Below are 57,671 nucleotides of genomic sequence, written 5' to 3'. Positions count from 1 at the left end.
AGAACGGCCAGGTCCTCGAACTCACCGACGATCACGCCGGAACCGCCTTCACCTGGAACCTGCTGCTCGTGTGCGGCGACCCGCAGGCCGCCGATACGTACTACGGCGGCTTCGACAAGGACAGCGTCAGCCCCATCTCCTGCCCCGACAACCTGGCCTTCGACACGCACGGCAACCTGTGGGTCTCGACGGATGGCAACGCGCTGAAGTCGAATGACGGGCTGTTCAGTGTCGTTCTCGACGGACCCAACCGCGGCGAGACCAAGCAATTCCTCACCGTACCGAAGGGTGCAGAGACCTGCGGGCCGATCATCGGAGAAGAGCGCGTGACCGTCTGCGTGCAGCACCCGGGTGAACTGGATGGGGCCGACGCCGACAACCCGGCGTCGCACTGGCCCGAGGGCGGCGACGCCCAGCCTCGACCCTCCGTTGTCGCGGTGTGGAAGCCGGGTGCCCGCATCGGCGCGTGAAGTCCGCGCGGTGTGAAGGATTTTTTCTTCCCACCACCTAGCGATGAAGTTTATTGACGCCTCTTGTGGCCCGGCCTACATTGGCGTTCATGGACAGAACACGCCCGCCACGTCGGCTGCCTCGGCGTTCACCGGACGGAGTGAGCCGCGTGCTGGTTTTCGACGTCGGCAAGTCGGGGTGCCGGGCGGCCCTGTTCATCGGCGGTCGACGCGTGAACGAAGTCGAGACTGCCGGCGCTCGGGGTCTCGCGGACCCCGGTGGATTCGAATCCGCACTGGCCGCGATGCGGTCCGCCGCCGACGCCGTCGATGGCGGACCGGTGGACGCAGTCGCGGCTGGGGTGGCCGGATACGCACGGGTCGTCGAAGCGGGCAGAAAATTGGCGGACGCACTGGCCGAACGCCACCACACGTGCCGTGTCGCCGTGGCCAGCGACATGACAACTTCGCATGCCGGTTCCCTCGCCGGGCACCCCGGGGTTGTGCTGGCCGCGGGTACTGGTTCGGTCGCGCTGGCCGTCGCCGAGAACGGGGCCACCGCGTTCGTCGATGGTTGGGGATACCTGCTGGGTGACGACGGAAGTGGCTTCTCCATCGGCCGTCGAGGTTTGCAATCGGCGCTGCGAGCTCACGACGGCCGCGCGGGCTCCGAGGTCCTGCGGGTACTGGCGGAGCGACGATACGGCGACCTCGATCGTCTACCCGAGCTCGTGCACGGCTCTAGCAACCCGCCCTTCATGATTGCCGCATTTGCCCGCGACGTCGTCGCCGCCGCCAAGGACGGGGACGAGTGGTCATCGAAGGTGTGTGCGGAGTCGGGCGCCGAACTGGCCCGCACCGCGGCTGCCGCGGCAATGCGCGCGATGCCCGACGCACAAGAGGTCGAAATCAGCACCACCGGAGGACTATTCGATGCCGGGGAACTCCTGACCGGACCGTTCGCCGCCGAAATGGCCCGGCTGCTGCCGAGTGGTCGAGTGGTCCCACGCGCTGGTGATGCCTGTGACGGTGGCTTCCTGATGGCCACGCGCGACGACTTGCCCCAGGAACCCCTGATCCGCCGATACGAAGGAGCCAGCGCATGACCGACCTCGATCATGAGCTCGCGCAGCTCGCCACCGAGCGCACCCGCCCCGAGCTGTCCGGCCTCGATACCCGCTCTACGCGTGACCTGGTGGCCGCCATTGCCGAGGACGACGCAGGTGTTCCTGCGGCGGTGGCTGCGGCGTCCGACGCCATCACCGCGGCGGTCGACGTTGTCGTCGAACGGCTCGAACGCGGTGGCAGGCTGGTGTACGCGGGTGCCGGAACCCCCGGCAGGCTCGGAGTCTTGGACGCGGCAGAATGTGTGCCCACCTTCGGGACCGAACCCGGCCAAGTGACCGCACTCCTCGCGGGAGGCGTTGACGCAATGACCGCGTCCCGTGAGGGCGCCGAGGATGACCCCGGCGCCGCAGCGGAGGCTCTAGCGGACATCGAGATCGGCGCAGATGACGTGCTCGTCGCGATAACCGCCTCGGGACGGACCCCCTACGCGCTCGGCGCCGCCGAGACCGCACGAGAGTCAGGTGCCGCCACCATCGGCATCAGCAACAATGCCGGCAGCCGGCTCAGTTCCCTCGTCGACGTGGCGATCGAAGTGTGCACCGGCCCGGAGATCATCGCCGGATCGACCCGGATGAAGGCCGGAACGGCGCAGAAGCTGGTGCTCAACACCCTCACGACCGCCAGCATGATCCGGCTGGGCAAGACCTACGACAACTTGATGGTCGACGTCCAGGCGACCAACGACAAACTCCGGTCCCGCGCACAGCGCATTGTCGTGGAGGCTACCGGTGTTTCGCCGGATGTGGCGGCCGATACGCTGGCGGCTGCGGGTGGCCACGTCAAGACAGCGATCGTCGCTCTGCTGGCTGAGATCGACGTAGCCGAGGCTCGAAACCGATTGGCCGCCTGTGCCGGTCGCGTCCGTAACGCAGTAGACGGTGGTTCCGGCGCGGAAACACCGACGTGATCGTTCTCTCCCTCTCCTCCGGAACCTCGGTCGACGCCATCGATGTCGCGGCCGCGGACCTGACGATGACCGGCGGCGAGATTCGGATGACCCCGCTCGGACACCGGGAGGTTCAATACTCGGTTGAGCTTCGCGGCCTGATCCTCGATGCGCTCCCACCCGCAGCCACTACCTTGGAAACGGTGTGCCGCATCGACACCGGGGTGGGACAGGAGTTCGCGGCAGCCGCCTCCTCAGCCGCAGACGACTTGACCGGCGGGCGGGCGGAGTTGGTCGTCTCACACGGACAGACGCTGTTCCACTGGATCGACGACGGGGCGGTTCGGGGCACTCTGCAATTGGGTCAGCCGGCCTGGATCGCCCAGGCCACGGGGCTTCCCGTCGTCTCGGATCTACGGGTCAACGACGTCGCCGCAGGTGGCCACGGGGCTCCCCTGGCCAGTCTGTTCGACGTTCTCCTCCTCGGCGACAGCAGAAAACGATCGGCGGCCCTGAACTTGGGCGGTATCGCGAACGTGACCGTAGTCGGCGCCGACCACGATCCGGTGGCCTTCGATACCGGTCCGGCGAACGCGCTGATCGACGCCGCCGTCAGGAGACTTACCGCAGGGCGCGACCATGTCGATCACGATGGGGCAATCGCGGCCCGTGGGCAGGTGAATTCACGCCTGTTCGCGGCCCTTCTCGATCATCCCTACTACCGGCGGCTCCCGCCGAAGTCGACCGGGAAGGAAGATTTTCACGCCGGATACCTCGCCGAGATGATCGATCGCGCTGGGTGTCAAGACCTCTCGCCGTCAGACCTGCTGGCAACTCTGGTCGAGGTCACCGCCCGAACTGTCGCCGCCGCCCTCACTCCGTATGCGGTAGATCGAGTCTTCGCCTCCGGTGGCGGAACTCGCAATCCGACGCTCATGCGCCGCCTCGAAGACCACCTCGCTCCGGCCCGGCTCACCACCATCGCAGAACTCGGTCTCGATTCCGACGCCAAGGAGGCCTATGTCTTCGCGCTCGTGGGCTTCCTCAGCTGGCACGGAGTGGCAGGCTCGATACCGGCTTGCACGGGCGCAGGTCGGGCCACGGTGGCCGGCCGGATCACGCCGGGTGCCACCAGCCTGCGCCTACCGCCCCCTGTTGCCGATCCTGTCCACACACTGCGAATCGTCCACCCCATTCTGACGAAACTTCCAGCCACATAATAAGTTTGGAGCCCCCGTGCAGCCCTTCGACCTGGTCGTCATCGTGGCCTATATGGCAGGCTCTGCCTGGATCGGTCTCAAACTGTCCGGGAAACAGAAGAACCTCCGGGGATACTTCCTGGGCAATCGCGACCTTCCGTGGTGGGCGGTGTGCCTGTCGATCGTGGCCACCGAAACCAGCGCATTGACAGTCATCAGTGTTCCCACCGTCGCCTACCTGGGCAACGTCACCTTCATCCAGGTGACCCTCGGATACCTCATCGGCCGAATCGTGGTGGCCTTCGTCCTGCTGCCGCGCTACTACCGGGGCGAGATGACGACCGCGTACGCCTACCTCGGGCTCCGCTTCGGGCGGGGGATGCAAAGCACCGCCTCGGTCGCGTTCCTTTTTACCCGGTTGCTCGCGGACGGTGTCCGATTGTTCGCCGCGGCCATCCCGATGAAGGTCATCCTCGACGCCTACGGGGTGCAATTGTCGTTCTTCGCGATCATCGCGATCCTCGGACTCGTCACTATCGGCTACACCTTGATCGGAGGAATCCGGGCAGTGGTCTGGGTCGATGTGCTGCAGATGGCGCTGTATGTGGTGGGCGGCGCCATCGCCCTGGTGTTCATCAGCCGTAGCGTCGACGTCAACTTCCTGACCGCCGCAGCCGATGCAGGCAAGACACAGATACTCGACTTCACGTCCAACCCGATCTCGGCGCCCTACGCGTTCGTCACCGCGGTCATCGGCGGCGCCCTGCTCTCGACCGCCTCCCACGGTGTCGATCAGATCATCGTGCAACGATTGCTGACCTGCCGGACGCTACGCGACGCGCAGCGGGCGGTTATCGGCAGCGCGGTCGTGGTCTTCCTTCAGTTCGCGCTGTTCCTGACCGTGGGTCTAGGGCTGTGGAGTTACTACCAGGGCCGCACACCCGAACAGATGGGGCTCAGTACCGGTGACGAGATCTTCCCGACCTTCATCGTCGAGGGACTGCCCGCCGGAATCTCGGGACTGCTGCTCGCCGGAATCATGGCCTCCGCGATGAGCACACTGTCCTCGTCGCTGTCGGCGCTGTCGTCCTCGACGATGGCCGACCTGTACGAAAAGTTCACTCACCGAACACTTTCCGATACCGAGGGGCTGCGCCTGGGTCGCCTCTTCACCCTGGGCTGGGGATTGGTCTTTATCGGCGCCGCCGCCCTGTTCACCGGAACCGACAATCCGGTGGTCGAACTCGGGCTGTCTGTCGCCGGCCTGACCTACGGCGGCCTGCTCGGCGCGTTCTTCCTGGGATTGTGGGTGCGCAAGGCGCGCCAAGTCGACGCCATCATCGCCTTCGCGGTCGCGGTTGTCACGATGACTTATCTGTTCGTCTTCCATCAGACCCTCGTCGGATTCACCTGGTACACGGCAATCGGAGTCGTGATCACCATGGGGCTCGGATACCTGCTGTCCTGGCGGCATCCCACCGAGTCACCACAGGCCATCCTGAACGTCGCCGAAACGGAGTCCGTCGTCGGGGACGACGTCGCACCCTGAAGCGCGCACGGGCAGGGTTCGGTCGGCTGTTCGACGAGTCCGTGTAATCACTTCAGCGGTAGCCACTCACGCCCCGCGTCGATGTTGTACTTTCTGATGTGGGGCGGGGGCACGGCACAGGGTGTGCCCGCGGCATTTCCGCGACGCGCGGCAAGTCTCGAGGTTCAGGGGAGGATTTCAGGTGACGAGTTCGAAGGTTGGGCGCGCTCGCGCTCTTGCGGCGGCGGTTCTGGCTGCCGCATCGCTGGTTGTTGTGCCTGCTACGGCACTAGCCGAGAACGGTACAGCGACCGTACAAAAAGGGTCTGTAGGCTACCTGGCGAAATTCACCCAGAATTCCGATCGCAAAGTCACCATCTCGGTGTATTCGCCGTCGATGGACCGCAACATTCCCCTCGAGGTCATCCTGCCTGCGGACATGAGTCAGCCGAGGCCGACGCTGTATCTCCTCAACGGTGCCGGCGGAGGCGAGGACTCCGCCACGTGGCAGCGCAGGTCCGACGTGGCGGACTTCTTCATGGACAAGAACGTCAATGTCGTGACTCCACTCGAGGGCGCCTTCAGCTACTACACCGACTGGGAGAAGGACGACCCGAAGCTCGGCCGCCAGAAGTGGCAGACCTTCCTGCTCGAGGAACTCCCGCCCGTCATCGACACAACGTTCGGCACCAACGGAATTCAGTCCATTGCCGCGATCTCGATGACCGCGACCTCGGTACTCAACCTCGCAATCGCCAAGCCTGGCTTCTACGAGAGCGTCGGCTCCTACAGTGGCTGCGCCGAGACCAGCACCTGGCCGGGCCAGAACGCGATCCGTACGGTCCTAGCCCTGCGGGGTGGTGCCGATGTCACCAACATGTGGGGTCCACTCGATGGCCCGGGGTGGGTGGCGAACGACCCGGTCGTCAATGCTGAAAAGCTGCGCGGCACAGAGCTTTACATCAGTACGGGCTCGGGGCTACCCGGCCCCCATGACAGGCTGGACGGTCCCGGGATCAATGGACAGGTCGACACACTTGCCGAGCAGATCATCGTCGGTGGCGTCATCGAAGCGGCGACGAACTACTGCACCCACAATCTCGCCAACCGTCTCGCTCAGTTGAACATCCCCGCTACATTCGACTTCCGGCCCGGTGGTACTCATTCGTGGGGCTACTGGCAGGACGACCTGCACAACTCCTGGCCGATGATCGCGCGGTCGATGGGAATCTGAACCACCGAAAGTCCGCGTTTCGTTGGCTACTCCACTCCGGACCAACGGTCTCACGAGTGCCGCGTCAGAGTGGCCACGCTGGTACCGCCGATTCGGGCCGCGTCTGCTCATACCAATGCGCCGCCTTCAACACTTGCGCGTCGTCGAATCGTCGCCCGGCGATTTGCAGTCCGACCGGCCTTCCGTCTGCGGTGAAACCACAATTGATCGACGCGGCAGGCTGCTCGGAGAGGTTGTACGGCACCGCATATGCGACGTGATGGAGAGCGGTCTCCGGGGAGTTTGTCGGCATCGGCCACTCGGCAGGGAATGCGGCGACCGCCGAAACCGGGGACAATACAAGATCATACGGCGACGTGCGAATAATCGTGTCACGGCGTAGGGACCAGATCGTCTGCAAGTTCCGCATCGTTTCCACGCCACTCGTGCGTTCCGCACCGCGGGCCCATTCCCTGACGAAGGGGAGCAACTTCGCCTGACGGTCCTCATCCAGCGCAACTATGTCCGCTAGCGAGCGCGTACGCAGGAACATATCCAAGCCGTCGAGGTAGTCGGGCGTCATCGGCGGAGCAATTTCGGTGACGTCGGCACCAGCTGCCTCGAAATGCGCCACAGCGCGTCCCACCAGGGCTGCGACCTCGGGGTCGGTTGGGATTCCAGCCCCGGCGTCGAGGTGGAAGGCGACTTTCGACCCGCGAACCATGTCTTCGGGCACCGGTTTCACCAGGGAATGCCAGTCAACTGGGTCGACCGTCAAGCTGCTGCAGTCACGCACATCCGGGCGCGATACCTCCGAAAGAAGAAGAGCCGCATCGGCAACGGTACGCGTGAGGGGCCCTACGACCCGGCCCATGTAGGGAGGGTCGACCGGCACACGTCCGAAGGTCGGCTTGAGCGAGAAGAGTCCGAGCCACGTAGCCGGCAGTCGAACCGACCCAGCGATGTCGGAACCCAAGTGGAATGGTCCGACCCCCGCAGTCGCGGCGGCACCCGCACCGCCGCTCGAGCCGCCCACGGTCCACTCAGGGTTCCAGGGACTGCGAGTGACACCGTGGAGGGATGACACCCCGGAGGACAGCATGCCCAGGTCCGGCATGACCGTCAGTCCGATGATCGGAGCGCCAGCCTCCCTCAGCCTCGCTGCGGCGGGACCGTCTGATGACTCGCGTGGGGCGTCGGCGCAGGCCGCACTGCCGGAAGGCCTACGGAATCCGGCGACGGCGATGTTCTCTTTTACAGTGGCCGGTACACCGTCGAGGAGACCGATTTCTTCATCTGCGAGCCAACGCTTTTCGCTTTCTTTGGCAGAGCGAGAGGCCCCCTTGTGGTCGATTTCGTAGAAACAGTTGAGGTCTTGTTGCACCTCTTCGGCTCGATCGAGAACCGCTTGCGTGACGTCCACGGGCGAGAGTTGTCGCCCTCTATACAGGGCGGGAAGTTCGAGTGCGGGGATAGCGGCAATCTCCGCTGCGGTAGACACGTCCATTCCAGATGCTCCTGTGATGTGTTTGGGAACTTCGTAGCTCGCTCACCGCCCACGATCCCGTTCTCGGATCATTGCTTTCGCGCTCGGCTGGCCGCGAGGGCGTCATGGGTAGCCGCGACGGCACGGACGGTGCTGTCATAGGTTCGTTGCGCGACTACGACGAAGAGGCAGTCGACCGCCATGAGGTGACTGATCCGGCTCGACAGCGCGGCCGGGCGGAAGATGTCGTCGCGGCCGGCCGCATACACGACGTGGTCTGCGTGGGTGGTGAGTGTGGAGCTGTCGACACTGGTCAAGGCGACGGTGACGGCGCCGCTCTGGTGCGCCTGACGCAGAAAGGCGAGGGTTTCGCCGGTTTCCCCGGAATGCGAGATGCCGATGGCCACGTCGTGTTTTGTCAGCAGGACGGCCTCGGTGACAGCGAGATGATTGTCAGCGGGGGCATGACTGATCAACCCGATGCGCATGAGCTTCTGTTGGAGATCAGCGGCGATCAGCGAGGACGCTCCCGCCCCGTAGATTGCGATCTTGCGTGCCGCCACGATCGCCTCAGCAATGCGGTCGAGTACTTCTGCATCGAGATGCGCGGCGGTTTCGCGCAGGGCTCGTTGCTCGGCTCCCGAGATCTTGTCGATCACCTCACGCGCCGAGTCGGTTGCCGTGATGTCTCCGGTGATCTGGTGTTCCTGGCGCCGCTGCCCCGCCGCAGTGGCCAACGCGAACCTCATATCCGGATAGCCGCGGAAGCCCAATGTTCGCGCGGTACGAACAATCGTCGCCTCACTCGTTCCCACCACCCGCACGAGTTCCTGGAGCGTGGAGCGCGATACCAGCACGGGGTCGTCGAGGATCAACTGCGCGACTCTCGCCGAGGCCGGAGGGAGGGAAGGGAGAAGCACCCGCACTCGTGCAACGAGTGCGTCGGGATCTCTGTCCTGGGAGTAGTCGCCGCTATGAACCTGCGAGTCACTCACAACTTCTCCTGAAGAAGGCATTTTTCTTCTCGAGTATCTTCGAGGAAGATTCTTGACACCATCGCGTGATGTAGCTTACATCGGCTGTCGATGGGCGATCGGAGAAGTGGGCGACTCTAGGAATTGATGCCGCGCATCGCCATGATCTTGAGCGCGAGGGAGAGATCGAGTCGCAACCCCGGGTTCTCGGTGAACGACCCGAGCATCTTCTCGAGTTTCGTCACCCGGTATCGCAGCGTGTTGTAGTGAAAGTGCAGTTGGCGCGCGGTCTCTGCGATATTGATGTTGGTGGCGAGGAGCACTTCGAGGGTGCGTCGCATGTCCCGCGCCTCGGCGGTGTCCTCGGTGAGCTCGCGTAGGGTTTCCTGGGCGAAGGACTCGAGTTCGCGCTCGTCCTCGACAAGGCTGAGCAGCCGGCAGACGCCCAAGTCATCGAAGTGCGTCACCGCACGGACGCCGGAGAGTTGCCGCCCGACCTTCAGTGCCGTTCTGGCCTGGCTGTACATCGCGGGAATGCCGTCCACCGTCGTTGTCGCACGGGATACGCCGACCCCGAACGAGCATCGCCCACCGCCGTCGCCTCGCACGTAGTCGACGATCTCGCGCACGACGTTCATCGTGTCGGCGCCGTCTCCCATGAGGATCACGGTCTCCGTGGCCAAGGCGGTGACGGCGGCACCGGGATCGCGCTCGGCAACGGCTCCGGCGAACGCTCGCGCCTGTCTCTCGACCAATGGCATCCGGGCAGGCATCGGCGACGCCTCCTCGACCACCGGATCCGGTTCGATCACGAGGACGACCAGCGGCCGGTCCAGATCCCAGCCGAACGTCCGGGCGTGCGCCACCACATGCTCATGCTCGCCACCGCGGCCGCGCAGCAGGTCACGGACGAAGTTGGCCTGGTGCTTCTCCTCCACCGACGACACGACCAGTTCCCTGGCAACGACCAGTGCACACACTGTGGCCGCCTGTTCGACGATGTAGAGATCCTCGCTGCTCAACGTCCGTTCGGTGCTGTAGAGGACCAACCGGCCGTGATCGATCCCGTTGGCCGAAATTGTCGAGACCACGACAAACTCGTCACCTCGGCTGCGCAGACCGAGACCGCCGTCGATGGAGTCGGTGCGCAGACGCCCGGTGGAGTCGAGTGCCGGACTCGCCGCCAGACGTCGCAGCTCGGACTCGTCTCCAGCACGGCTGAGTTGGCGTCCGTCAGGGGTCGTGATCAGCACCGCGCCGGACATCTCACGGGCCATCCAGGAGGCGAGTTCATCGTGGCCGCCCCCGGCCATGACCAGATCGACGAGCACCTTCCGCAGGCGGTCGGCCGTGAACATCGCATCGACCTGAAGGTCCCACATCTCCGCCAGACCGCCGGACAACGCGTGCCCGGCAGGAAACAGGTCGTCGACCACGACGACCGGGAACCCCAGATCGGCGGCCGCTTCGATCATTCCGTCCGGCAGCGGTGCGACGGCGTCGTCGAGCCGCACCGCGAGCCCGGCCACCGAGCGCAGATCAAGGCGAGAAAGGAAGACCTCAATCGGCTCGACGAGCCTGCTCAGGACAGATGTCGAGGTGACAAGCAGCTGGCCTGCGCGCAACCACGGTGCGATATCGGGCACAGCCATCACGCCAACAGACGACACGTCACGTGCTGCTTCGACATCGCCCGCCACCGCTTCTGGCGAGAGCAGCAAGCCGGAGGCCATGATCTCGGCGAACCGTACCGGCGAGAAGTCGAGGTTCGGTTCCGCCTCGGTGCGGGTCGACGCCTGCCACAAGGCAGTTGATCGATCGATGCTTTCCGCCGTCACCGCGCTACCCCTCATGTCGCCGAAATATTCCCGCGTCGTCGCGTGCGGTTACCCTAGGTGCCCATACCAATGCGGTCAAACGCTACTGACGCCGCGGGCAACCCACATCCACTTTCGGCTCCGAGATGTTCGAGGCGATCTAGCTTCCGAACGGCGGTGCGCTATTTGAATATCGAGCGAAATCACCCTGCGCGCCGCTGTAGACGTTGAGGTCGACGTTGCCATTCACTCCGGGGATGCGGCCGGTGCTCGTGTACTGCCAGAATGTCCAGTCTCTCCAACCGCCAGGCAGCGGTCCCGGCGCATTCTGACCGTTGTAATCTGCGATCCACAAAGGGTAATCGGTGAACTCATTGGTGTTCGCCATCGCCGTGCGCCAGAAGTACGGATACGTGTAGATGATCGGCTGACGTCCCGTGAGAGTCCGGACCGTGTTCAAGTAGCGGTGCGTCCAATTGATCAGCGCGGCAGGCGAAAGCCCGTTCGACACCTCGAGATCGAGGACGGGCGGCAGGTCGCGGGGGCCGTTGAGCCCCAGCACGACCGTGGAGAAGAAGGCGGCCTGCAACTCGGGCGAGAGACTCGGATCGGCATAGTGATAGGCGCTGCGCGACATTCCGGCCAACCGCATCGAGATGGAGTCCTGGACGAAGTACGGATTGACGTAGTCGAGACCCTCTGTGGCCTTGACCATCGCGAACTCGTGGCCGGAACTGCGCACTGCGAACCAGTTGATCGACGAGCCTCCTGGATGCTGCCAAGAGGCCACGTCAGGGCCCCTGACCGGTTCAGCAGAGGCGATTCCTGGCGCCGCCACCACGACAGTCGCGACCAGCAGTAGAGGCACGATCTTGAAGAATCTTCGGACCCTCATCACGATTGCCATTAGCCGAGGGTATAGGCTAACGGGTTCTGCGCACTTGCAAATTGCGGACCGAATGCCCGGGAGTCCTCGAGAGCACGGAGGCTTCGGCCGATGCCGGCTTCGGAATGAAAAACGAGACCGCGAGCGCCAGCGCTGTAAACGCCGCCCCGAGCAAGATGCCCCCGCTGTAGCCGGCTGTACTGGTCGAGCCGTCGGAATTGGGTGCAAGCGCGACTTGGAGTGCAGGCAGCGCCGCGAAGCTCAGGCCTGCACCAAGGTTGAAGGCCCCGGCATTCAACCCGGGCAGGATGCCGGGATGCTCTGCGGGCGAGAGGACGATGCCGAGTCCATTGAGCATGATGTTGGCGATGCCGGCGTAGGTGATACCGACAAGAACCGTCATTACAACGAGCACCGGCAGAGAATGCACGCCCACCAGGGCCATGAGCACGATCGCGATGATGCTGCCGACCAGCCCGATGCGAAGGACGAGTCGGTAGCCGAACACCGGCGCGAGCCGTCCGGCGAAGGGACCGACCAGCCACCCGATGAGGGCATAAGGCGCCAGGAAGAGAACAGATGCGAGGTCCGCGTTCATTCCGAAGCCCGCGTCGTGATTCTGCGCGATCGAAACGACCAGACCGTTCACTACCGAAAAGACCCCCGTCAATGTCAACAAGGTAGTGAGCAGGAGCGCCCACGCCTCGCGACGGCGAAGAAACTGGGTCGGCACAAGCGGCTCCGTGACCTTCTGCTCCAGAACCAAGAACACACCGAACGAGATGACCGACACCACGAGCCCCATGCCGACGAGCTCCCAGTTCGCTCCGGCCAGCTTGCCTGCTTCGTTGATTGCCACAAGGAGCGTGCCGACAGACAAGACGAGCGCCAACACCCCCCACCAGTCCATCCGGACACTCGAAGACGGGCGCGACTCGACACCCCATACTGCGATGAAGACGATGGCGGCGGCGGTCACGACGGCCATAACCCAGAAAACCGACCGAAATCCGAAGGACGTGGCGAGGGCGCCGCCTGCGATCGCATCGACGCCCGCAATGCCGCCGTTGACCGCGGTGAGCAACCCGAGGGCGGCGCCGTACCGTCGCGGGTCGGCAATCTCGGAGCGAAGCATGAGGAGACAGATCGGAATGACCGGTCCGCTGACACCCGCAATGATGCGCCCAGCGAACAGCATGCCGACATTCACCGCAAGTGCGGCCACGACGCTGCCGACGAGCATCACGACCAGCATCCCAGTGAGAACTCGGCGCCGACCGATGATGTCGGAGAGCCTCGGGAGGAACAGGGAGAAGAGCGCAGCAAACGTGAAGAACAGCGTCTGCGAGAGGCCGATGGTCGCCTCGTCTGTGCCGAGTTCCCTCGACATGGTGACGAGCACCGGACCGAGCATGCTGGCGTTGAGTTGAAACGCGACGCAAGCGGCAAGCAGCGCTGCAGTAAGAGCGCCGATGCGCGCGGCGCGGGTTGGTGCGCGATCGGCACCACCCGCTGCGCCGAACTTCGTCATTCGGTCGCCGTCATTCAGGAACTCGTAAGCGAGAGATCGGCCATTGTTGCCACGTCCTCGAGGTGCTGATCGGACCAGCCGCGACTGTAGCGCTCTCTCGAATGAGGCAACAGGGTCCATCGTGCCTCAATCGCCAATACAGCTCGAGCTCTCGTTCGTCCACCATCGGACCACGGCGATCTCGCCGTGGTCATGGACTAGTCGGTCACCGCTCTGCGACCCACCCGATTCGCGAGGTGTCCAAGAAATCAAAAAGCCCTTCACCGAGCACGACGTACTCGCCGAACTGTCCGGGGTCCTCGAAGCACACCAGACCGGAGGTGGGGGAACCGCCGGCGGCTATCTCGCCGAACTCGAGCTCTTCCGCTCCGGAAACAAATGAGGAAGTACGACTGAACCCTTCGGGGTCCTGCAAGTGGAAGTTATGGCTACTCGGCACCCGTGCGGACTTGTCGCTTCCATTGACCAACGTCACCCTGGTGCAGAGAAATAGCTCGCTGTCCGCATAGTCAGCAGTGCGATTCTCGAGCGGACCGGCGGTGATAGCAACGCCGCCACGGGTGACGGTGGCACCGATCGGAACACCGGTATCGTCCGCTTGTTTTCCGATGAATTCGACATCGGAGGGTGCAGGCGCACCATCTTGGGTGACCTGAGTGCGGTTACCGAAGAAACTGAAATCCTCAATGACGAACAGATACAACAGGATTGCGAATACTGCGGTGAGTCCTAGGGTCGCATACAGGCCTTTACGGCTGTCCCGTTCCGGTTCCGGGCTCTCGCCGTACTCGTAGCCGTACGACGAATGGCGCTGTGGGGAGTCGGGGTTCGGAGACGTCATGGTAGGTCCTCATATTGCTGGTGACGCGGGCGAAGATTCAGAGGTGCTCGGGGAAGTACGGGGCGAGGGTATTGACAACTTTCATTGCCTGATCGCATGCAGCTGCGGGGGTGGTGAAGGTTTCGTTGGACCCGTAGCCGACCTGAAAGTCGAGCACGCCCGGCGTGATCTCGACCGAAACAAGGCAGGAGCGGGTATCGGGAAAGTCCTGAACCAGTGTTCGGCGCCCCGCAACGCGGACCTCATCGAGAGTGACGAAACGGTCGCTGGTCTCGAGGGTTCCTATCGTTCTGTCGGTTGCCGAGATCGTGACGCCACCTCCCGGTTCGTGGGAGAGGTAGATACAGCCCAGCGATTTCGGATCTTCAAGATCAAGGGGGATCGGTGGACGCACATCGAGTTTTGCCTTGCGAATCGCCTCGGCAGGCAGCCCATCGCAGGGGTGATAGGTGACCTCGGTAGCCGCCGGAACTTCTACCTCGGTCGGTTCGCCACCGACAGAACCGCTACACGCGGTCCCTGCGCCGACAGTCAAAAGCGCGAAAGCCGCACCGAATCGCCCCGAAGTGATGGTCACTGGTCGATTCCTATTCCCTCGAGATTGCCAATCATGGTCGCCTCTTGTTTGTTGTAGGCGTCGAGCACGCGTTGCAGCATCGCCTTCATCTCGAGTGCGTAGTTCCGATGTGCGGCAAAAAGACCTACCGCAGTATTGGCGTCATCAATCCCGTTGCCGCCGATTGCCTTCGAACGAAACTTCTGAGCAAGCTGCTGAGCCGAGTGCAGATTGGGGTACTTCTCACCGAGCCCGAACTCATCGGCCCCAAGTTCCCTGCGAGCACTCTTTTCGAGAATCTCCATGTCCTCCGCCAACTTGTCGCACGCCTTCATGAGTCGCTCGATGGCGTCCGGCTGAAGTTCCAGGCGCTCGCCGGTGGAAAGGATGTGCTCGGTGAATGCCGCTGCACCCGCCGATGCTCCTGGCGGTTCAGACATGTGTTGCCACCTCCTGTCGAACGATCTACTTCCTGCCCGGCCCTGCGCCTCGGTGAAGCTACTCGAACGCAGTTCGCAACAGCCGGTCGAGGCCGCCTACGAGCTGTTCCGGTGTGCACGGATGAACAGTTCTCGGGTCGTGCGAGCGGACCACATACCTTCCGTCGCCCGCGACATCGAACCATCGGACATATCCGACGTCGCGGCCGGGGCCGAATCGCGGCCCACGGTGCACCCGGATGGTGCCGTCGCCTGCCCGGGCCGTGGGCGGCACTCTCTCGAAACGGGGCAACGACGAACCGCCGCTCGCGGGTTGAAGGACAGACCCGCGGTACCCCACTTCTTCCGCGCTCCCGAGGAGTTGAAAGGTTCTGCGGCCACCCGAGTTCTGTGGCATCTGGCCGACGATCTGCGCGGCAAGTCGCCCCGAGCGACCACAGCCGATCAACACATCCCCACCGATATTGACTCGAGGACCGGGCTGCTGCACAGCGACCACCGCCGACTGTTGCCGTTGGCATCCGATGATTCGGACCGGTGCCTCGTCGGCATCCACGCCGGAGATCTCGACGTACGCCTCAGGCTCGGCCAAGACCTGCAAAACTATTTTCAACTCAGCATTCTCGGGTCCAGTGAACTCGGCGCGAATGCGGTCTTGTTCGGCGCGATACGCGCCGTAGGTGGGAATAGAACTTACAACGTCGAACGGGTGGGGAACTCGATCCTGGCCCGTTCCCTCCCAGAGTGCACCGAACTGCTCGGAGCGCAATGTCCAGTTCTTCAAGGGTCATCCACCGATCACAGGAGGCGCGACAGGCGGCAACTTGCCGATCAGTTCATTGCCGTTGTCGACGTTGATGAGGTAGTCGGGCGTCTGATGCTCTTTGTCGTCGCCGCCCTGTGCGCGGGCCGCGCCGATACCGCCCATTCCCACGGCCCCCATCCCTCGGGCGCCGCCTGATGCGGCTGCGCCGCCACGGACAGAAGGTGCGCTGCCCGCAGCAGTTGCGGCTCCAGGATTCGCCGGGGTACCGAATCCGCTCGTCCGTTGCGCGGCACCCTGCCCATAGCCACTACTGCCGTATCCGCCACCACCGGACCCCGGACTGTAGCCGCCGGCAGCACCGGAACCGGCCCGCGAACCTGCCGCCGCCTCGCCGGGATTCTGCATCCATGACCGCGGCTGACCTGATTCGCCACCCGGCCCTGTGCCTGCCGAAGCCGGCAAAGTCGATGCAGGTGTTGTGGAGGTCGGTGCGGCGTTGGTGGGACTCGAGTTCTCTGGAACGCTCTCCGTGCCACCGTCGGATTGCTCCGAAGAATCCGTCTCCGAAGTGGCGTCGATCGGGGAAGCCTCGGGAGACCCGTCGCTCTGCGCCTGTGGTCGCCCGGGGTCCGGCTCGGGCGCGCTGCCCAACGGCGGCGGTGGATCGAACGAGGGCACTCGCGAGTCGGTGTGCTGGTACGCGGGCGGATACAGCGTTTGCATGTCAACCCGTGCCTGAGCCTCAAGCGCGGCATCGGCGGCACTCCTCGAGTTCCCCGACCACGCCATCGCCTCGTACTGCTCCACACTGGCACGTTGCGCGGGCGCGCCAATCTTGCCCTTCAGGGTGGCCACCGCGTCGATCGCGCTGAACAGAGAAGTGGCGACGCCGCCGAGTTGTAGCGCGACATTCAAGCGCGTGTTCGAGTATTCCTCGACTCGGCTGCGCACCGCCTCCGCGGCTCTGCCGGACCAATTCTCCGGAATCTCCTGGCGGAATGCCGCATCGAAGGCATTCATCGCCCCGACGGCGTCCGAGCTGTACTTCGACCACGTGTTGGCGATCTGCGCCGTCGTACGGGTATCCATCGCGTCGAGGGCAGCCTTGATCGCTGCATGGTCCCATGCTTCCGACATGAAATTCTCGACATCAGTAATGGATGCCGGATCGAACGCAGCCATTTGTCCCCCCAAGAAAATAGTTGCCGGTCTGATCAGTTCGACGCATCACAGCCCAGATCGGTTCCCACGAATATCGACCTCCAAGTCGCGGGCCTTCGACACCGCTTCCGCAACCGGCGCATGGGCCAGCAGCGCGATCCGCTCGCTTGCCTCGTTCGCCATCCCCATTCTGCTTGCCTTGCAGGGAATCCGGGGTGGGGTCAGAATGTCAGCGGTGGTGTGAAACGAAGACTGGGCCTCACCCCGTTGGCGAGGTCCAATCTTGGATACATCGGAGCCGTCAGCCCTCGGAAAAGTTGCCGTCCTTGTGAATGTCCGACCGGGCCGATCGTGCTATCTCGGCGTCGCGCAGTTCTCCATCGCCGGGGGCCTCGGAAACGGTGACATCACCCGCAAACTGGTGGTCACCGATACAGCGGTCAGCAAGCACATCGGAAACATTTTTGCGAAACTGGGCCTGTCCTAGTCGGATAGCGGACATAGGTGGGTACTCGCAGTCCTCGCGTACCTACGGTCCTGAGTCGAGAAGCTCTAGCGAAGAAACTTGGCACCTCTGGTTCAGTCCCTGAAACTACTGGCCACCAATAGATCCGACGAAGAAGTTGCACCAGAATTCGTAGGTGAGAGGATTCGTAGGTGAGAGGGTTCGCAGGTCAGGAACCCTGGTTCGCGTCTTACAGGGAGCCTGACGCTCTAGTCGATACAACTATGCATGAATCACCGCGTGTGTGAAATGACCAAGTATTTACTCTTTCTGTACTAAACAATTGCGGTGTTGTCTAGATCACGTGAAATCACGGAAAAATCCCTATTTACTTCCCGGAGGTAAAGTTCTACGCTGCATTCGTCTGGGTGGATGCCGGAACCAGGGAACCTCCATGTCTTGCTGAATCAATTCTGGCAGAACGTGATTGGTTGGTGTATACATCCCGGCTACCACGGCAATGGGCTCGTCCACGGCCGAAACAACATATGCCTTTGCATGACTCGAGGAAGTCCTGGAGAACACGTGAAATCTATACATCGTTGGGCCGGTATCGCAGCAACAGCCACCACCCTCGCCGCCGGAACACTCCTGTTTCCCGGCGGCGTCGCCTCGGCCCTTCCTCCCCTTCCAGGCAACAACATCAAGACGACCGACATCAACTTCGCAACCAGCTGCCAGTTGATCGGCCCAAATCGTAAACCGAACACGGGGACCGCTTTCACCGGTGGCGCGAACGGGACCGACGCCAATGGTTGGGGTGTCCAAGTCACGGCACCGGCAACAGTCACGCCAGGACAGGAGTTCACGTACCGGATTCAACCGGACCCCATTACCGCCCACAAGATTCTCGACAACGGCAGCCTCGTCCTGTGGCGAGACATCCGATATGACGTCGACATTCCCCCGGGCACCGAATTCGTGGGCGCGAAGGTCGCCTCCGACCCGACCACGCCCTTCCAGAACACGCCGACGATCACCCGGATCGACCCGAACGGAAAAAAGAATGACAACGGGTCCATCCTGCGGATGGACATCAACGAGGATGGTCGCCTTACCGACCTCGAGTCCGATGAGAATTTGTCCACCGGCACCCACATCAATGGTTGGGTCTCGAAGCAGAATCCCGGATTCCTCAGTTTCCCGGCCATGGACATCACCATCAAGGCCGGCGACGCAGGTGCAATGATCGAACCCACGCTCCGCGTCTCAACCGATTCGGACCCGGATGCCAGCACGTTCGGTTCGGCGGACAACTTCTTCCGCGTGATTGCCGTATCGCACAACAATGCCGGAGACAGCGACACCATCGTCTACTGCTCGCCACATGCAACGCCGAAATCCACAACGGTTACCGCCGGTGGAAAGCCCTTGACCACTATCCCTGTGGTTGTCCCGGCAGCTCCGGGTAGCTATCGGACAGCGGGCCCAACTGGAAACGGGACTTGCGACTGGAAACGAATCGACACCGAGGGGAGCGTTGTCGAGCGAGGAACAACCGTCAATCCGACTACGCTGACGATCGGCTCGACCGACGTCGGATTCACATCAACCAACTGTGCGCCTTGGAATCCCGTCAGCTTGGGCAATCCCGATTCTGCCGCACCAAAGGTCCCCGGGTACAACTTCACGGGCGCGGTAGGAGTCGATCTCCAACCGGGGTCGTATCGCAGCGACGGCTCGAGCGATGGTCAGAAGTCCTGCCTCTGGTCCCGCCAGGACAGTTCCGGGAATACCTTCGATGCGGGAACGACAATCACAAATCCGGTCACGGTCACAATCGAACCGACAGACGGAAGGTTTCAATCTTTGGGCTGCGACGACTGGACGCCCCTCAGCCAGTAATAAGAGGTACTGATGACGGTGTTGCAGGCAAAGTTCTACGCTGCATTCATCCGGGTGGATGCCGGGACCGGAAGCCTCCAAGTCTCGCTGAATCATCTCTGGCAGAACGTAATTGGCTTATGCATTAATCCCAGCTACCACGGCAATGGGCTCGTCCCCGCCCGAAACAACATATGCCATTGCATGGCCTGAGGAAGTCCTGGAGCACGCGTGAAATCTGTACATCGTTGGGCCGGAATCGCAGCAACAGCCACCACCCTCGCCGCCGGAACACTCCTGGTTCCTGGCGGCGTCGCGTCAGCTCTTCCTTCCCTTACGGGCGACAATGTGAAGACGACCGATATCAATTTTGGAACCATGTGCCAGTTGATCGGCCCAAATCGCAAACCCAATACGGGAACCGCTTTTACCGGTGGTGCGAGCGGGACCGGCGCCAATGAGTGGGGTGTCCAAATCACCGCACCGGAATCGGTTGAGCGCGGGCAGGAGTTCACCTACCGGATCCAACCGGATCCCATTACCACCCATAAGATTCTCGACAACGGCAGCCTCGTCCTGTGGCGGGACATCAGATATGACGTCGACATTCCTCCTGGCACCGAATTCGTGAGCGCGAAGGTCGCCTCCGACCCGACCACCCCCTTTGAGAACACACCGAAGATCACCCGGATCGACCCGAATGGAAAGCAGAATGACAACGGGTCCATCCTGCGAATGGACATCAACGAAGACGGCCGCCTGACCGACCTCGAGTCCGACGAAAGTTTGTCCACCGGAACCCATATCAATGGTTGGGTCTCGAAGAAGAATCCCGGATTCCTCACGTTCCCGGCCATGGACATCACCCTCAGGCCCGGCGACGCCGGTACGGTGATCGAACCCACGCTCCGTATCTCAACCGATTCGGACCCGGATGCCAACACGTTCGGTTCGGCCGACAACTTCTTCCGCACGATTGCCGTATCGCACAACAATGCCGGAGACAGCGACACCATCGTCTACTGTGCACCGCTCGACCCACCACCAAGCGAGGTGGTTGCTGGTCTACTTCATCCTGAGCTGTTGAGACCGCAGGTCAATGCTGGTGGAATGCCGTTGGCGTCGATCAAAGTGGTTGATTAGTCTTCCAAGGCTTGAATGGCGTGCCATGGGTGCTGACGTCGGTCCGGGACTTCGGCCTCGAGCAGGGCTTCGACCGTTGATCCCGACCTGAGCGCTGAGTACGCTCGGCATGGATGACCAGCAGGAGCTCGATTGGTTTGGGCCACGATTGACCCCGGATCCGTGGAAGACGTACACCGATCGGCTCGCCCTCACCGGGACCGAGGACACTCGAGGAGTTCATTGTGGAATTTCTGGTCCGAATCAATACTGATCTACCCACAGACATGGCGGCCGACGAACTCGAGCAACTGAGCACGCGTGAGCACATCCGAACCAATGAACTTCGTGCTGATGGCACCTTGAAGAGGCTGTGGCGGGTGCCTGGGCGTCGGGAGTTGGTGAGTCTGTGGGAGGCGCGCGACGCGACGGCCCTCCACGACGCGCTGGCGTCACTTCCTTTGTTCCCCTGGTTGGATATCGACGCCGAGCCTCTCGCCACTCACCCGATAGAACAATGAAAGTAGGAACGGCGGAAGGCGCTGCCTGCGTCTATCGAGAATCTATTGAAACCTTCAGCCGGCGAATCCACACAGGTTGAGGGTGAATCGGGCATTGCGCAACGGCGGCACGTCGAAGACTGTCCGCAGGGTTCTCGACCCCCACAGCCCACGCCCGAGAGGCAGGGAAACCTCACGGACGAAAGCGATCTCGGGTATCCGATCCGGTAGCGCCGCTGCCTCGGCCCGCGACAGGTGGAAAGGCATCGGCGGAATCTTGTAGTTCCTCGTGACCCGAAATCCCCTCATTGTCAGGCGGCTCAGCCACTTTGGGATCGAATCGAACATCAGCCGACCGCCCGGGAAACGTCGCGCACAGTCGATGATCAGTCCCATCGACTCCTCCGCCGGGAGGTACATCAGTAGCCCTTCTGCTGTGACGAACACCCCGCGGTCGGGATTCACATGGTCCATCCAAGAACGATCGAGCGCCGACATCGCCAGCGTCGTGACGTTCGGCTCCGGCGGCAAGAGTTGCTCGCGCAGTGCGACCACCTCGGGAAGATCGACCGACAGCCACTGCACGTCTGGGTCACCGATGCGCCAGTAGGTGGTTTGGAGTCCTTCACCGAGAGCTACGACCGTGGCACCTGGGTGCGCCGCAAGAAACAAGCGCAGCTCGACGTCGAAGGCGCGAGCACGCAGTGCGTGCGACTGATCCGCTCTACCGAAGTTCTCGTACGGGTGGTCGATCGTCTCATAGAGCTGAACGCTCAGAGGGTCGTCCAGCATGCCATCCAGACGGGATGCCTCGACGGCACGGTTGCGCAACGTCCACATCATCGTTGCCGACACACCCCCGAGGGCTGTCGCATCTACCCGATTCCCCACGCTCCCCACCATGAATCATGGGTAGCCACATTTGGCGGCCGTTAAACACGGCTGTTTGGCGATCATGGGCAATGGCGGTAGGGGCACACCGCTGACACCGCTTTTCTTCTTTAAAACAGATCCTAAACCCTTGTGCGGATTCATGTTTCGCTCCCAGATACTCGTCACGAGTAGTGTGGGGTCGACCGCTATGCCCTTTCGCCGGACCAGCGACTCGGCAACCAGAGAAGCGGAGGAGCCCAGATATGCCCAAGAAGATCATCCTGGACTGCGACCCCGGCCACGACGACGCCGTCGCGCTCCTGCTTGCCCACGGCAACCCCGAGATCGAGCTTCTCGCGGTCACCACCGTCGCGGGCAATCAAACCCTGCCGAAGGTCACGCGGAACGCGCTCGCTGTTGCTCGCGTCGCCGGAATCACGGGCATCCCCTTCGCCGCCGGCGCCGAACGTCCGCTCATACGCGAGCTGTCGACCGCGCCGAACATCCACGGCGAATCCGGCCTCGACGGCCCGGAACTGCCCGAGCCGACGATCGAGCTGGACACCCGCCATGCCGTCGACCTCATCATCGACACGATCATGGCCCACGAACACGGAACGGTGACGCTGGTAGCGACCGCCTGCCTGACGAACCTCGCGCTTGCCGTGCGCAAGCAGCCGGCGATCGTCGAGCGGGTCCAGAGGGTTGTGCTGATGGGCGGCGGTGTTCACCGCGGCAACCGGACCGCAGTCGCCGAGTTCAACATCATCGTCGACCCCGAGGCCGCGCACATCGTGTTCAGCGCCGGATGGCCGGTAGTCATGGTGGGCCTGGACCTCACCCATCAGGCCCGCGCAACCGCGGAGGTCGCGAGTGCCATCGCCGCCGTCGGCACCGGACCGGCACGGTTCGTCGGAGAGCTACTCGAAGCCTACGGACAGAACTACAGGGCAGCGCAGGGTTTCGATGCCCCACCTGTGCACGACCCCTGCGCGGTGGCGCACGTCATCGATCCCACGATCGTCCGTGCCGTGCCGGTCCCAATCGCGATCGAAACCACCGGCACCCTCACCCTCGGCATGACGGTCGCGGACTTCCGCAAGCCGGCGCCGGCCGGCTGCCTGACATCCGCCGCGCTCGAGCTCGACTTCGAACGGTTCTGGGGACTGGTAGTCGACGCACTGGAGCGAATCGGCGATCCGGAGCCCTGAGCAGGCCTTTCGCTCACTGAAGGTATCGGCGCAGAAGCAGCCCCACCGGTAGTCACGAACACTTGTTGAAATACCGTAGGGGGGTATGGTAGTTCTTATAGTCGAAGCAACCATCCAGAAGAGAGGCACAGTCCCATGAGCACTTCCACCGTTTCCGCCACCGTCACCGTCACCGGCATGACCTGCGGCCACTGCGTGTCTTCTGTTCGCGAGGAGATCGGCTCCCTGAGCGGAGTCGTCTCCGTGGACGTCGACCTCGCCACTGGCAAGGTAGTCATCGACAGCACCGAACCCCTCGACCCGAGCGCCATTGCCGGAGCCGTCGAAGAAGCGGGTTACACAGTCACCGACCTCGGCGACGCATAGACACATAGACGCATAGGAGCCGTCATGAAATCCACGACCACCACCCCTGAGGCCGACCAGCAGGTCGAACTCGCTATCAGCGGCATGACCTGCGCGTCGTGCGCGAACCGCATCGAGAGGAAGCTGAACAAGCTCGACGGTGTGACGGCCACCGTCAACTTCGCGACCGAGAAGGCCCGCGTCTCCTTCACCGACGACGTCTCAACCACTGATCTCGTCGCCGCCGTGGAAGAGGCCGGCTACGGCGCGAAGCTGCCGAAGGTCGAGGTCGACAAAGAATCCCCGCAACCGGACGAGGACGACGGCACCACATCGGCGCTGCGGCAGCGGCTGATCATCTCGGCGGTCCTGAGTATTCCGGTCATCGCGATGGCGATGATCCCCGTCCTACAGTTCCCCAACTGGCAGTGGCTCTCGCTGACCCTCGCGGCCCCGGTCGTGGTGTGGGGGGCTTGGCCCTTCCACCAGGCGGCCTGGACGAATCTGCGGCACGGCGCCGCGACCATGGACACGCTGGTGTCGATGGGCACCCTCGCCGCGCTCGGCTGGTCCGTCTACGCACTGTTCTGGGGCACCGCCGGGATGACCGGGATGACCCACGCATTCGAATTCACCATCGCCCGCAACGACGGCTCGAGCAACATCTACTTCGAGGCGGCGGCCGGTATCACCACCTTCATTCTCGCGGGCAAGTACTTCGAAGCCCGTGCGAAGAGGCGCTCCGGAGCGGCGCTGCGCGCACTTCTCGAGCTCGGCGCCAAGGAAGTGTCGGTGTTGCGGGGCGACGTCGAGCAGAAGATCAGCATCGACGAGCTCGCCGTTGGTGATCGGTTCGTCGTGCGGCCGGGCGAGAAGATCGCCACCGACGGGGTCGTCGTCGAGGGTACGTCCGCGGTCGACGCGTCGATGCTCACGGGCGAGTCCGTTCCCGTGGAGGTGTCGCCCGACTCGGAGGTCGCTGGAGCGACCGTCAACGTCGGTGGCCGGATCATCGTGCGCGCCAAGAGGATCGGATCCGACACGCAGCTCGCGCAGATGGCACGGATGGTCGAGGATGCCCAGACCGGTAAAGCCGAGGTACAGCGCCTGGCCGACCGGATCTCCGGCATCTTCGTTCCGATCGTGATTCTCTTGTCCCTCGCCACGCTCGGCGTCTGGATCGCCATCGGCGGTTCGGTTGCCGCCGCCTTCACCGCCGCTGTCGCCGTCCTGATCATCGCCTGCCCCTGCGCCCTGGGCCTCGCCACGCCCACCGCTCTGATGGTCGGCACGGGCCGAGGCGCGCAACTGGGCATCCTCATCAAGGGCCCCGAGGTTCTCGAGTCCACCCGGCGCGTCGACACCGTCGTCCTCGACAAGACCGGCACCGTGACCACTGGCACGATGTCTCTGGTAGACGTCGTCGCTGCCGAGGGGCAGGACGCGAACGAGGTGCTACGGTTCGCCGGCGCTCTCGAGAATGCGTCGGAGCACCCGATCGCCCGCGCCATCGCGAAGGGTGCCCGCGACCGTCTCGGCGACTCGGCGACCCTGCCGGAGGTGGATCAGTTCGCCAATCTCGAGGGCCTCGGCGTTCAGGGCATGATCGACGGACACGCCGTGGTCGTCGGGCGACCGGTACTGCTCCGCGACTGGGCAATGCACCTCTCGCCGGAACTCGAGGAGGAGGTGCGCAGCGCCGAGTCTGCCGGGAAGACGGTAGTCGGGATCGGCTGGGACGGTGCGGCCCGCGGCATCCTCGTGGTCGCCGACACCGTGAAGCCGACGTCGCGCGAAGCTGTAACACAGTTCCGCCGGCTCGGACTCACACCGATCATGCTGACCGGCGACAACTCCTCCGCGGCGAGAACGATCGCAAACCAGGTAGGCATCGACGAGGTCATAGCGGAGGTACTACCGAAGGACAAGGTCGACGTGATCACCCGCTTGCAGTCCGAGGGCAAGGTGGTTGCGATGGTCGGCGACGGTGTCAACGACGCCGCAGCCCTCGCGCAGGCCGATCTCGGTCTCGCGATGGGAACCGGCACCGACGTCGCGATCGAGGCAAGTGACCTCACGTTGGTTCGCGGCGACCTGCGCGCGGCAGCCGATGCTATTCGTCTGTCCCGCAGGACGTTGGGAACGATCAAGGGCAACCTGTTCTGGGCCTTCGCCTACAACGTCTCCGCGCTGCCGCTGGCTGCCGCCGGCCTGCTCAACCCTATGATTGCCGGGGCGGCCATGGCATTCTCGTCGGTGTTCGTCGTCAGCAACAGCCTGCGCCTACGCCGATTCCGATCACTCACTTCACCTGCAGGAGAATGATAGCCATGACCGAACATTGCGCTACCGACCAATCGGACTACGGATATGCCAGCGCCAAGGACGACTACCTCAAGCGGCTGCGCCGCATCGAAGGACAGGCACGCGGCCTCCAGCGAATGGTCGAGGACGACAAGTACTGCATCGACATCCTCACCCAGATTTCCGCGATGACCAGTGCTTTGAAGTCCCTGTCGCTGGGCCTTCTCGAAGACCACATCAATAGCTGCGTGGTCAACGCCGCCGTCGCGGGCGGCTCCGAGAAGGATGAGAAGATCAAGGAAGCAACCGACGCGATCGCACGCCTCGTACGATCCTGACATCAGTTCCGAGAACAACCGGGGGAGCGGGCATGTCCCACAATCACCATCAGCAGGTTTCACAGGCCGACCACGCAGAGCACACGAAGAGCAGCGGGCACGGGAACCACGCCGAGCATAGGAATCACGCCGAGCACACCGACAAGCACGCGGGGCACGGCGCTCACGGAGAGGTGTTCCGGCAGAAGTTCTGGCTCAGCCTGGTGCTGTCGCTACCGGTGGTCGCGTTCAGCCCGATGGTTGCCGACCTCCTCGGCTACACCCTGCCCGACTTCCCCGGGGCGTCGTGGATTCCGCCGGTGCTCGGAACCGTGATCTTCGTCTATGGCGGTGCACCGTTCCTCACCGGAGGATGGAGGGAGCTGAAGGCCCGGCAGCCCGGCATGATGCTGTTGATCGGCATGGCCATCTCCGTCGCGTTTCTTGCCTCGTGGGTGACCACGCTCGAACTCGGGGGATTCAACCTCGACTTCTGGTGGGAGCTGGCGCTTCTCATCGTCATCATGCTGCTCGGCCATTGGCTCGAGATGCGGGCGTTGGGCTCGGCGTCCGGCGCCCTGGACGCGCTGGCGGCGCTGCTGCCGGACACCGCCGACAAAGTCACCGACGACGGTGTCACCGAAGTATCGATCTCCGAGTTGTCCACCGGTGACCTGGTGCTGGTCCGGGCCGGTGGACGCATCCCGGCCGACGGCACCGTGGAGGACGGGCAGGCGGAGGTCGACGAGTCGATGATCACCGGCGAGTCGAATCCGGTGAGTCGAACAGTCGGCGATGCCGTTGTCGCCGGCACGGTGGCAACCGACAGCGCGCTGCGCATCTCGGTCGGTGCGGTCGGGGAGGACACCGCACTCGCCGGGATCCGACGCCTGGTGGCCGATGCGCAGGCGTCGTCGTCCCGGGCCCAGGCTCTCGCCGACCGCGCGGCCGCGTTCCTGTTCTACTTCGCCACGACCGCAGGCATTCTCACGTTCCTCGTGTGGGCGCTGATCGGCAACGTGGACGAGGCGGTCGTCCGGACGGTGACGGTTCTCGTGATCGCCTGCCCCCACGCGCTCGGCCTGGCGATCCCCCTCGTCATTGCCATCTCGACCGAGCGGGCAGCGAAAGCGGGTGTGCTGGTGAAGGACCGGCTGTCGCTCGAACGTATGCGCAACGTCGATGTCGTCCTGTTCGATAAGACCGGCACACTCACGCAGGGCAAGCACGTCGTCACCGGTGTGGTCGCGACCGACGGCCACACCGAACGAGAGTTGCTGGCCCTGGCCGGCGCCGTCGAGTCCGACAGCGAGCACCCCGTTGCCCGCGCCATCGTCGCGGAGGCTGCCGCCAAAGTACCTGCGGGAGAACGCCTTACCGCCTCCGATTTCCGGTCGCTACCCGGACGCGGAGTGAAGGCCGTCGTCGACGGCGAACCGGTCTGGGTGAGTGGGCCTGCGATGCTCTCCGAGCTCGGAGTGACCGTCCCACAGGATGTCACGGAGGCCACGTCAGTGTGGATCGATCGCGGCGCATCTGTGCTTCACGTCGTCCGTGACGGCTCCGTGCTCGGTGCGGTGGCGCTCGAGGACGCAGTGCGCGAGGAATCCCGTGAGGCCATCGACGCCCTTCACTCGCGAGGTGTGAAGGTCGCGATGATCACGGGCGACGCCCGTCAGGTAGCTGACGCCGTCGCCTCCGACCTGGGCATCGACGAGGCCTTCGCCGATGTGCTGCCGGAAAACAAGGACGCCCAGGTCGCCGCACTGCAGCAGCGGGGACACCGGGTGGCGATGGTCGGAGACGGTGTGAACGACGCCCCGGCGCTCGCACGCGCGGATGTCGGAGTCGCGATCGGGGCTGGCACCGATGTCGCCATCGAATCGGCCGGTGTGGTTCTCGCCGCCGACGATCCCCGCGCGGTGCTCTCGATCATCGACCTCTCACACGCCAGCTACCGCAAGATGTGGCAGAACCTCGTGTGGGCGACGGGGTACAACATCATCGCCGTCCCCCTGGCCGCCGGTGTCCTCGCCTTCGCCGGCGTCGCCATCTCGCCCGCCGTTGCGGCGATCCTGATGTCGATTTCCACCATCGTCGTCGCACTCAACGCACAACTGCTGCGGCGACTGGACCTCGATCCGCGTCGGCTGAGTAAGTAAACGCAGCGAATGGGGCCGGGACATGAACCTCCCGGCCCCGTCGGGTTCCGGATCGGGGCTGATCGACGAGTGCGCTGATGAAGACGTTGCCGTCAGGACAGAGAGTCGACGGTTCCTATGACGAAGACCCCCCACACCATCAGGAAGACGTAACCCAACACGATGCCCGCGATCGCCATGCCGCGACCCCTCTCACCGGTTTGCCTAATCTGATTCAGCGCGAAGTGACCGAGCAATGCTCCGGGCAATCCACCGAAAATGCTTGATACGAGAGCCGCTATCGCGAACACATTGGTGCGGCTGTTCCGCGACTCCATGTAGATGGGCGGGCCGTATTGCGGTTGCCCATCCGCGGAGTAGCCGACGATGGGTGCGACCATCTGACCCTGTGGAGTCCTTTCCGCAGCCGCAGGATTGGAACGTTGTACGACGGCGGCAATCAGCATGGCGATGACCGTGACAGAGCCACCGCCCACGCCTGCCAGCAAGAAGATGATCGTGGTTGCCAGGAAGGTGTCGCCGTCGGTCACCCCGCCGCCGCGAACTGCGAGAAGCCCTAGGATCGCTAGCAAGACCGCGAAGAATCCACTGCCCGCCAGCACCCAATGCCATGGCCGCGTCTGTTCGGACTGTCGGGCACGTTTCGCAATGAACCAACCGATCCCCCCTGTAGCGAAAGAGACCACCACGGTCGGTGGAAGTCCGATCACGGTGCCCACGAGCACCCACAGCGGTCCAGTGGGAACGATCCCCAGGGCGATCCAGAACGGCGGCTTCAAGTCCAACCCTGCCTTGCCCGTCTGTGCGGAGGGAGCGGAATAGTGATACATCGGATCACTCGGATATAGAGACATTCACGGCATTCTGCCGTAACACAGGTCACCCATCGGTGCCGCCGCCGGTGATCACCCCCCATGCAGCATCACCGAGTGACGGCGGTTCGCGCCTCGAGGGGAATCTCGAGCCCGACCTCGGCACCGACGGTGGCAGTGGTTCCGGTCGGCAATTCGGCGCACACCGTCGCCGACCCCACTCGCACGTCCGCGATGCAGCGCAGCCCCGCCGGACGCACACCGCAGATCACTCCAGTCGGCAGTTCCGCTGAGCGATCGACGATCTGGATCATCTCATGTCGGATCAGCAGAACCGCGGGTCCGTCCTCACACACCGATCTACCCGGCGGCAACTCCAGCGCCCCGAGGTCGGAGTGGTGTACTCCGCCGTCGAGGCGTCCCTGTATCTCGTTGATTCCGCCCATCAACCGGTTGACCGCCAGCGTCGAGGGTTGGGTGTAGGCGGAGCTGACATCCGAATGATGTTCGAGAACGCCGTCGATCAGCACGGCCACGGAGTCCGCCAGTACGGCAGCCTCGTGTCGATCGTGGGTGACGAGAACGATGGTCGGGGAAAGTTCATTCCGGATCTCCCGGACGAGTTCGTACATGTCTTCGCGCAGAACCGAATCGAGCGCACTGAACGGCTCGTCGAGCAACAACACCCGGGGCGTCCCGGCCAGGGAACGTGCCAGGGCGACACGTTGGGCCTGCCCACCGGAGATCGCGCTGACAGGGCGATCGGCGAATTCGGACAGGTGCACCAAGTCGAGGTAGCGGCGGGCACTCGAACGCGATGCCGAGCGCGACTGGCCCGCCGCCCTGGCCGCGAACCCCACGTTGTCGATGACCGACATGTGAGGGAAGAGCAGCGGTCGCTGGAATACCATTCCGATCCCTCGTCGTTCCGGGGGCAACGCGGTGACATCGACACCGTCGAGGGCCACCGATCCGCTTGTCGGAGCGTCGAGTCCGGCGATCAGCCGCAGTGCTGTGCTCTTCCCCGAACCCGAGGGTCCGAGTATCGCAGTGCACGAACCGGCCGGAACTTCGAGATCTATGTCGGCTAGGGCGGGATGTTGCTGACCAGGGTGATGCCGCCTCAGGCGAGTCAGTGACAGCGTTGAACTCATGGCAGCGCCCTCCGACCGGTGCGGCCGAGAATGATCAGCAGGAACAGAGGCGGGATGAGCGCAAGGATCGACAGTGCTGCCACCACCGAGTCGTTGCCTGTCCCCGAGGCGAACGACGCCACCAGGATCGGGACCGTGATCAGCCGTCCGCCCCCGATCAGCAACGTCACGATGTAGTCGCTCCATCCGACCAGGAACGCCAGGAACGCGGCACCCGCGAGCGCGGGTGCGAGCAACGGTATCTGGACGCGCCACAGCACCGCCCTGTGGGAAGCACCGAGGGTGCGCGCCTCCTCCTCGTAACCGCGGTCGTACGCGCCGAAGGCCACCCGCATCACGTACGTCGTATACGGGATCGCGGCTACGGAGAGTATCGCAACCACCGCCACACTGCTGGCAATGCCGGTTCGAAGGACCAGCACATCCAGACCGAGCGCGACGGCAAAGGGCGGCAAACACACCGGTGCGAACAGGATCGCGGCGACGACTCCGGGCAGGTGTACCCGTCCGGATACCAGCGCCCTCGCGGCCAGGGCGCCGAGGGGCGTTGCAATGGCGGACACCGACAGCGCCAGGGCTGTCGACGTCGCGAACGCGCGCGCAGCACCGGCGTCGGCTGCGCTGCGTAGTCCGTCGAATCCCCACTCCTGAGGGAGAACGTCGGGAAAGGTCCACCGATTCGCGAACACCCACAGGACGAGCGGAACCAGGGGCACAACGAACCAGAGCACCAAGAGCACGCGGACTCCTGTCATGGCCGACCGGCCACCCACGCGCATCACTGCCACACCGCCGAACGGCGCAATGCCGCGAGTGCCACCGCCGCGGTTGCCAGCGCCAAACCCGTGGTGACGACCGCGACCGCGGCCGCCTCGGGTCGCGTGGCGAGATCGATCGAGGTGAACAAGCGAACCGCCATCACCGGCAGCGGTTCAGGATGCGCGCGGCCCAGAATTTTCGCTACCTCGTAGGAGCCGACCGTGTAGGCGAACGCGATCGCCGAAGACGCGATCAGGGCGGGCATGACCAGTGGCAACGTGACCAGCCGCAGCCGCGCGCGGCGGCCCGCCCCCAACGTTGCGGCGGTCTCGTCGTAGCGGGCCACGCGGGTGGCGAGCGTTCCGGCAACCACCAACGCGATGAACGCAGATTCCTTCCACGCGTACTCCACGATCACGGCAATCCACCACCGACCTCCGACCAGGGCGGGCCATCCACCCTCATCGAGTCCGAGCAACCGGGGGAGCAGTCCGGAATCGGCCAGTAGCAACCCCATCGTGGCGGCACCGATCAGGTGTGGCACCGGGACCGTGAGGCTTGCGGCAAACATTGCCGTCCGGCGTCCGGTCAGCACCGACAGTGCCGCGGTCAGTCCGATCGCGGCAGCGAGAGCGGTCGATACGACCGCGATGGCGAGTGTGAGCAGCGCGGAGGTGAGCAGATCCTCGGAGTTGGCGGTGTAGGCCTGAGTGGTCAGCTCCGGGTCACCGACCAGCGGCATCAGGCCGAGACTCTGCACCAATGCGGTGCCGATACCGGCACCGACGACCGCGACCACTGGAATCACCGCAGGCAGCACCCACACGGTGCTGCGCCAACTACTTCGACGTGGCGCGTGGGCCTGGACGCGATCCGCCGTCACCGGCATTGGTTCTTCATCGAACAGCCCCTCATCGCCGCGCGAGGACGTTGCGCCGCCAACCGTCGTCGAGCGGGCCGACCCACTGCGCCGACAACTCGGGGTGCGCACCTCGGGAGAGAACGTCGTAGGTCGGGACCACAGAAGACGACGGTAGCGCACGGAACGCCTCTCGATCGGCGGGCAGCAATCTGTCGACGTCGAGCACTGTGAACTGACCCCAGACATCCGGGCGGGCCGCGATGAGTTGCTGGTCAGGTGAGAGCGCGAGGTTGGCCACCACGCGGGCAGCGGCCGATTTGTCCGAGGTGGAGGGGATGGCGAGGAAGCTGGCGTTCCCAACGGTGCCCTCGTCAAGCTGCAGCACCTTGGTCTGCGGTGGATACGTTCCCCGAGCCACCAGATCTGTCAGTGCCGCCGGCCCGTAGGTCATCGTCATGTCGACCTGACCGCCGGCATAGAGGTCGTCGAGCTCGGACGAGGTCTGCGGATACGTCGTCCCCTCGCGCCACAGAGACGGGGCGATCTCGCGCAGTCGGTCGTACAGAGCCGGCGTCAGACGGTCGTAATCCGCCTCGCTGAACTGGGACGGCACATTCTCCGCGCCACCCGACACACTGGCGAGTACCTCGCGGATGAACACCGATCCGGTGAAATCTGGCGGCGCCGGATAGGTGAACCGGCCCGGGTTCGCCTGCGCCCAGTCGAGGACGTCGGCGAGGGTCGTCGGCGGGTCGGGGACGGCCTCGGCGTTGTAGACGAGGGTGAACTGCGCCTTGTGCCACGGCGCCTCACAACCGTCCACCGGCGTGCCGAAGTCACTGCTGAGCAGGGGATCGTCGGGATTCGTGTAATCCATGTTCGGAAGAGTGGAGGTCCACCCGCACAGCCAGGCACCGGCCTGCTTACCTGTCCCGAAATTGTCACCGTTGACCCACACCAAGTCCACGTCCCCGTCGGTGACGCCGGCCTGCCTTTCCGACAGGATCCGGTTGACGGCGTCCGAGGTGGACGCGACGGGCACCCTACGAAGTGTCACCCCTGCAGCCTGTGCTGCCGGGGTGAGGAACTCGTCGACGTAGGTGTTGCCCTGTTCGTCGCCGCCGTACATCCACAGCGACACCGTCTGCCCCTGGGCCTGCTCCTCGATCTCATTCCACGACAGGTTCTCCGCGACCGGAGCTTCGGAACCAGGCGCGCTACACGCGCTGAGAAGCAAACCGATGCTGAGCCCTGATGCGATGACGAACTGCTTCACAAACACCTCCGGGCGGTCCACCCCTCAGGATGGATCGGACGAATTTCTTCGTTTCGGGAACACAACGAAACCCTCGATGCCTTCCCGTTGCGATGGAACCAGGGCATCGTGGTGTGTGGCGGTGCTTCGCAGCCGGGACGAGAACGGCCGACAAGAACGAGGATATGCGGTGGAAATCGAAGAGAAGGTGGCGACCGGCGGACGGGCGGGCTGGGACAACCGGCTCAAGATTGGGATACTCGCCGTCATCATTCTCGCCGGCGGTCTCGTGGCGCTGAGTATCGACGTCCCGCACCCGTCATCGCTGCGCGACCAGGTCGCCTCAGCCGGCGCGTGGGGGATGGTTGTCTTCGTCCTCCTCTATGCCGTTGCGACTCTCACTCCCTTCCCCGCGAGCGCGCTCACCGTGGCCAGCGGCCTGCTGTTCGGACTCGTGGCCGGGGTTCTCGTCGTGGTCGTCGCAGCGACCCTCGGTGCCTGGGTGGCCTACTGGGTGTCGCGGTCGCTCGGCCGCGGCGGGGTCGCACGGATCGAGTGGTCCAAGGTCCGCGCGATCGACTCACTGCTCGAGCGAAATGGATTCACCTCGGTGTTGATCGTGCGACTCGTTCCCCTGTTCCCGTTCGCCCTGGTCAACTATGCCGCGGGGCTGAGTGCCGTGCGGCAACGCGATTACGTCATCGGCACCGCGGCAGGGATAATTCCGGCCACCGTCGGATACACGGCGCTCGGCGCGTACGGCACGTCACCTCTGTCATGGCCCTTCGCCCTCGCGGTACTCGCGATCATCCTCCTCAGCCTCGGCACCGGATATCTTGCACGGCGGATGGGATTCACGCGTGCCGTGAACACCAGGAACGCCGCGGACGTCGAGAGCACAGGGGTGGACGGCCAGGATGATCGACCAGTATCTGCGTAGGAAACTCGACCGACCACTTGCCCGCTGCGCCGCAGCTATCGACATTCCCTCGATCACCCCGGACCGGATCACCGGGGTGGGCCTGGCGCTCGGACTCGGGAGCGCGGTCACTGCCGGGCTCCAATTATGGTGGGTGGCACTGGTCCTGTGGCTGCTCTCGCGGCTCGCCGACGGCCTCGACGGCCCTCTCGCACGCCGCCGTCGGGCTCACAGATCCACGCATGACGATGCCGGTGCAGGCGGATTCTTCGACATCACTGCGGATTTCATCGTGTACGGGAGCACCGTCGTCGGTGTGGCGATCGGTGCCAGCGCCGCGTACGGCGCGCCGTGGTGGCCGTTCCTTCTCGTACTCCTCGCCTACTACATCAACGGCAGCGCGTTCCTCGCCTTCTCGTCGATTGCCGAACGGAGTGGTCGAAGCCTGGACGACGGTCGGTCCCTGTCATTCCTCGGCGGCCTGGCCGAGGGTACGGAAACAATTGCTGTGCATGCGCTGTGGCTGGTGTTCTCGGCATTCGCGTGGCAAATCGCAGTGGTCTGGGCTGCGGTGGTGGCGGTGAGTTCGATCCAGCGAATCGTCGCGGGGTACCGCGCTCTGCAATAGCCACCGTGGCAAGGCCTTAGCGCTTTCCGCCCGCAAGAATCTTCAGCTCGGAATTTGGCTCCTTTAGCCGTCTTCTCTGTCCTCGGCGTGTCCGAGGCTCAGTTCGGTATCCGATTGTTACCCTTCGGTTAGCTACCTGCACCGGTATCCGATCGCAGGTTCTCCCGCAGCATGGTTGATCCGTTTTGGTCCTCATACGGCAGGAGAAAAATGTGAATCACCACAGCAGATTTCGCGCCTATCACACTGTTCGAGGATCTGCCGGACACCTATTGCTCTGGGTATCGGCCACTTTCGCAATGGTGCTCGGTGTGGCTGGGGTGGTGGTGCCGGCCGCGGCCGCGGATACCGTCATCGACGCCGTTCCCGCCGGAAACGTACCGATCGAGGTGGCGATCACCCCGAACGGATCCTTCGCCTACGTCACCAACAGCCTCGACGATTCGGTATCGGTGATCGACACCGCCACCAACGTAGAGATCGACACCCTCACGGTCGGGGACGGCCCGTCCGGCGTCGCGATCACCCCGAACGGATCCTTCGCCTACGTCACCAACCTCCTGGACGATTCGGTGTCGGTGATCGACACCGCCACCAACTCGGAAGTCGGCACCATCACGGTCGGAAGCTTGCCGTTCGGTGTGGCGATCACCCCGAACGGATCCTTCGCCTACGTCACCAACGCCTTGGGAGGTTCGGTGTCGGTGATCGACACCGCCACCAACTCTGAGGTCAAGACAGTCGCGGTCGAGGCAGAGCCGCAGGGGGTGGCAATCACCCCGAACGGGAAATACGCCTACGTCACCAACCGTTCGAGCAATTCGATATCGGTGATCGACACCGCCACCCACACGATGATCGACACCATCAGGGTCGGGAACGAACCACGCGCGGTGACGGTCATCCCGGACGGGAAACGCGCCTACATCACCAACGCCGGGGACGACTCGGTATCCGTGGTCGACACGCGAACCGACGCGGTGATCGACACCATCGCAGTCGGAAACGAACCACGCGCAGTGACCATCATCCCGAGCGGGAAACGCGCCTACATCACCAACGCCGGGGACGACTCGGTATCGGTGATCGACACCGCCACCGACGCGGTGATCGACACCATCGCAGTCGGAAACGAACCACGCGGGGCGGCAATTATCCCGGACGGGAAACGCGCCTACATCACCAACTCCAGTGCCGACACTGTTTCGGTGATCGCCATCGACCAATGCATCGGAGCGCTGTGCATCGACTTCGCTTCGCTGACCGACCCAGTCTGGAACGCCGCCGGCGTGTTCAGCTGACACCCAGCCTGCCGCCTCGTCGCCATGCTCGTGCGCCAGAGCGGCGGTACCAGTTCCGGCGTGCCCGAGGCCCCAATAGCTATCTAACAGTTAACATCCGATGTGCTGCCGGCGTCCGCATCCGACCGCCAGCTCCGCGACGGCATGGTTGATCGGTCTTGTTCCTCGTACCGTAGGAGAAGAATGTGAATCACCACAGAGGGTTTCGCACCCATCCCCCGGCCGGGAAGCGCGTCCGACGCATGCTCCTCGGGGTCACAGCCACCGCCCTGATGGTGGTCGGCATCGCCGGAGCGGGGGCGGGCGCCGCGGCCGCGGATACGGTGATCGACACCATTGGCGTCGGAGCCTCACCACGCGGGATTGCGATCACCCCGGACGGCACTCGCGCGTACGTGACCAACGAAGTCGACGACAACGTGTCGGTAATCGACACCGCCACCAACGCCATCGTCGACGCACCCATCCCCGTGGGGAACGGCCCGATCGGGGTGGCGATCACCCCGAACGGAGCCCGCGCCTACGTCACCAGCCCCAGTGACAGCACGGTGTTGGTAATCGACACCGGTACCAACACCGTCATCGGCGCACCCATCCCAGTCGGGGGAGCCCGCAAGGGGTGGCGATCACCCCGAACGGCACCCGCGCCTACGTCACCAACATTGGCGACAACACCGTGTCGGTAATCGACACCGCCACCAACACCGTCATCGGCGCACCCATCCCAGTCGGGGGAGCCCCGATCGGGGTGGCGATCACCCCCAACGGCACCCGCGCCTACGTCACCAACAACGGCGACAACACCGTGTCGGTCATCGACACCGCCACCAACACCGTCATCGGCGCACCCATCCCAGTCGGGGCCACCCCGCAAGGGGTGGCGATCACCCCCAACGGCACCCGCGCCTACGTCACCAACGCTGGTGACAACACCGTGTCGGTCATCGACACCGCCACCGACACGATCGTCGACGCAACCATCGCAGTCGGGAACTTTCCGAACGCGGTGGCGATCACCCCCGACGGAACCCGGGCCTACGTCACCAACCGCTTCAACGACACGGTGTCGGTGATCGCCATCGACCAGTGCCTCGGTTCGCTGTGCATCGACTTCGGCTCCCTGACCGGCAGCGGCTCGGGCGCCGGCAGCACGTTCAGCTGACACCCCCGCTGCAAAGCCCAGATGGCACGGCCGTGATCGATTCGGCGCGCCTCGAACCAAGATAGCTATCTGGCGGCTAACCTCCGTTGGACTACCGGCGTCCGCATCCGACCACCGGTCCTCTCCGCAGCATGGTCGATCCGTTTCGTTCCTCGCACGGCAGGAGAAAAATGTGAATCACCACAGCACTTTCCACACCTCTACCACGATCCGGGGCCGCACCCGACGCCTGGTGCTCGGGACACTGGCCACTCTCGCGATGGTGCTCGGCATCGCCGGGACTGGACCGGCGACCGCAGCTGCGGACACTGTCATCGACACCATCGACCTCGGGACCAGCCCCTTCGGTGTAGCAATCACCCCGGATGGCACCCGCGCCTACGTCACCACCATCAATGTCGGCAAGGTGTCTGTGATCGACACCGCCACCAACACCGTCATCGACACCATCGATGTCGGGCCTGCCCCGACCGGTGTGGCGATCACCCCGGACGGCACCCGCGCCTACGTCGCCAACGGCGACGGCACGGTGTCAGTGATCGACACCACCACCAACACGATCGTCGGCGTACCCATCCCGGTGGGCCCCGCCCCGTTCGGGGTGGCGATCACCCCCAACGGGGCATTCGCCTACGTCACCAACAACGCTGACGGCACGGTGTCGGTGATCAACACCACCACCAACACGGTCGTCGGCGTACCCATCCCGGTCGGGCCCAACCCGGCCGGGGTGGCGATCACCCCCAACGGGGCATTTGCCTACGTCACCAACGCCGGTGATGGCACGGTGTCGGTGATCGACACCGCCACCAACACCGAAATCGACACCATCCCCGTTGGCGGCAGCCTATTCGGCGTGGCAATCACCCCCAACGGGGCACTTGCCTACGTCGCCAACATTGCTGACGACACGGTGGCCGTCATCGACACCGCCACCGACACCGCCACCGACGCCATCGACGTCGGGGATGATCCGTTCTGGGTGGCGATCACCCCCAACGGGAAACGCGCCTACGTCACCAATACGGCCGACAGCACAGTGTCGGTGATCGACACCGGCACCAACACCGTCATCGAGACCGTCCCCGTGGGTGACGGCCCGTTCGGGGTGGCGATCACCCCGGACGGCACCCGCGCCTACGTCGCCAATACCTCGAACGACACGGTGTCGGTGATCGCGATCGAGGGGTGCTTCGGCTCGCTGTGCATCGACTTCGGCTCGCTGACCGGCAGCGGCTCTGGCGGTGGCAGCGTGTTCAGCTGACACCACCCCCACGAAGACGCGTGACGCCGCCACCGGCAACCATGCCTGTGGCGGCATCATGTGGCTCGTGAGCGTGTATGGGCGTTGGGTGCGAACCCTGGCACCTGTCCGGATTCGTGCGGCATTGCGACCGTGAATGTTTCGGCGTGTTCGGGATCCAGATCAGTATCCGGCTGTTAGCCTCCGATAGGCTGCCGGCATTCGCCCGACCGCTGGCTCGCCCACGCACGGTTGATCCGTTTTGTTCCTCGCGCGGTAGGAGAAAATGTGAATCACCACAGTGGATTTCACACCCATCGCACTGTCCGGAGTCGTGCGCGGCGCCTGTTGAGCAGCGTACTGGCCACATCTGCGATGGTGCTCGGCATCGCCGGGGCCGGGTCAGCGGCTGCGGAAGCGGACACCGTCATCGACACCATTCCTGTTGGGGACGGCCCGGCAGGGGTGGCGATCACCCCGAATGGAACCCGCGCATACGTCGTCAACGACTTCGACGACACGGTGTCGGTGATCGACACCGCCACCAACGCCGAAATCACCACTGTCCCTGTCGGAGACCGCCCGTTCTGGGTAGCGATTACCCCGAACGGCGCTGGCGCCTACGTCACCAACGCCACCGACGGCACGGTGTCGGTGATCGACACCGCCACCAACACGGAGGTCGACACCATCACGGTCGGGAACGGCCCCCGGGAGGTGGCGATTACCCCAAACGGCACCACCGCTTACGTACCCAACATTCTGGACGATACGGTGTCGGTGATCGACATCGGAACCAACAATGTGGTCGACACCATCACGGTCGGGGATGAACCGACCGGTGTTGCGATCACCCCGTTCGGAACACGCGCCTACGTCACCAACGCCGGGGACGATACGGTGTCGGTGATCAACACCGCGACCAACATGGTGGTCGACACCATCACGGTCGGGAACCGCCCGTTCGGGGTGGCGATCACCCCATTCGGAACACGCGCCTATGTAGCCAACGGCTTCGACAATTCGGTGTCGGTGATCGACACTCTCACCAACATGGTGGTCGACAGCATCACGGTCGGGAACATTCCGTTCGGGGTGGCTGTTACCCCGAACGGAAGACGCGCCTACGTCACCACCAGATCGGATAATTCGGTGTCGGTGATCGACACCGGCACCAACACCGTCATCGACACCATCGGTGTCGGGGCTGCCCCGACCGGGGTGGCGGTTACCCCGAACGGAAAACGCGCCTACGTCACCAACCGTGAGGACGACACGGTCTCGGTGATCGCCATCGACAAGTGTCTCGGGTCGCTGTGCCTCGACTTCGGATCACTGACCGGCAGCGGATCGGGAGCAGCCAGCACGTTCAGCTGACACCCGGTTCGAGCGCTGGCCCCTTGACGTTGCCACCGGCACTGTCGCCGGTGGCAACGTCATGTATGCGTTCCGCACTCGAACACCTGGCGTGGGGTTGTGGCAGTGATCGTTTCGGCGCGCCTCGAGCCGAGATAGCTATCGGACGGTTAACCTCGGATGGACTACCGGTGTCCGCATCCGACCGCCGGTTCTCCCCGCAGCATGGTCGATCCGTTTCGTTCCTCGCACGGCAGGAGAAACATGTGAATTACCACAGAAGTTTCCGTACCCGCTCCACAGCCCCCGGCAGCCTACGACACCTGGTACTCGGGCTTACAGCCACTGCCCTGATGGTGGTCGGTATCGCTGGAGCGGGGGTAGGGACCGCGGCCGCGGACACCGTCGTCGACACCTTCCCCGTCGGGGACGGTCCGCGGGAAGTGGCGTTCGCCCCCAACGGAACCCGCGCCTACGTCGCCAACGCCGGGGACGATACGGTCTCGGTAATCGACACCGGCACCAACACCGAGACGACGACCGTCACAGTCGGAGACAACCCAGTTGGGGTGGCGGTCACCCCGGACGGAGCGTTCGCCTACGTCACCAACGCATTGGACGGTACGGTCTCGGTGATCGACACCGCCACCAACACCGTCCTCGGCGTACCCATACCCGTCGGAAACAACCCTCAAGTGGTGGCGATCACCCCGGACGGAGCCCACGCCTACGTCACCAACGCATTGGACGATACGGTCTCGGTGATCGACACCGACACCAACACCGAAATCACAACCGTCACAGTCGGAAACCTCCCCGTCGGGGTGGCAGTCACCCCAAACGGGACCCACGCCTACGTCGCCAACCATGGAGGCAACACGGTATCGGTGATCGACACCAACACCAACACGGTGTCAAGCACTATCGCCGGTGGGGACGCCCCGCGGAAGGTGGCGATCACCCCGAACGGGTTCTTCGCCTACGTCACCAACACCAACGACAACACGGTGTCGGTGATCGACACCGCCATCAACACCGTGGTCGACACGGTCACCGTCGGAAACGAGCCGATCGGGGTGGCAGTAACCCCCAACGGAACCCGCGCCTACATCGCCGAATTCGATAGCGATGAGGTGTCGGTGATCGACACCGGCACCAACACGGTGGTCGACACGGTCACCGTCGGGAACGAGCCATTCGGGGTGGCGATCGCACCGGACGGAACCCGCGCGTACGTCACCAACCGTGATGACGACACGGTGTCGGTTATCGCGATCGAGAGATGCCTCGGATCGCTGTGCATCGATTTCGGCTCGCTGACCGGCAGCGGCTCTGGCGCCGGCAGCACATTCAGCTGACACCCAGCCGCCGTGCTCATACACCAGTGGAGCCGTGACAGTTTCGGCGTGTCCGGGATCGAAATGGCTATCTGATAGTTAACCTCCAATGGATTGCCGGTGTCCGCATCCGGGAGTCGGCTCTCCCCGCAGCATGGTTGATCCGTTTTGGTCCTCGTATGGCAGGAGAAGAATGTGAGTCACCGCAGCCACTTCCGCGCCTATCCGACAGCCCGGAAACGCATCCCACGCCTGTTGCTCGGGATGCTGGCCACGTTCGCGATGGTGCTCGGCATCGCCGGAACCGGTCCGGCGACTGCCGCCGCGGACACCGTCATCGACACCATCGATGTCGTAGGCGGCCCCGCCGCGGTGGCGATTACCCCGAACGGAACCCGCGCCTACGTCACCACCATCGATGATGACTCGGTGTCGGTGATCGACACCGCCACGAATGCAGTGGTCGCCACTGTGGCCGTCGGCACCAGCCCGTCCGGGGTAGCGATCACCCCGAACGGAAAACGCGCCTACGTCACCAACCGCGACGACGACACGGTGTCGGTGATCAACACCGCCACCAATACCATCGTGGGCCTACCCATCCCGGTCGGTGTCGGCCCGTTCGGAGTGGCGATCACCCCGAACGGAGAACGCGCCTACGTCGTCAATTCGTCGACCGGTTCGGTGTCGGTGATCGACACCGGCACCGACACCGTCATCGACACCATCGATGTCGGGGACTTCCCTAGAGGGGTGGCAATCACACCGCTAGGGTTCCGCGCCTACGTCACCAACGTCGACACCGACACCGTGTCGGTGATCAACACCCTCACCAACACTGTCATCGACACCATCACCGCAGGCGACGGCCCTTCTGGAGTGGCGATCACCTCGAACGGGTTCCGTGCCTACGTCACCAACCAAGACAACGACACGGTGTCCGTGATCGCCACTGGTACCAACACCGTCGTGGGCGCGCCCATCCCAGTCGGGGGCACCCCATTTGCGGTGGCGATCACCCCGAACGGGAAACGCGCCTACGTCACCGACCTCCTTGGCAACACGGTGTCGGTAATCGACACCGGCACCAACACTGTCATCGAGACCATCGACGTCGGCAAAGAACCGCAGGGGGTGGCAATCACCCCGGACGGGAAACGCGCCTACGTCGCCAACCGCGACGACGACACAGTGTCGGTCATTGCGATCGAGACATGCACCGGATCGCTGTGCATCGACTTCGGCTCGCTGGCCGGCAGCGGCTCGGGTGCAGGCAGCGCGTTCAGCTGACACCAGCACCGAAGAACTGAATGACGCCGCCACCTCGACCGTGCGGGTGGCGGCGCCATCCTTTGAGCTTCTCAGGTTTTCAGCTCGTACGAACGTCCACACCGTTCCAGAACGCCACCCGGCCCTTGACGCGGCGGGCCAGCGGCGACGGGTGACGATAGGTGAACGCTGCGCTGCGAAGCGAGATCCCTCCCGCCTCGACGTCGTAGTAGCTAGCGACGCCTTTCCAGAAGCACAGGCTCTTGGCCCGATTCGCAACCAGCACGCCGTCTTCGACGTCGCGCTCGGGAAAGTACACGTTGCCCTCGACGATCACCACGTCATCGGTGGTCGCGATCGGTGTGTCGCCCACAAAGGCGGTGGCGGTGGTCATGACTTCAGTCCTTTCGAATATTCTGCGCCGCTCTGCGGATACGGGCGAGAACCTTGATCGCCCCACTCGCGACGGGCTTGGCCAACTGCGACCGAACGTCGGCGATGGAGGCGTTCCAGGGCCCGTCGTTGTAGGTGGGGTAGGGGTGGGTGGTTCCGGCCAGATCCCGTGTCCGCAGCCCCTGTTTGATTGCCAGCACTATCTCGCCGATCGTCTCACCAGCACGAGGGCCGACGACGGTAGCTCCGACGATGCGGTGTTTGCCGTCGACCACCAGTCGGGTGAACCCGCGCGTCTCACGCTCCGCGACAGCACGGTCGACGTGCTCGTGGCCGAGAGTGTGCACGTGCAGCCCGGGAATGCGGCGGGCGGCCTCGGTATCGATTCCGGCGACGGCGATCTCGGGGTCGGTGAAGGTCACGCGGGGGGTGCCGGTGCGGTCGACGGTGCGACGAAGCCCCAGGATCGCGTTGGTTGCGGCGATGCTCCCGTGCATTCCTGCCGTGTGGGTGAACTGGGGGTGACCGGTGAGGTCGCCGGCCGCCCAGACCCTCGGGTTGGTGGTGCGAAGGTGATCGTCCACGGTGACGAACCCGCGGCGATCGACAGTGACACCAGCCGCGTCAAGCCCGATCGACGCCGTCCGTGGCTTGCGTCCAACGGCAACGAGCAGACTGTCGAATTCGAGGTGGCGACCGTCCGCGAGAACCAGTGCCTGGCCCGCGACGGACTCCGCCGTCACTCCGGTCAGCACAGTGACCCCGTCATCCACCAAACTCTGGGTGACGAATGCAGCGGCTTCTCGGTCTTCCGCAGGAAGGAGCGAATCTGCAGCTTCGACAATCGTGACCGTCGAGCCGAGTCTGGCAAAGGCTTGGGCGAGTTCACATCCTACGCTTCCACCACCGAGAACCAGCAGCCGAGGCGGCAGTTCGGTGAGCCCCCAAATCGTATCGCTGGTGAGGTAGTCGACCTGGTCGAGTCCGTGAATGTTCGGCACTGCCGGGGCGGCCCCCGTCGCGATCACCGCCTGGCCGAAAGTGATGGTGTGCGAATCGATGCTCAGCGAGCGGGGGCCGGTAAAGCGGGCCGTACCGCTGACGACGTTGACGTTCGCGTCGCGGAGTGTTTCGGGTGAGTCGACCGGCGCGATGGTCTCGATCGCACCCTGCACGTGTTTCATCACCCGGGCAAAGTCGACAGTCACGTTCGAGGCGTCTACTCCGAATTCGTGTCCTCGACGCATCGTCGCGGCTACGGACGCGGCGGCGAGCAGCGCTTTCGACGGGACGCACCCAGTCCACAAGCAATCTCCACCGGTACGGTCACGTTCTACCAGAACCACTTTCGCGCCGAATCCAGCCGCCGTTTTCGCAGCGACAATCCCCGCGGCTCCGCCACCGATCACCACGAGATCGGCGGATCCGGGAAAAGACTTCCTGCTCGCTGGTGCCACGTTCTGAAACTCCTTCTGTGTCAATACAGGTCACCACGGGCAATGCGGTCTACAACCTGACGCATGTGAACAACGCTGTCTCTCTGAGGCATTCGCCGAGCCGCCCACCTCGAAAGGGCAGTGTTGATCTGACGGTACTCGTCCGCCGCGGCGTTGCACTTGTCGCACTCGGCCAGATGTGCCTCCAACCGGCGGATCTCGTTCGGATCAAGCAACGCTGCCGGGTCGGAGTCCAGGTAGCGCTGGATCCGGCGCGCCGACCAATGGCACGTCAGCATCGTGCGCACAGCCTTGATCATCGCTTCTCCTTCCTCGCCGCCGCGAAGCTCGGCCGCAAGTGTTTACGCACACGGTCACGTGCCCGGCTCAGCCGAGACATCACCGTCCCCACCGGAACGCCGAGCGTGTCGGCGGCTTCGCTGTAGGTGAGTTGATCGACGTCGATCAGGAACAGCACCGTCCGGAACTTCGAGTCCAGTGCCTGTACCGCCCGTTCGAGATCGGCGGGCAAGATCGATGCCATGATCTGATCCTCGGTGTTCGGCGGGTCGATACCGAAGGCCGGCCTGGCGTCCGAATAGATCGCGACGTCCTCGACAACATCGGGGCGCTGTCGTCTGTGCATGTTCATGTTCGTGTTCCTCAGAATCGTCAGCAACCACGCCCGGGGGTAGCGGCCGTCGAAGCGGTCGACGCTGCGAAAGGCCCGCACCAGCGTTTCCTGGACGAGGTCCTCCGCATCCGCAGGCCCGGTCAGCGTCCTCGCAACCCGCAACAGGACTTCGATCTCGGGTTCGACGTACTGCCGAAACCTTCGGGCCCGTTCGTCGTGGTCGTCTGGCGCAGGTGGATGCACACTGGGGGAACCCCCCGACCGTCCCACCGTGTTCCCGCTTCGAAGAAGAATTATCGGAACGTAAGACGAAATGGATTGCCCGTGAGACGAAAGGCCCGTTACCGTGGCTCGGCCCGCTTCTACGACCTCATCTCCGCCGAATGGCCGGTGTACCGCGCGGGACGTGTCGCGGCAATCGATCTACTCGCGCTGAAACCGGGCGAAAATGTCCTCGACCTCGGCTGCGGAACCGGGCTGAACTTCTCGCACATCCAGCAACGAATCGGCCCGACTGGATCGATCACCGCGGTCGACGCGAGTGCCCACATGCTCGACCAGGCACGACGACGCACCAGGTCGGCAGGATGGAACAACGTAAGCTTCGTCGAGGCCGACGGCACCAAGCTCAACCCCTGTGACCTCGGTGGGGCCGACACCTTCGACGCGGCCCTCAGCACCTATGTGCTGTCGCTGATGGCGGATTGGCCGCGGGCGCTCGCCACGATGATCGACCTGACCCACCCCGGTGGCAGGGTGGCGGTCGTCGACATGCAGAAACCCGTCGGATACGCCGCTGTGTGGACTCCGCTAGCCCAGCTCGCCTGCCTGATGGGGGGATCGGACATCAACGCACACCCCTGGACGTTGATCGATTCCTCGCTCACCGACGTTCGGGCCGCGTCCGCCCGCGGCGGACACGTCCAGGTGCGAGTGGGTTCCGTCGACCGGACGTCGGGGCACGCAGGCAGCCGCTCGACGCATGATGACCCGGAATCCTGACGCCGCTAGCTCGTGATCGGTGAGCATCGCACTGGGCAAACGACCCTTCTTCGCGATCGGCGCATCGGCTTGACCTTGACGTTGGGTCATAGTTGAGACTTGGCTCATGCGGATAGGTCAGCTCGCTGAGATTGCCGGCACGACGACGAGGGCGGTGCGCCATTACCACCGGCTCGGTCTACTTGACGAGCCACCTCGTCGGTCCAATGGCTACCGCGAGTACGCCCTTGGCGATGCAGTCCGATTGCTGCGAATTCGCTGGTTGGCCAGCAGTGGAGTACCTCTCGGTTCGGTCGCCGCCATCCTCGCTGACGGAAGGTCGAGCGATGACGATCGCGACGTGGTAGCGGATCTGCGCGCTTTGATCAGAGCGGTCGAGAGCGAGCAGACGATGCTTGCCCGCCGCAGCGCACAGCTCAGCGCAATGCTCGCCGAGGTCGAACGCGGCAACTCGGTCTCAGTGTTGCCGGCTGAGCTTGCAACAGCTTTGGCCGAGGCCGTCGAGCACGCTCCGTCCGACACGGTCGGTTCTGCTCTTCGGCACGATCGAGACCTCCTCGAGGCTCTTGTGATATCGGGGAAGGCGCCAGAGGAGCTTCTTACCGGCTACTCGGGAACAATGGCCAATGATGATCAACGCGAGGAGTACCTGGCAATCCTTGCGGAGTGGTCGAGCCTCGAGGGCCGCACCCCCGACTCGTCGGAAGCTGACATCGATGCACTCGTTGGCCGACTTGTCGAGTTGTTCGATCATCAGAAACTGATGATCGAACCTCCAACTGGAGCCGCCACTGCCCACGGGATCACTGGTGCGGCGCTCTCGCTCGACGATTTGATCCCCGATCAGGCGCAACGCGAAGTCGTTCTACGGGTCCAACGAGAGTTGGTTCGCCGATCTCCCTCATATACGGACCTGTGACGATGGCCCAGAGGATTCGACGCTTCCAGCAGGTCTCGCAGCTGGTGACAGTGGTCGTTCTCATCGTCGACGCCGTCTTGCTGGCCACAGGAACCATCACCACTCGCCAAGCAGCGACTCTGTTCGTGGCGGTAGAGGTCCCGCTGATTGGTGCGGTCGCATTGACGCTGGTCATTGCGATCGTGGCACAGCGCCGCTTTGGCGACGGGCTTCGAGACGCAACAGCGAAAGTGCTCGGTCAATCACCGCTCTGGATGCTCGTCAGGGCCGAGGTCAGGACCTACCGGTCATTGTGGCTGTGGATCCGTCGGCGCCACTCCGGAATCGAACACGGCGCAATCGTATTCACCTCGACCCGCGGAACACTCGTGATTCCGGCGGCGTTCGCAGTCGCGACCGGTATCGAGATCGTGGTGTTGCATCTACTTCTTCCCTGGGTATGGCTTCAGGTGAGTCTCGCGGTCCTTTCGGTCTGGTCCTTGGTCATGTTGTTCGGCTATCTGGCAGTTCATCGCACCAACCCGCACTATCTGACCGACACATCTCTTGTTCTTCGGCAATCCGGCGATATCGTGACGATCATCGATCGGGCCAACATCAAGTCCATCGTGTCGCAGCTGCGATTCGCAGAGACAGCACCATCAATCAGGGGTGGGCAGTTGTTCCTCCCGAACATCAACGGAACTACCGTGGATATAGCACTGATATCTCCGGTCATCGCTCGACTTCCCGCTCTTGTGCCCTCTCGTGGAAAAACCGGCCAAGTCAGCTATGTCAGCCTGTACGTCGACGCCCCAGGACAAGTGCTACGGGAGATCACATAGGGCTTCAGCCACCGATCAGCATCCACATTGACCGCGCTTGTGACACAACCAGTTTCATCGACTCGATCTTCGACCGGGAAGAAATTAGGTCAGGGCCGAACCCGACCTGTAGGTTATGCTGCTGCCCCGCTAGGGGGACGCTTGGCCAGCGAAACTGGCATCGGTACTGCGTGACCCAGTATTCGTACGTCTAGCGACAATTCAGGCATTGAACATGATCGGCGACGGCCTGATAGCTGCCGGCGTGCCGATACTGCTCGTGAGCAGACAATCCAGTGGTAGCGATATCGCGGCATTCGTTGCCGTGTCGGGTGTAGGCGGCCTGGTTGTGCTCGCCGCCGCGACCCTGCTGCTCGACGCGGTCTCGCGGCGCACCGTTCTGATCGTGTCGGATATCGGGCGCTTATGCATGGTCGGCCTCCTCACGCCCTACCTCTCCACCGACAGTCTTCTCTCTCATCGTGGCCCCGGCGATCGCCGGGGCCGATATAACTAAGCGTTCGGGGCATGACTATCCGGAAGCCTGACGCCCGAGGACTCGAGACATCCGCGACCACAGATTCGGCTTCCCGCCACCGCGTTCACCGACCATGTCGTGGACGCGCTCGGGAAACTCTCGTTCGATCGCGGCCAATACGGCCTTGACACTGGGGTTGACGAGGGCGAGATTCCCCACGAACACGGTGGGGACGGTCTCGTCGCCCCCTGTTGCCGCACGAACCCGCTCCGCCGCGCCTGGATCCTTCCAGATGTCGACTTCGGTTGTGCTGACGGCACGTCGCCGCAGTCCACGTCTCAGGTTCATGCAGAACGGACAGGCCGGACGCCACATCACTTCGACTCCGTCGACGTATTGAGTTGAACTCATTTCGAGCCTCCTAGGTGGTTGTGGCGAAGCCGGTCGGGCCCCTCGAGGCGAAACCCCCGAACCCCAGGATCCCTTCCAGTTCCCCGGGATTTCCTGCCGATTCGTCCCTTTCATTATGGTTTCAATCATCGCTTGCGACCACACGCGGTCGTCAGGAATAGGACACGGACCCAGCGGGTTTCCCACACGTACTACCCGTACGTCGTTAGGACGAACCCATGCCCCGCATTCCTGTTCACACGATCGACAGCGCGCCCGAAGGCAGCAATGAACGACTTCGGACCTTGGCGAAGAAATACGGCAAAGTCCTCAACATTCACGGCGAGATGGCCCACTCACCGGTCGTGATGTCGGCGTATTCCGGAATCGTCGATGCGATCGCTCAGCACAGTAAGTTCGACGCGCGTACCCGTGAGGCCATCGCCCTCGCAGTCGGCTCGGTCGACTCCTGCGACTACTGCCAATCCGCCCACACGATGGCTGCCACCCGCGCCGGGCTCACCGAGGAGCAGACGATCGCTATCAGACGCGGTGACGACGACTTCGACGGCAAGCTCGGGGCGCTGCTGAACGTGGTCCGCGAAGCCGCCCAGAAGGTCGGCACTGTCGAAGACAGCACCTGGAATGCCGCTCTTGCCGCCGGCTGGAGCGAGGACGAACTCACCGAAGCGTTCGCGCATCTCGCCGTGAACCTGTTCACCAACTATTTCAACCACTACGTGGGAACCGAACTCGATGTTCCCCCCGCCCCGGGCCTCGGCACACGGTGACCACTCTGGTTCGGCCGGAGGTCGTCGTCTTCGACGTCGTCGAAACGCTCGCGTCACTCGACCCGGTACGGGCCCGGCTGAACCAGCTCCAGCAGCCGAACGGGCTGCTGGAGCGGTGGTTCACACGCCTCTTGCGTGACGCGATGGCGATGACCTCGGCCGGCGACTACCGAAGCTTCCCCGAGGTCGCCGCGTCGGCGCTACGCGCCGAGACGCACGGCGCACTCTCCGACTCGCAGATCGAACTCGCGGTCGGCGGGTTCGGGGAGCTCACCGCCCAACCGGAGGCGACAGAAACCCTCGAAGCCGCGAAAGAGGCGGGCTTTCGCATCTTCGCTCTTTCCAACGGGTCCGAGGAATCGACCCGCGGGTTTTTCGAGCGCTCGGGACTCGCGCCGAAGATCGACGAGGTGCTCTCGGTCGAGGCAGTCAAAGCGTGGAAACCTGCGCCGGCGCCATACCAGCTGGCCGTCGACCGCGCGCAGGTGCCTGCCGAGCGGATGGCAATGGTTGCGGTGCACTCCTGGGACATCCATGGAGCCCACCGCGCCGGCCTCACCACCGGATGGTGCCCACGCCTCGAAACGGTTTCCACACCGATATTCACCAGCGCCGATGTCACCGCGGACAGCCTGCCCGAGGTCATTCACGCCCTGGCTCGCCTAACGAACTGAAATCCGGCCTACACGCATTCCCGGCCTGTAGATTTCGGCTGTACAAGCAGCAGTCGACCGCGGAGTATGCGATGAGCGAGGACAGCAGCCACGTGGACCAGGCCGACTCGGCCGAGCGCGTCGGCCGGGTCGTTACGCCGCCGTGGTTGAAGCAGGTCATCCTCTACGTTTTGCTGGCGATCGCCGCGTACCAGATGTCCGGTTGGTTGTTCCACAACCTGCGTGGGTTTCTCGGGTTGCTGTTTCTGGCATGGCTGTTCAGCGTCACCATCGAGCCGATCGTCGACTGGATCGAGGACCACGGCCTGCGTCGCGGTGCCGCAACCGGCCTGGTGCTGTTGGCGATGTTCCTCTTTGGCATCGGCTTCGTGGCACTGTTCGGAGCGTTGCTGGCCGAGCAACTCGCCGAACTTCTCACGGCTCTGCCCGGAGCGCTCTCATCCGTTGCCGAATGGTCCAACAGGGTCCTCGGCACCGACTTCGCGACGGGTTCGGACCTTCTGAATCTCACGCCGGAAACCATCCGCGACCTCGCGCAAGAGTTCACACCCGGGATCCTCGGTGTGTTGTCGTCAATCGTCGGAGTGGTGTTCCAAGCATTGGCGATGCTGTTGTTCGTGTTCTATATGTCGGCACAGGGTCCGGCGTTTCGTCGAACGATCTCGAGCTGGTTCCCGGCCCGCCAGCAACAGATCATCTCGGTGGTGTGGGGGATCTCGGTCGAGAAAGCCGGTGGCTATGTGGTGTCGCGACTGGTACTCGCGGCGGTGAGCAGCGTCGCTACCGGTATCTTCCTCGTGATCATCGACGTGCCCTATTGGCTTCCACTCGCGTTGTGGACAGGGATTGTGTCGCAGTTCGTCCCGACGCTGGGCACCTACCTCGCCATCGCCCTCCCCGCGATCATCGCGGCGGCAGCCCAGCCGATGGACGGCGTGTGGGTCGTGGTGTTCGGCACCGTGTACCAGCAGATCGAGAACTACGTACTACATCCGCGCATCACCTCGAAGACGGTGTCGATCCATCCGGCCGTTGCATTCGGTTCCGTGATCGTCGGTGCGTCACTGTTCGGTGCTGTCGGCGCCCTCGTCTCGGTTCCGGTAGTGGCGGTGATCCAGGCCCTCGTCGAAACCTACGGGCGGCGTTATGAACTCGTTTCCGACGCGCCCGCTCCGGTGCCGGATACCACCGCCGACGAGACACCGCAGCCTGGAAACGGCGATGAACCGGAATGACGACTGCTGGACACCTGCTGGTTGCGGACCGGGAACTGCAGCCATAACGTTGGAAACATCCGTGAAAAGAAGTTCACTTCAGCCTGTTGTTGGACCGGCTCCCGTCACGGGGGTAGCGAGGGGCGGCCGAGCAGCCGTAACAGGGAGTTGTGCCAGTGCAGAAGTTGAAGGAGTTCGGACTACTCGGCGAACTGGCCGCAGAGTTTCTCGCCACCATGGTCCTGATCATGATCGGTTGCGGGGCGGTTGCCCAAGTCGTGGCCGGTGGCGAGAGCGTCGGCAATTACAACACTATTGCCTGGGCATGGGGCTTGGGCGTGACGCTCGCGATCTACATCGCCTCCCGAACCAGCGGCGCCCACATCAATCCCGCGGTGACCGTGGCCTTCGCAACCTTCGGGGACTTCCCGTGGCGCAAGGTGGCGCCGTATGTGGTGGCGCAGACGTTCGGGGCGTTCGTCGGAGCGCTGGTGGTCCGGGTAGGTTACGCCGATCTCCTTGCCGCCGCCGACCCGGGTCATACGAGTGCGACGCAGGGCGTCTTTTCGACCATGCCCGGAAACGGCACGCTCCCGGTGAGCGTGATGGGAGCGTTCACCGATCAGATCATCGGCACGGCCATCCTGGTGCTGCTGGTCTTCGCGATCGTCGACAAGCGCAACACCTCACCGGCGGCCAACCTCGCGCCGTTCATGATCGGACTGATCGTCATGGCGATCGGCATGGCCTGGGGCGCCAACGCCGGTTATGCGATCAACCCCGCGCGCGACTTCGGGCCCAGGCTCGCGTCCTACCTGACGGGCTACGCCACCGCATTCACCGATCCGTCGGGCTACCCGTACTTCTGGGTTCCCATAGTCGCACCACTCATCGGCGGCCTCATCGGCGCCGCGATATACATGCAGCTCATCGCACGGTTCCTGCCGCCACCACCACATCCCGACCTCGATGCGATGACGCCACACGGGGATCAGATCAAGGCGTGAACCAGGCGCCCCAAACAAATCCGCACATCTACAGCAACCGAAAGGCCAATCTCCATGCCTGATTTCGTCGGTGCCATCGACCAGGGCACGACCAGCACCCGCTTCATGGTCTTCGACCACGGCGGAAACGAGATCGCACGCCACCAACTCGAACACGAGCAGATCCTGCCGCGTCCGGGTTGGGTCGAACACAATCCGGTGGAGATCTGGGAACGCACCTCGGCGGTACTGCAAACAGCTATGAATCGATTCGGGATCACCCCAGGTGATCTGGCGGCTCTGGGGATCACGAACCAGCGTGAGACGGCGGTGGTGTGGGACCGCCGGAACGGGCGGCCGTACTACAACGCGATCGTCTGGCAGGACACCCGCACCGACCGGATCGCGGCCGCTCTCGACGAGGGGGAGGCCGGGCAGATCATCCGGCGAAAGGCGGGTTTGCCGCCGGCAACCTACTTCTCGGGCGGCAAGGTTCAGTGGATCCTCGACAATGTCGACGGTGTCCGCGCCGCGGCCGACCGCGGTGAGGCGATCTTCGGCACCATCGATACCTGGCTGCTGTGGAACCTGACCGGAGGCGTCGACGGTGGCGTCCACATCACCGATGTCACCAACGCCAGCCGCACCATGCTCATGAATCTCGAAACCCTTGACTGGGACGACGAATTGCTCTCGTTCTTCAATATTCCCCGGCAGATGCTCCCCGAGATCCGACCGTCCTCTGCCCCGGATCTGTACGGCCACACGACCGCCCACGGTCCGCTCGGTGCCGAGGTTCCGCTGGCCGGGGACGTCGGCGACCAGCAGGCCGCGATGATCGGGCAGGTATGCCTGACGGCGGGGGAGGCCAAGAACACCTATGGCACCGGAAATTTCTTGTTGCTCAATACCGGTGAGAAACTCGTCCGCTCCGACAACGGATTGCTCACCACGGTCTGCTATCAGTTCGGCGACCAGAATCCGGTGTACGCGCTCGAGGGATCCATCGCGGTCACGGGTTCGGCTGTCCAGTGGCTGCGCGACCAGTTGGGCATAATTCAGGGCGCCTCGCAGAGTGAGTCACTGGCGGCGGAGGTGGAAGACAACGGCGGGGTGTACTTCGTGCCCGCCTTCTCCGGCCTTTTCGCACCGTACTGGCGCTCCGATGCGCGGGGCGCCATCGTGGGACTGTCCCGCTTCAACAACAACGCCCATATCGCCAGGGCTACACTCGAGGCGATCTGCTATCAGAGCCGTGACGTGGTCGACGCGATGTACAAGGACTCGGGTGTCCCGCTCGAGGTGCTCAAGGTCGACGGCGGGGTCACCGCGAACAATCTGTGTATGCAGATCCAGGCCGACGTTCTGGGGGTTCCGGTGAGCCGGCCCGTAGTCGCGGAAACCACGGCTCTCGGGGCCGCATACGCGGCGGGGCTGGCTGTCGGGTTCTGGCAGTCTCTCGACGAACTCCGGGAGAACTGGAACGAGAGCCGACGCTGGCACCCTCAGTGGAGCGACAGCGATCGCGAAAGTGGTTACGCCGGATGGCAAAAGGCAGTACAGCGCACACTCGACTGGGTCGAAGTCAACTGAGGCCAGGTCAACGCGACCCCGCCCATTCGAGTAGGTCGTCGGCCGGCCACGTGTTGACCACTCGCTCGGCCTCGACGCCGCACCGTATCGCCCGATCGCACCCGTAGCCGTGCCACGCCAGCTGCCCGGGAGCGTGAGCGTCGGTGTCGATGGCGAACAGGCACCCGAGATCCACGGCCAGATCGATCAGGCGACTCGGCGGATCGCGGCGCTCGGGGCGGCTGTTGATTTCGACGGCCGTGCCGTGGTCGCGGCAGGCGGTGAACACCTGCTCGGCATCGAAGGTCGACTCCGGCCGGGTACCGCGCGCACCCTCGACGAGACGCCCGGTGCAGTGCCCGAGCACATCGACGAGGGGATTGCTCACGGCTGCGACCATCCGCCGCGTCATGGCCCCACGCTCGGCCCGCAGCTTCGAATGCACGCTCGCGACAACGATGTCGAGTTCATCCAGAAGATCCGGGTCCTGGTCGAGGGAACCGTCGTCCAAGATGTCGACCTCGATTCCGGTGAGGATGCGCAGCGGCGCGAGTTCCTCGTTCAGACGGGCGATAACGTCGAGCTGGGACCGCAGACGCTGCGCGGACAATCCGTTGGCAACTGTCAGACGCGGCGAATGGTCTGTGAGAGCACAGTATTCGTGGCCGATAGCAGCAGCGGTACGCATCATCTCTTCGATGGGGCTGCCGCCATCGGACCAGTCCGAATGTGTGTGCAGATCGCCCCTGAGCGCCTCTTGCAGCGCACCCTTTCCGATGGGCTGCGCGGCCTCACGAAGTTGGGCAAGATACGCGGGAACTCCGCCGTACGACTCCCTGATGACCGTCGCCGTCTTCGGTCCGATACCCAGCAACTCGTCCCAGCTGTCGGTTCGCCGGCGAAGATCCCGCTGCTCGGCGGACAACCCGGCGATCACGTCCGCCGCTCGCCGATAGGCCTTGATCCGATGAGATTCCGCCCGCGCACGCTCGAGCCAGAACGCCGTCTCGCGCAGGGCCTGCGCAGGGTCCATCGGGCTGTCGGCATCCATGACTCCAGTGTTGCGCCGCCTCGGATGCACCGCACTGTTTCGCCCTCGAGAATTCGTCCCCAAGAATTTACGCCGAAACGCCAGAACACCGGGCAATCAATCCCTGCCCGGTGTTCTGGAAGAAGCGGTGTCCTAGAAGCTAGGTCGCCAGTGAGCTACACCTGGATTCCCTCATTGATCGCTTCGGCGATCATGCCGATCGGCAAGGCCGGGACGGCCATGTCCTCGTGGAACTGGGCCACGGCCTGGTCGAAGGCTTCGATAGCTCCTTCACCACCGGGCAGCGACGACACCGCATCGCGGATCTGCTGGTCCACGGCCGGGGCGGAGGCAACCATGTCGCGAACCGCGTTGGCGGCGGCGGCGCCCACAGGGTTGGCTTCCCAGTCGGCGAGGGTCGCCTCGGTCTGGGCGGTGATGGCAGCCTGGTCGACGTCCGGGATCACGGTATCCATCGGCTCACCCAGGTCGCCGGCACCGTATGCGTTTGCCGCTTCGAGCCCGGCCTGGACGCCGCCGATACCCCCGATAACCGCTGCCGGGACACCCAGGGCTGCGGCGCCGATGGCCCCGCCCGTGAGCGTGCCGACCGTACCGGCCGGGACGAAAACGAACGGCAAGGGAACACCCTGGAAGAGGAAGGCAGCACTCGTGCCGCCGATCGTCCCGCCGATCATGGCGCCGGCAAAAGCCGGGATCGCTGCCGCACCCACTGCCCCGGTCACTGCTCCGACCACGGCGCCGCCGACCTGCGCGGCCGCGAGACGCTCCGCCTCGTCGGTTTCGAGGCCGGTCGAGCGCCAGAAGTCGGTGACCTGCGCCTCGATCACGGCGGTCTGGTTGTTGGTGCGCTCGGCGGTGTCCTCGGTCATCCAGTTCGGACGGTCAGCGATGTACCGGCCAATGCGGACCTTGTCTTCCGGAGCCTGGATCGGCGCGGTGAACTCCTGGAGCTGCACCGGCAGGTGCAGCTGCGAGTAGTCGACCGGGGCGACGTAGACGTCCTCCTCGTAGGTGGGGGCGACGTACTCGTTCGACTCGTAGTCCCAGTTGGCGAGCGGCTTCGACTCCTGCTGGTACTGGGCCGGAACCGGAATCCAGGTCTTCTTCGAGGGCGCGACGCCGGGCTGCGACGGGGCAGCCTCGACGCCGGGCTGCGACACGGCGGGTGAAACACCGGCCTGTGACGGTTCAGCGTTCGCGACACCGCCGCACGCAGCGACGATGACCGCCGTGCTGACTGCGGTGGTTCCCGCATTCCTGGCGAACTTGGACTGCTTTCGATGCTTGGCCATATATGGTTTCCCCTTCGATGGACGAATCTGCTGTCAGGCCGTTCTTGGTGAGAACGTGAGGCCCGTCGGTCTGACGACGGAAGTGGAGGATGGCGGCATCGAACAGGCTGCGGCGAAGCCCACAGAATCGAGAACACAGGATCGAAACGCGGCTGTGCCCGGAACGCTGCAGTCGAGTTCGCGTCGCACGCGCGCATGATCGCCCCCCTGGTCCCCTCGACGACAAGGCCGCCAGTATCGCGAGATCCCCCGCCCAACCGCATGTGAGACCGTCATCGTAATGGTCGGTATGCGCACGCTGGACGCGGGGTCCCATAGGTTCGTTTCGGATACCTCAGATCCCTCGGAACCGAGTTGGAAAGGACGTCAAGTGCCGCACGAGACTTGGGCCGCAGAGACACGCGGGGTGGTACACCTTCCGTCTGGGCGTCTGACTCCCGGTGCTCGATGGAATACCATCCGACCAGGCTGTCGACTACGTCCGCGACAACTACTCACTCAGAGCCGTCGAGACACCATGGCAGAAGCGATTCGTGGCCCGGTTCGGCTAACGCCGATCGGCTCAGGATCGGCTCTCGGCTCGAAGGGCAGGCTTGTCGAGCTTGCCGACAGCGTTCTTCGGCAGTGCTTCGCGGGTGATGATATCCACCGGAAGCTTGAACTTCGACAACGACTGTCGGCACACGTCGAACAGGTTGTCTACGGTGAGCGTGGACCCGGGTCGTAGGGCCACGTAGGCGACCGGGACTTCGCCGTAGACCGGATCTGGCCGCCCGATCACCGCGGCCTCGAGGACGTCCTCGTGGCGGTAGAGCGCTGTCTCGATTTCCTTCGGGTACAGGTTTTCTCCGCCTCGGATGATCATGTCCTTGATGCGGTCGACCAGCACAAGATAGCCGTCCTCGTCGAAGTATCCGACGTCCCCGGTGTGCAGCCACCCGTCGACCAGGGTCTTCGCGGTCTCTTCCGGCTTCCCCAGGTATCCGGCCATCACATTCGGCCCGCTGATGACGACTTCCCCCGTCTCGCCCTGCGGTAGAACGGCTCCGCCCTTGCCGACGATCCGCACCTGCTGGCCCGGCAGCGGAATCCCTACGCTGCCGGGTTTGCGGGGACCAGCGGGTGGGTTGAGGGTGGTGGCGCAAGTTCCCTCGGACAGGCCGTAGCCCTCCATCAGCGGAAACCCGTACCGGGTCTCGATACGTTCGATCAACTCGGCAGGCATCGGCGCGGCGCCACCGATGGCCAGGCGTATCGAAGACGTGTCCGGCCTGGCTTTCTTGTCCACAGCGTCGAGCATCGCATACACCGTGGGAACCCCGGAAAAATATGTAGGACGGTGCTTTTCGACCAGATCGAAGAAGGTGTCGACGGAGAACTTGACCGCGATGGTGGTGCTGGCGCCGACCGAAAGGGGAGTGAGCGTGCTCAGGATGATGGCATTGGCGTGGAACAGGGGCAGAACCAGCAGGCAATGATCCTCTGAGGTGATGTCGAGCGCCGCGACGACGCTTTCACACATCGCGGTCAGATTGGCGTGAGTGAGCATGACGCCCTTGGGTGAGCCGGTAGTGCCGCTGGTGTAGATCAGCAGGGCCAGCTCGTGCGGATCGGGGTCGTGCACGGAGTCCTCGGCCACAGCGCCGGTATCGATGCCGGTCGCCAGGTCACCGACACCGAGGTATCGTCCCTCGAAATCCGGTGCGGGCCGGTCGTCGCTCACCAGCACCGCGGCTCCGGCGTCGCGCAACTGGTGAGCGGTCTCGAAGTCCGTCAGATTGGGGTTGACGGGAGTGACAGCCGCGCCGAGCCGCCACGCGGCAAACAGGAGGACCACCAACTCCACCCTGTTCACCAGCTGAACCGCCACGACGGAGCCCGGTCCCACCCCTAGGCTTCTCAATTGCGCAGCTGCGGCGCGGACGCGATCGGCGAAGTCTCCGTTGGACAGA

Annotated in this window: 57 protein-coding genes and 1 pseudogene (2 of these 58 running past the window's edge); 34 read left to right on the top strand and 24 right to left on the bottom strand. The window is 63.9% G+C overall.

Annotated elements, in window-relative coordinates:
* The 6 genes from BFN03_RS18615 to BFN03_RS18590 form a co-directional block, all read left to right on the top strand.
* A protein-coding gene (locus tag BFN03_RS18615; protein ID WP_070380253.1) for a PhoX family protein crosses the window boundary here: on the top strand, positions 1–470 show its final stretch. 1,609 nt of this gene lie to the left of the window's left edge; only the last 470 of its 2,079 coding nucleotides appear in the window; the start codon falls outside the window, past its left edge; the stop codon is at positions 468–470.
* 89 nt (positions 471–559) lie between these two features.
* Positions 560–1,555, top strand: a complete 996-nt coding sequence (locus BFN03_RS18610; RefSeq protein WP_084385691.1) for an N-acetylglucosamine kinase — start codon at positions 560–562, stop codon at positions 1,553–1,555.
* Positions 1,552–2,484: an N-acetylmuramic acid 6-phosphate etherase gene (gene murQ / locus BFN03_RS18605; RefSeq protein ID WP_070380251.1), complete on the top strand. Its 933-nt coding sequence runs from the start codon at positions 1,552–1,554 to the stop codon at positions 2,482–2,484. Before BFN03_RS18610 ends, murQ begins: the two co-directional genes overlap by 4 nt.
* Entirely contained in the window at positions 2,481–3,683 is a 1,203-nt protein-coding gene (locus tag BFN03_RS18600) for an anhydro-N-acetylmuramic acid kinase (protein ID WP_070380250.1), read from the top strand. The genes murQ and BFN03_RS18600 overlap by 4 nt, the downstream gene beginning before the upstream one ends.
* A gap of 16 nt (positions 3,684–3,699) precedes the next feature.
* A complete protein-coding gene (locus tag BFN03_RS18595; RefSeq protein WP_070380249.1) occupies positions 3,700–5,211 on the top strand; it encodes a sodium:solute symporter in 1,512 nt (503 codons plus the stop codon).
* 229 nt (positions 5,212–5,440) lie between these two features.
* Positions 5,441–6,424, top strand: coding sequence for an alpha/beta hydrolase (locus BFN03_RS18590; protein WP_442971893.1), 984 nt, complete (start codon positions 5,441–5,443; stop codon positions 6,422–6,424).
* Positions 6,425–6,488: 64 nt separating this feature from the next.
* Here the strand turns inward: BFN03_RS18590 and BFN03_RS18585 are convergent, their stop codons facing one another.
* The 10 genes from BFN03_RS18585 to BFN03_RS18540 form a co-directional block, all read right to left on the bottom strand.
* Positions 6,489–7,910, bottom strand: coding sequence for an amidase (locus BFN03_RS18585; protein ID WP_070380247.1), 1,422 nt, complete (start codon positions 7,908–7,910; stop codon positions 6,489–6,491).
* A 68-nt stretch (positions 7,911–7,978) separates the two neighbouring features.
* Positions 7,979–8,884 (bottom strand): MurR/RpiR family transcriptional regulator, encoded by a 906-nt coding sequence (locus BFN03_RS18580; RefSeq protein ID WP_070380246.1) that lies wholly within the window; start codon positions 8,882–8,884, stop codon positions 7,979–7,981.
* A gap of 116 nt (positions 8,885–9,000) precedes the next feature.
* The gene (locus BFN03_RS18575) at positions 9,001–10,596 is read right to left on the bottom strand and encodes a helix-turn-helix domain-containing protein (RefSeq protein ID WP_070381076.1); all 1,596 of its coding nucleotides are present in this window, start codon (positions 10,594–10,596) and stop codon (positions 9,001–9,003) included.
* Positions 10,597–10,840: 244 nt separating this feature from the next.
* Positions 10,841–11,587, bottom strand: a complete 747-nt coding sequence (locus tag BFN03_RS18570; protein ID WP_070380245.1) for a glycoside hydrolase family 25 protein — start codon at positions 11,585–11,587, stop codon at positions 10,841–10,843.
* A gap of 16 nt (positions 11,588–11,603) precedes the next feature.
* Positions 11,604–13,097: a uridine transporter UriT gene (gene uriT, locus BFN03_RS18565; protein WP_070381075.1), complete on the bottom strand. Its 1,494-nt coding sequence runs from the start codon at positions 13,095–13,097 to the stop codon at positions 11,604–11,606.
* 205 nt (positions 13,098–13,302) lie between these two features.
* A complete protein-coding gene (locus BFN03_RS18560; RefSeq protein ID WP_070380244.1) occupies positions 13,303–13,938 on the bottom strand; it encodes a DUF4352 domain-containing protein in 636 nt (211 codons plus the stop codon).
* Positions 13,939–13,975: 37 nt separating this feature from the next.
* The gene (locus BFN03_RS18555) at positions 13,976–14,515 is read right to left on the bottom strand and encodes a DUF3558 family protein (RefSeq protein WP_070380243.1); all 540 of its coding nucleotides are present in this window, start codon (positions 14,513–14,515) and stop codon (positions 13,976–13,978) included.
* The gene (locus tag BFN03_RS18550; RefSeq protein WP_070380242.1) at positions 14,512–14,934 is read right to left on the bottom strand and encodes a hypothetical protein; all 423 of its coding nucleotides are present in this window, start codon (positions 14,932–14,934) and stop codon (positions 14,512–14,514) included. Before BFN03_RS18550 ends, BFN03_RS18555 begins: the two co-directional genes overlap by 4 nt.
* Before the next feature lie 58 nt (positions 14,935–14,992).
* Positions 14,993–15,718: an ESX secretion-associated protein EspG gene (locus BFN03_RS18545; protein ID WP_070380241.1), complete on the bottom strand. Its 726-nt coding sequence runs from the start codon at positions 15,716–15,718 to the stop codon at positions 14,993–14,995.
* Positions 15,719–15,721: 3 nt separating this feature from the next.
* Positions 15,722–16,882, bottom strand: a complete 1,161-nt coding sequence (locus BFN03_RS18540) for a hypothetical protein (RefSeq protein ID WP_070380240.1) — start codon at positions 16,880–16,882, stop codon at positions 15,722–15,724.
* A 262-nt stretch (positions 16,883–17,144) separates the two neighbouring features.
* Here BFN03_RS18540 and BFN03_RS21040 point away from each other — a divergent pair, with 262 nt between their 5' ends.
* The 4 genes from BFN03_RS21040 to BFN03_RS18525 all read left to right on the top strand — a co-directional run bounded on the left by BFN03_RS21040 (position 17,145) and on the right by BFN03_RS18525 (position 20,833).
* Positions 17,145–17,348, top strand: a complete 204-nt coding sequence (locus BFN03_RS21040) for a hypothetical protein (RefSeq protein WP_442971854.1) — start codon at positions 17,145–17,147, stop codon at positions 17,346–17,348.
* Positions 17,349–17,891: 543 nt separating this feature from the next.
* A complete protein-coding gene (locus BFN03_RS18535) occupies positions 17,892–19,211 on the top strand; it encodes a hypothetical protein (RefSeq protein WP_070380239.1) in 1,320 nt (439 codons plus the stop codon).
* Between the two features lie 210 nt (positions 19,212–19,421).
* The gene (locus BFN03_RS18530; protein ID WP_070380238.1) at positions 19,422–20,333 is read left to right on the top strand and encodes a hypothetical protein; all 912 of its coding nucleotides are present in this window, start codon (positions 19,422–19,424) and stop codon (positions 20,331–20,333) included.
* A 224-nt stretch (positions 20,334–20,557) separates the two neighbouring features.
* Complete coding sequence (locus BFN03_RS18525; RefSeq protein ID WP_070380237.1) at positions 20,558–20,833, top strand: muconolactone Delta-isomerase; 276 nt, start codon at positions 20,558–20,560, stop codon at positions 20,831–20,833.
* Between the two features lie 54 nt (positions 20,834–20,887).
* Here the strand turns inward: BFN03_RS18525 and BFN03_RS18520 are convergent, their stop codons facing one another.
* Positions 20,888–21,715 (bottom strand): class I SAM-dependent methyltransferase, encoded by an 828-nt coding sequence (locus BFN03_RS18520; protein ID WP_070380236.1) that lies wholly within the window; start codon positions 21,713–21,715, stop codon positions 20,888–20,890.
* Between the two features lie 233 nt (positions 21,716–21,948).
* Between BFN03_RS18520 and uriH the strand changes: the two genes are divergently transcribed.
* From uriH to BFN03_RS18495, 5 genes are all read left to right on the top strand, one after another.
* Positions 21,949–22,896, top strand: a complete 948-nt coding sequence (uriH, locus tag BFN03_RS18515; RefSeq protein WP_070380235.1) for a uridine-preferring nucleoside hydrolase UriH — start codon at positions 21,949–21,951, stop codon at positions 22,894–22,896.
* Between the two features lie 135 nt (positions 22,897–23,031).
* Positions 23,032–23,262, top strand: a complete 231-nt coding sequence (locus BFN03_RS18510) for a heavy-metal-associated domain-containing protein (RefSeq protein WP_070380234.1) — start codon at positions 23,032–23,034, stop codon at positions 23,260–23,262.
* Positions 23,263–23,286: 24 nt separating this feature from the next.
* Entirely contained in the window at positions 23,287–25,566 is a 2,280-nt protein-coding gene (locus BFN03_RS18505) for a heavy metal translocating P-type ATPase (protein ID WP_070380233.1), read from the top strand.
* Positions 25,563–25,883, top strand: a complete 321-nt coding sequence (locus BFN03_RS18500) for a metal-sensitive transcriptional regulator (protein ID WP_157109653.1) — start codon at positions 25,563–25,565, stop codon at positions 25,881–25,883. Before BFN03_RS18505 ends, BFN03_RS18500 begins: the two co-directional genes overlap by 4 nt.
* Positions 25,884–25,915: 32 nt before the next feature.
* The gene (locus BFN03_RS18495; protein ID WP_070380231.1) at positions 25,916–28,024 is read left to right on the top strand and encodes a heavy metal translocating P-type ATPase; all 2,109 of its coding nucleotides are present in this window, start codon (positions 25,916–25,918) and stop codon (positions 28,022–28,024) included.
* A 92-nt stretch (positions 28,025–28,116) separates the two neighbouring features.
* Here the strand turns inward: BFN03_RS18495 and BFN03_RS20875 are convergent, their stop codons facing one another.
* The 5 genes from BFN03_RS20875 to BFN03_RS18470 form a co-directional block, all read right to left on the bottom strand.
* Entirely contained in the window at positions 28,117–28,878 is a 762-nt protein-coding gene (locus tag BFN03_RS20875) for a DUF4190 domain-containing protein (protein ID WP_232320356.1), read from the bottom strand.
* A 68-nt stretch (positions 28,879–28,946) separates the two neighbouring features.
* On the bottom strand, positions 28,947–29,990 hold the full coding sequence (locus tag BFN03_RS18485) for an ABC transporter ATP-binding protein (protein WP_070380230.1): 1,044 nt from the start codon (positions 29,988–29,990) through the stop codon (positions 28,947–28,949).
* The gene (locus tag BFN03_RS18480; protein ID WP_232320355.1) at positions 29,987–30,730 is read right to left on the bottom strand and encodes an ABC transporter permease; all 744 of its coding nucleotides are present in this window, start codon (positions 30,728–30,730) and stop codon (positions 29,987–29,989) included. Before BFN03_RS18480 ends, BFN03_RS18485 begins: the two co-directional genes overlap by 4 nt.
* 38 nt (positions 30,731–30,768) lie before the next feature.
* Positions 30,769–31,632, bottom strand: coding sequence for an ABC transporter permease (locus BFN03_RS18475; protein WP_232320353.1), 864 nt, complete (start codon positions 31,630–31,632; stop codon positions 30,769–30,771).
* A 28-nt stretch (positions 31,633–31,660) separates the two neighbouring features.
* A complete protein-coding gene (locus BFN03_RS18470) occupies positions 31,661–32,887 on the bottom strand; it encodes an ABC transporter substrate-binding protein (protein WP_232320352.1) in 1,227 nt (408 codons plus the stop codon).
* A 169-nt stretch (positions 32,888–33,056) separates the two neighbouring features.
* Between BFN03_RS18470 and BFN03_RS18465 the strand changes: the two genes are divergently transcribed.
* The 9 genes from BFN03_RS18465 to BFN03_RS18425 all read left to right on the top strand — a co-directional run bounded on the left by BFN03_RS18465 (position 33,057) and on the right by BFN03_RS18425 (position 42,102).
* The gene (locus tag BFN03_RS18465) at positions 33,057–33,806 is read left to right on the top strand and encodes a TVP38/TMEM64 family protein (protein WP_232320350.1); all 750 of its coding nucleotides are present in this window, start codon (positions 33,057–33,059) and stop codon (positions 33,804–33,806) included.
* Entirely contained in the window at positions 33,784–34,413 is a 630-nt protein-coding gene (locus BFN03_RS18460; RefSeq protein ID WP_070380227.1) for a CDP-alcohol phosphatidyltransferase family protein, read from the top strand. The genes BFN03_RS18465 and BFN03_RS18460 overlap by 23 nt, the downstream gene beginning before the upstream one ends.
* A gap of 212 nt (positions 34,414–34,625) precedes the next feature.
* The gene (locus tag BFN03_RS18455) at positions 34,626–35,714 is read left to right on the top strand and encodes a beta-propeller fold lactonase family protein (RefSeq protein ID WP_157109652.1); all 1,089 of its coding nucleotides are present in this window, start codon (positions 34,626–34,628) and stop codon (positions 35,712–35,714) included.
* A 185-nt stretch (positions 35,715–35,899) separates the two neighbouring features.
* Positions 35,900–36,400 (top strand): YncE family protein, encoded by a 501-nt coding sequence (locus BFN03_RS20695; protein ID WP_198163296.1) that lies wholly within the window; start codon positions 35,900–35,902, stop codon positions 36,398–36,400.
* Positions 36,334–36,876: a YncE family protein gene (locus BFN03_RS20690; protein WP_070380224.1), complete on the top strand. Its 543-nt coding sequence runs from the start codon at positions 36,334–36,336 to the stop codon at positions 36,874–36,876. Before BFN03_RS20695 ends, BFN03_RS20690 begins: the two co-directional genes overlap by 67 nt.
* Positions 36,877–37,048: 172 nt before the next feature.
* Positions 37,049–38,140, top strand: a complete 1,092-nt coding sequence (locus BFN03_RS18440; protein WP_070380223.1) for a YVTN family beta-propeller repeat protein — start codon at positions 37,049–37,051, stop codon at positions 38,138–38,140.
* Between the two features lie 267 nt (positions 38,141–38,407).
* The gene (locus BFN03_RS18435; protein ID WP_232320348.1) at positions 38,408–39,496 is read left to right on the top strand and encodes a YVTN family beta-propeller repeat protein; all 1,089 of its coding nucleotides are present in this window, start codon (positions 38,408–38,410) and stop codon (positions 39,494–39,496) included.
* Between the two features lie 245 nt (positions 39,497–39,741).
* A complete protein-coding gene (locus tag BFN03_RS18430) occupies positions 39,742–40,833 on the top strand; it encodes a beta-propeller fold lactonase family protein (RefSeq protein WP_232320346.1) in 1,092 nt (363 codons plus the stop codon).
* Between the two features lie 174 nt (positions 40,834–41,007).
* Positions 41,008–42,102, top strand: coding sequence for a beta-propeller fold lactonase family protein (locus BFN03_RS18425; RefSeq protein WP_232320344.1), 1,095 nt, complete (start codon positions 41,008–41,010; stop codon positions 42,100–42,102).
* Positions 42,103–42,181: 79 nt separating this feature from the next.
* Here the strand turns inward: BFN03_RS18425 and BFN03_RS18420 are convergent, their stop codons facing one another.
* Genes BFN03_RS18420 through BFN03_RS18405 form a run of 4 tightly spaced genes read right to left on the bottom strand, consistent with a single transcriptional unit; the run spans position 42,182 to position 44,787 of the window.
* Complete coding sequence (locus BFN03_RS18420) at positions 42,182–42,475, bottom strand: DUF427 domain-containing protein (protein WP_070380219.1); 294 nt, start codon at positions 42,473–42,475, stop codon at positions 42,182–42,184.
* Positions 42,476–42,479: 4 nt separating this feature from the next.
* A complete protein-coding gene (locus BFN03_RS18415) occupies positions 42,480–43,931 on the bottom strand; it encodes a dihydrolipoyl dehydrogenase family protein (RefSeq protein ID WP_070380218.1) in 1,452 nt (483 codons plus the stop codon).
* Between the two features lie 20 nt (positions 43,932–43,951).
* Complete coding sequence (locus BFN03_RS18410; RefSeq protein WP_070380217.1) at positions 43,952–44,230, bottom strand: anti-sigma factor family protein; 279 nt, start codon at positions 44,228–44,230, stop codon at positions 43,952–43,954.
* Positions 44,227–44,787 carry a sigma-70 family RNA polymerase sigma factor gene (locus tag BFN03_RS18405; RefSeq protein WP_070381071.1) on the bottom strand — a complete coding sequence of 187 codons (561 nt, stop codon included), beginning with the start codon at positions 44,785–44,787 and terminating at the stop codon, positions 44,227–44,229. The genes BFN03_RS18410 and BFN03_RS18405 overlap by 4 nt, the downstream gene beginning before the upstream one ends.
* A gap of 81 nt (positions 44,788–44,868) precedes the next feature.
* Between BFN03_RS18405 and BFN03_RS18400 the strand changes: the two genes are divergently transcribed.
* The 4 genes from BFN03_RS18400 (at position 44,869) to BFN03_RS18385 (ending at position 47,785) form a co-directional block, all read left to right on the top strand.
* The gene (locus tag BFN03_RS18400) at positions 44,869–45,546 is read left to right on the top strand and encodes a class I SAM-dependent methyltransferase (protein WP_070380216.1); all 678 of its coding nucleotides are present in this window, start codon (positions 44,869–44,871) and stop codon (positions 45,544–45,546) included.
* A gap of 106 nt (positions 45,547–45,652) precedes the next feature.
* Positions 45,653–46,465: a MerR family transcriptional regulator gene (locus tag BFN03_RS18395; RefSeq protein ID WP_232320342.1), complete on the top strand. Its 813-nt coding sequence runs from the start codon at positions 45,653–45,655 to the stop codon at positions 46,463–46,465.
* Positions 46,466–46,467: 2 nt separating this feature from the next.
* Positions 46,468–47,289, top strand: coding sequence for a hypothetical protein (locus tag BFN03_RS18390; protein ID WP_070380214.1), 822 nt, complete (start codon positions 46,468–46,470; stop codon positions 47,287–47,289).
* A 208-nt stretch (positions 47,290–47,497) separates the two neighbouring features.
* Positions 47,498–47,785, top strand: a complete 288-nt coding sequence (locus BFN03_RS18385; protein ID WP_157109651.1) for a hypothetical protein — start codon at positions 47,498–47,500, stop codon at positions 47,783–47,785.
* 15 nt (positions 47,786–47,800) lie between these two features.
* Here the strand turns inward: BFN03_RS18385 and BFN03_RS18380 are convergent, their stop codons facing one another.
* Positions 47,801–48,157, bottom strand: a complete 357-nt coding sequence (locus BFN03_RS18380) for a glutaredoxin domain-containing protein (RefSeq protein WP_070380212.1) — start codon at positions 48,155–48,157, stop codon at positions 47,801–47,803.
* Positions 48,158–48,375: 218 nt separating this feature from the next.
* Here BFN03_RS18380 and BFN03_RS18375 point away from each other — a divergent pair, with 218 nt between their 5' ends.
* The 5 genes from BFN03_RS18375 (at position 48,376) to glpK (ending at position 53,394) form a co-directional block, all read left to right on the top strand.
* Positions 48,376–48,927, top strand: a complete 552-nt coding sequence (locus BFN03_RS18375; protein ID WP_070380211.1) for a carboxymuconolactone decarboxylase family protein — start codon at positions 48,376–48,378, stop codon at positions 48,925–48,927.
* Positions 48,924–49,601: a haloacid dehalogenase type II gene (locus tag BFN03_RS18370; RefSeq protein ID WP_157109650.1), complete on the top strand. Its 678-nt coding sequence runs from the start codon at positions 48,924–48,926 to the stop codon at positions 49,599–49,601. The genes BFN03_RS18375 and BFN03_RS18370 overlap by 4 nt, the downstream gene beginning before the upstream one ends.
* A gap of 71 nt (positions 49,602–49,672) precedes the next feature.
* Entirely contained in the window at positions 49,673–50,836 is a 1,164-nt protein-coding gene (locus BFN03_RS18365) for an AI-2E family transporter (RefSeq protein ID WP_084385686.1), read from the top strand.
* A gap of 155 nt (positions 50,837–50,991) precedes the next feature.
* The gene (locus BFN03_RS18360) at positions 50,992–51,822 is read left to right on the top strand and encodes an MIP/aquaporin family protein (protein WP_070380210.1); all 831 of its coding nucleotides are present in this window, start codon (positions 50,992–50,994) and stop codon (positions 51,820–51,822) included.
* Between the two features lie 54 nt (positions 51,823–51,876).
* A complete protein-coding gene (gene glpK / locus BFN03_RS18355; protein ID WP_070380209.1) occupies positions 51,877–53,394 on the top strand; it encodes a glycerol kinase GlpK in 1,518 nt (505 codons plus the stop codon).
* A 7-nt stretch (positions 53,395–53,401) separates the two neighbouring features.
* On the opposite strand, the gene BFN03_RS18350 is transcribed toward glpK, so the two are convergent.
* Positions 53,402–54,406, bottom strand: coding sequence for a PHP domain-containing protein (locus BFN03_RS18350; protein ID WP_070381068.1), 1,005 nt, complete (start codon positions 54,404–54,406; stop codon positions 53,402–53,404).
* A gap of 173 nt (positions 54,407–54,579) precedes the next feature.
* Positions 54,580–55,719 (bottom strand): insoluble domain protein, encoded by a 1,140-nt coding sequence (locus BFN03_RS18345; RefSeq protein ID WP_070380208.1) that lies wholly within the window; start codon positions 55,717–55,719, stop codon positions 54,580–54,582.
* A 434-nt stretch (positions 55,720–56,153) separates the two neighbouring features.
* Between BFN03_RS18345 and BFN03_RS20870 the strand changes: the two are divergent.
* Positions 56,154–56,270: pseudogene (locus tag BFN03_RS20870) on the top strand (protein phosphatase); the annotation flags it as partial.
* Positions 56,271–56,281: 11 nt separating this feature from the next.
* Here the strand turns inward: BFN03_RS20870 and BFN03_RS18335 are convergent.
* Positions 56,282–57,671, bottom strand: partial view of a class I adenylate-forming enzyme family protein gene (locus BFN03_RS18335; protein ID WP_070380207.1) — the 3' portion only. Its footprint extends 77 nt past the window's final position; 1,390 of the gene's 1,467 nt are visible here — the last part of the coding sequence; the start codon falls outside the window, past its right edge — the gene reads right to left on this strand; the stop codon is at positions 56,282–56,284.

Source organism: Rhodococcus sp. WMMA185, from assembly GCF_001767395.1.
GTDB lineage: Bacteria > Actinomycetota > Actinomycetes > Mycobacteriales > Mycobacteriaceae > Rhodococcus_F.
The sequence above is the reverse complement of the archived record's forward strand: the minus strand, read 5'-3'. Positions and strand labels throughout refer to the sequence as shown.

Coding starts and splice junctions, on each gene's coding strand:
- BFN03_RS18610 (WP_084385691.1), top strand. CDS start 560: ATGGACAGAACACGCCCGCCACGTCGGCTGCCTCGGCGTTCACCGGAC.
- murQ (WP_070380251.1), top strand. CDS start 1,552: ATGACCGACCTCGATCATGAGCTCGCGCAGCTCGCCACCGAGCGCACC.
- BFN03_RS18585 (WP_070380247.1), bottom strand. CDS start 7,910: ATGGACGTGTCTACCGCAGCGGAGATTGCCGCTATCCCCGCACTCGAA.
- BFN03_RS18575 (WP_070381076.1), bottom strand. CDS start 10,596: ATGGCCTCCGGCTTGCTGCTCTCGCCAGAAGCGGTGGCGGGCGATGTC.
- BFN03_RS18570 (WP_070380245.1), bottom strand. CDS start 11,587: ATGGCAATCGTGATGAGGGTCCGAAGATTCTTCAAGATCGTGCCTCTA.
- uriT (WP_070381075.1), bottom strand. CDS start 13,097: ATGACGAAGTTCGGCGCAGCGGGTGGTGCCGATCGCGCACCAACCCGC.
- BFN03_RS18560 (WP_070380244.1), bottom strand. CDS start 13,938: ATGACGTCTCCGAACCCCGACTCCCCACAGCGCCATTCGTCGTACGGC.
- BFN03_RS18550 (WP_070380242.1), bottom strand. CDS start 14,934: ATGTCTGAACCGCCAGGAGCATCGGCGGGTGCAGCGGCATTCACCGAG.
- BFN03_RS18540 (WP_070380240.1), bottom strand. CDS start 16,882: ATGGCTGCGTTCGATCCGGCATCCATTACTGATGTCGAGAATTTCATG.
- BFN03_RS18520 (WP_070380236.1), bottom strand. CDS start 21,715: ATGGTGGGGAGCGTGGGGAATCGGGTAGATGCGACAGCCCTCGGGGGT.
- uriH (WP_070380235.1), top strand. CDS start 21,949: ATGCCCAAGAAGATCATCCTGGACTGCGACCCCGGCCACGACGACGCC.
- BFN03_RS18510 (WP_070380234.1), top strand. CDS start 23,032: ATGAGCACTTCCACCGTTTCCGCCACCGTCACCGTCACCGGCATGACC.
- BFN03_RS18505 (WP_070380233.1), top strand. CDS start 23,287: ATGAAATCCACGACCACCACCCCTGAGGCCGACCAGCAGGTCGAACTC.
- BFN03_RS18500 (WP_157109653.1), top strand. CDS start 25,563: ATGATAGCCATGACCGAACATTGCGCTACCGACCAATCGGACTACGGA.
- BFN03_RS18495 (WP_070380231.1), top strand. CDS start 25,916: ATGTCCCACAATCACCATCAGCAGGTTTCACAGGCCGACCACGCAGAG.
- BFN03_RS20875 (WP_232320356.1), bottom strand. CDS start 28,878: ATGTCTCTATATCCGAGTGATCCGATGTATCACTATTCCGCTCCCTCC.
- BFN03_RS18485 (WP_070380230.1), bottom strand. CDS start 29,990: ATGAGTTCAACGCTGTCACTGACTCGCCTGAGGCGGCATCACCCTGGT.
- BFN03_RS18460 (WP_070380227.1), top strand. CDS start 33,784: ATGATCGACCAGTATCTGCGTAGGAAACTCGACCGACCACTTGCCCGC.
- BFN03_RS18420 (WP_070380219.1), bottom strand. CDS start 42,475: ATGACCACCGCCACCGCCTTTGTGGGCGACACACCGATCGCGACCACC.
- BFN03_RS18410 (WP_070380217.1), bottom strand. CDS start 44,230: ATGATCAAGGCTGTGCGCACGATGCTGACGTGCCATTGGTCGGCGCGC.
- BFN03_RS18395 (WP_232320342.1), top strand. CDS start 45,653: ATGCGGATAGGTCAGCTCGCTGAGATTGCCGGCACGACGACGAGGGCG.
- BFN03_RS18390 (WP_070380214.1), top strand. CDS start 46,468: ATGGCCCAGAGGATTCGACGCTTCCAGCAGGTCTCGCAGCTGGTGACA.
- BFN03_RS18380 (WP_070380212.1), bottom strand. CDS start 48,157: ATGAGTTCAACTCAATACGTCGACGGAGTCGAAGTGATGTGGCGTCCG.
- BFN03_RS18375 (WP_070380211.1), top strand. CDS start 48,376: ATGCCCCGCATTCCTGTTCACACGATCGACAGCGCGCCCGAAGGCAGC.
- BFN03_RS18365 (WP_084385686.1), top strand. CDS start 49,673: ATGAGCGAGGACAGCAGCCACGTGGACCAGGCCGACTCGGCCGAGCGC.
- glpK (WP_070380209.1), top strand. CDS start 51,877: ATGCCTGATTTCGTCGGTGCCATCGACCAGGGCACGACCAGCACCCGC.
- BFN03_RS18350 (WP_070381068.1), bottom strand. CDS start 54,406: ATGGACCCTGCGCAGGCCCTGCGCGAGACGGCGTTCTGGCTCGAGCGT.
- BFN03_RS18345 (WP_070380208.1), bottom strand. CDS start 55,719: ATGGCCAAGCATCGAAAGCAGTCCAAGTTCGCCAGGAATGCGGGAACC.